Source organism: Pseudomonas sp. F8002 (assembly GCF_013385495.1).
Lineage (GTDB): Bacteria > Pseudomonadota > Gammaproteobacteria > Pseudomonadales > Pseudomonadaceae > Aquipseudomonas.
This window is the reverse complement of record NZ_JACAPW010000029.1, coordinates 55048-112294: the sequence shown is the minus strand read 5'-3', so window position 1 is coordinate 112294 and position 57247 is coordinate 55048. Positions and strand designations below refer to the sequence as shown.

Below are 57247 nucleotides of genomic sequence, written 5' to 3'. Positions count from 1 at the left end.
GCCGATGGCGATTTTCGAGTCTTCAGTGGCGGCGATGTGATAAGCGCCCACCTGGGTGGTGTGTTCCAGGCCGGTGGACGGGTAGAACGCGACGGCTTTCATCGGCTGCAGATCCAGCGGGTCAAGAAAAGTCATGCGGTGGAAGCCCACACTCCAATGGGGGTGCGGCGCGGGCGCGGCTTGCACTGAAATCAGGCCGCCGAGCAGGGAGAGAACCAAGACTGCACAAAGACGCATCATGGGGATGTCCACCTTTGTTGCGTAAGCCCGCGTAGCTGTTGAAGTATCCATGGTTCAGGCGCTCGGACTGGCAGGGTTTACCCATGCGTGCATAACCTGGGCCAAAATAGTGACAGCGGGTAAACGAAAAAACTCCGTACTCCGATCGCTTTTCAGGCGAGCAGAATACAGAGTTTAGGCGCCTCGAATCAGATTGATATCGAGGAACAGCAAAATTTACATAAGTCTTACGCTGCGGCGAACAATTGTTCGTTGATCACTGCGTTGGCGTCGCTGATCGCCTTGCTGCGCACTTCATCGCCATAGCCCAGGCCGTGAGCGCGGACGATTTCGATGTCGGTGATGCCGAGGAAGCCCAGCAGCACTTTCAGGTAGTCTTCGTGAGCCACACCGGTCGGTTGGCCAACGTGCAGGCCGCCGGAGGTCGACACGATGATGACTTTCTTGCCACCGGCCAGGCCTTCAGGACCGTTTTCGGTGTAACGGAACGTCTGGCCGGCGACGGCGATACGGTCGATCCAGGCCTTGAGTTGGGTTGGGATGGTGAAGTTGTACATCGGCGCAGCCAGGACGATGGCGTCGGCCGCGAGGAATTCGGCGAGGGTGTTGGCGCTCAGCTCGCCTTCATGTTTCTGTACGGCATCACGCAGCTCGGCAGCGGTGCCCAGTGCACCCAGGGTCACGCCGGAAAAGTGGTTGATGCCTTCGCTGGCCAGGTCACGGTAGGTCACTTCAACGCCTGGCTCGGCCGCCTGCCAGGTCTTGACGACACCTGCGCTCAACTGACGGGAAACCGAATTGTCGCCGAGGATGCTGGAATCGATATGCAACAGTTTCATGGTTAATCTCCAAGTAAGCATCGCCAAGGGCGACGGAATGGAAATAAGCCTACAGATGAAACCAATCAGCGATTAGTCAGGCAATATGCGATTATTCGTCCCACTGACAGGACAATAGGCCGACCATGCAAGATCTGAATGACCTCTACTACTTCGCCAAGGTGGTGGAAGCCGGCGGTTTCGCCGCTGCCGGGCGGCTGCTGGGGATTCCCAAGTCGCGGCTGTCGCGGCGCATTGCCGAGCTGGAAGAACGCCTCGGCGCCCGCTTGCTGCAACGTACCACCCGCCAACTGACCCTCACCGCCGTGGGTGAACGTTACCTGCGCCACTGCCAGGCCATGCTGCTGGAGGCGGAAATGGCCGACGAGGCAGTGGCCAGCATGTCCAGCGAACCCCGTGGCCGGCTGCGGGTCAGCAGCCCCGTGGGCCTGGCTCACCAATTCCTGCAGACCGTGGTGGCGGAGTTTCTCACCGCCAACCCGCTGGTGCAGTTGGAGATGAACCTGGTCAACCGCCGCGTCGACCTGGTGGCCGAAGGCATTGATGTGGCCTTGCGCGTGCGCGAGCTTGGGGATGAAGACCCGCTGCTGGTGACCAAGCGCCTGCGCCAGGCCCAGACGGCGATTGTCGCCAGCCCCGGCTTTGTGCGTGAGCGGCAGATCAACAGCCTGGAAGACCTCAAGCAACTGCCGGTGCTGGGCGCCCTGGAAGCCGACCGCATGGTGCACTTCCGCATGCTCAGCCCGGAGGGCAACAGCCACGACCTGGTCATGGAAGCCCGATTGGGCATCGACGATTTCCTGGTACGCAAGGCCTGCGCCCTCGCCGGCCTGGGGTTTACCGTGCTGCCGATGATGTACTGCGAGGAGGAATTGGCCAACGGCCAGTTGGTGCAGCTCTTGCCGCAATGGTCATTGCCGGGCGGCTGGTTGCAGGCGGTGTACCCACATCGGCGCGGCGTGTTGCCGGCCGTGCGGGCCTGGATCGACCACCTGGATAACGCCTTCAAAGGTTGCGGAGACCGTTTGCTATGAGAATGACCGAAGAACAAGTCGCCACGTTTTGCCTGGGCTTGCCCGGCGCGCGGGAAGATTACAAATGGGGTGGCGTGCGGGTGTTTTCGATTGCCGGCAACAAGATGTTTGCCTTGCAGAACCTGCGGGGCGACTCGCTGGCCTTCAAGGTCGACAAGGAGCTGTTCCTGGGCCATGTGGATCGCCCCGGCATCCACCCGGCGCCGTACCTGGCGCGGGCGCAGTGGATCATCATGGAAACGCCCTACCCGCTGGGCGCCGAGGAACTGCGTGGCCTGTTGCAGCGTTCCCACCAGTTGGTGGTGAGCAAGCTGCCCAAGCGCACGCAGGTCGGCTTGTTGCTAGAAGATCGAGAGTAGCGTGCCACCCAGGAACAGCTGATCAATCCAGAACACCTGGTGCAGCAACACGATCAGCCAGAACACCACCTGATAAGACACCTTGCGCGTCTTGTGGCGGAACACCTGCTGGGCAATCAACGCCCCCGGCCAACCGCCTGCCAGCTCCACCGCGTGCAGGACGTTTTCAGGGGTGCGCCAGCTGTCTTCCCGCGCCTTGCGCTTGTCGCTCCAGTACAGCAGGAACGCCACCACGCTGACCACGCCATAGGCCACCAGCGGGATCAGCGAAACCCCGCGGTACCCCAGCAGCGCCGAACCAAACAGCGGCGCGGCGCACAACAGTGCAAACACCAACGCCTTGAAGCGCGGATGCTGGATGATCATGGCTTGATGGCCGACCAGTCGATCCAGCCGAACTGCCAGGTGGCCAGGATCACCAGGCCGAAGGCGATCCGGTACCAGGCGAACGCCGCGTAGCTGTGGCTGGCGATGAACTTGAGCAGCGCCTTGACCGCGATCATCGCGAAGATGAACGAGGTGACAAAGCCGATGGCAAACACCGGCAGGTCATCCGGCTGGAACAGGTGACGGTACTTGTAGCCCGAATACACCGCTGCGCCGACCATGGTCGGCATCGCCAGGAAGAACGAGAACTCGGTGGCGGTCTTGCGTGACAGGCCGAACAACAGACCGCCAATGATGGTAGCGCCCGAGCGCGAGGTGCCCGGGATCATGGCCAGGCACTGGGCGAAGCCGACTTTGATCGCGTCCTTCCAGGTGATGTCGTCGACGGTTTCGGCGTGCACTTCATGCTGGCGGCGCTCGGCCCACAACATGATGACGCCGCCCACCACCAACGCCGCCGCAACGGTGATCGGGTTGAACAGGTAGTGTTTGATCAGGTCGGCGAAAATCACCCCCAGTACCACCGCCGGCAATACGGCAATGATCAGGTTGACGGTGAAACGCTGGGCATTGCGCTGGGTCGGCAAGCCAATGACCACGTCGAGGATCTTGCGTCGAAACTCCCACACCACCGCCAGGATCGCGCCCAGCTGAATGATGATATTGAACGCTTCAAAGCGTTCGCCACCGAAGTTGATCAAGTCGGCCACGATAATCTGGTGCCCGGTACTGGAGATCGGCAAAAACTCCGTCAGCCCCTCTACAACGCCGAGTATCAGTGCCTGTACGGCGGTCCAAAGATCCATCGATTCCCCCAAAGGTCATGCCCACGGCATGCCTCGTTGATATTTTTTAGACGTTCACTAACGAAGAGTGCGCTGCAAGCACAGCGCAAATAATCAAGGCCGAACTGCGAAAATTCCGTGAAAAATCAGGCAGGACTCAGGTTTTTTGATTCTGGGCCGAAAGCCTATCAGACAAGCCGGAAATGTCGATGCAGCACCCAAAATTATAAGAACACGGAGTGACAGGACCATGAACAGTTTGCGCAATATGTCTATCAGCCGGCGCCTCTGGCTGATCCTGATCGTCGCCGTGCTGATGCTGCTAACCCTCGGCCTGCTTATGCTCAAGCAGATTCATGGCGACCTGTACCAGGCCAAGAGCGAGCAGACCCAGCGCGTGGTGCAAACCGCCAGCGGCATCCTGACTTATTATCACAGCCTCGAAACCAGTGGCGTCCTGACCCGTGAAGCGGCGCAGAAGCAAGCGTTGAGCGCGGTACGTGGCCTGCGTTACGGAAAGGACGACTACTTCTGGATCAACGACCTCACGCCCGTGATGATCATGCACGCGGCCAACCCCAAGCTCGACGGCCAGAACCTGTCGGCCATCCGTGACCCGGACGGCTTTGCAGTGTTCAACGAGTTCGTGATCCTGGCCAAGGCCAAGGGCGCCGGGATGGTGAATTACCGCTGGCCCAAGCCCGGCGCCGATGCGCCGGTGGCCAAGACCTCCTATATCCAGCTGTTCGAGCCCTGGGGCTGGATCATCGGTTCCGGCGTGTATGTCGATGACGTGCAAGGCGAGTTCCGCGGCCAGGTGTGGAAAGCCTCGGTGGTTGGCCTGGTGATCGCGCTGATCATGGCCCTGCTGGTGGTGCTGATCGCCCGCAGCATCGTGCGCCCTTTGCAGCAGGCAGTGAATGCGATGGCCAATATCGCCAGTGGCGAAAGCGACCTGACCCGCACCCTCGACACCCATGGCCAGGATGAAGTCACTCAATTGTCGCGGCACTTCAACAGCTTTACCGCCAAGCTGCGGCAGGTGGTGGGCCAGTTGCAGACCTGCGCCAACGCCTTGGGCCAGTCGTCCACCGAGCTGGGCAGCAACGCCAGCGATGCCCATGACCGCAGCCAGCAGCAATCGCAGCAGATGGAACTGGTGGCGACGGCGATCAATGAAGTCACCTATGGCGTACAGGACGTGGCCAAAAATGCCGAGCATGCCGCCAGCGAAATGCGCGATGCCCAGGTGCAGGCCGAACAAGGCCAGCTCAATATCGACGGCAGCCTGCAACGGATCGACCAGCTCTCCGGCACCATCAGCCAGGCCGTGGACGTGATCCGTACGCTGTCGACTGAAAGCACGCAGATTGGCGGCGTGCTGGAAGTGATCCGCTCGATTGCCGACCAGACCAACTTGCTGGCCCTCAACGCCGCCATCGAAGCGGCCCGCGCCGGGGAGCAAGGCCGTGGTTTTGCGGTGGTGGCCGACGAAGTACGGCTGCTGGCCCAGCGCACGCAAAAATCCACGGCAGAGATCCAAGCAATGATCGAGCGCCTGCAAGGCCATTCGGAGGCAGCGGTCAAGGTCATCAGCGACAGCCACCAGGCCTCGCAACTGACCATTGAACAAGCAGGCCAGGCGGGCGCGAGCCTGACTGCCATCGGCCAGGCGCTGCGTAATCTCAACGGGCTGAACGCCTCGATTGCCAGTGCCACGTTGCAGCAGGCGCATGTGGTGGAAGACATCAACCAGAACGTCACCCAGGCAGCCGGCTTGTCCCACAGCACCGCGCTGGCGGCGCAGCAGTCCAGCGTCGCGAGTGCGCACTTGAAAGGCCTGAGTGAACAACTCGACGGGCTGCTCCGCCAGTTCAAGGTCTGACGCCGATGATCGTTCCCACGCTCCGCGTGGGAACGCATCCTGTGACGCTCTGCGTCACCGTTGCGCAGAGCCGGGACGCGGAGCGTCCGGAACTGCATTCCCACGCAGAGCGTGGGAACGATCTATCGTCGCACCGCCGCTCCTACATTGGTTACAATCAGCGCCCTCTTCGACTCCCCCAAGGAACCGCCATGTCCGGGCTTGAACTGTTTGCCGCCGCCCTGGGGGTGATCGCTGTCTGGTTGACGGTTAAACAGAACCCGTGGTGCTGGCCCATCGGCCTGGTGATGGTGCTGCTGTACACCTGGATATTCTTCGATGTGAAGCTCTACTCCGACATGCTCCTGCAAGTGATCTACGCCGCCCTGCAACTCTACGGCTGGTGGCAGTGGACCCGCGCCGGTGAGGTCAAGCAAGGCCGGCAAGTCACCAGCCTGGGCCTGCAACCGATCCTGCAAGGCCTGGCTGTGGGTGCTGTGGGCAGCCTGTTGCTGGGCGCAGCCATGGCCCACTGGACCGACGCCGCCCAACCCTGGCTGGACGCGGCCCTGACCGGCTTCAGCCTGGTGGCGCAGATGTGGATGGCGCAAAAACGCGTGCAGTGCTGGCCGTTGTGGATCACCGTGGATGTGATCTTCGTCGGGCTGTTCCTCTACAAAGGCCTGTACCTCACCGCCGCGCTCTACGCCTTGTTCACCGTGATCGCCGTGCAGGGCTGGCGTGAATGGCGCGCCGACCCGGCGCTGCACGCATGAAGGTGGTGGTACTGGCCGGCCCGGAATCCAGCGGTAAAAGCTGGCTGGCCGCCCAGTTGCAGGCACGTTTTGGCGGGGTGATGGTGGGCGAATACGTGCGTCATTTCATCGACCACCACCAGCGCGATACCACCCTGGCGGATATCCCGGAGATCGCCCGGGGCCAGTTGGCCTGGGAAGATGCCGCCCGCGCCGCGCAGCCGGCATTGCTGATCCTCGACACCAACCTGCTGACCAACAAGCTGTGGAGCCAGACCCTGTTTGGCGACTACCCGGCGTGGCTCGACAGCGAACTGCTTGCCCGCCACTACGACCTGCACCTGCTGCTGTCGCCGGAAGACGTGGAGTGGACCGCCGATGGCCAGCGCTGCCAGCCGGAGTTTGCCGATCGCCTGGCGTTTTTCCAGGCCAGCCGTGACTGGCTGGAGCGACATCATCAGCCGTTACGGATCATCCGTGGGGATTGGCAAGCACGCCAGGACCAGGCCTTTTCAGCTGTGGAACAACTGCTGGATTGACCGGCTGGGACGGTTTTCATGCACCGCTCGTTAGGCACAACCCACTTTCAACGCTCTGGCGCGCAGGGCTGAAGACCGGTTATCGGGTCAACGCAGTCCTCTACCTGGGGCACAGGTCAATCCTTAAAAGGAGATTGGCCTATGAACATGCGCATCGTTGCCCGCTTGATCAACTTGCCCGAAGACCGTGGCGTTCGTGTTGAAACCGCCGCCCATCACATCCTGCTGGTGCGTTCGGGCAGCGAGGTTCGTGCCTATCAGGCGGATTGCCCCCACGCCGGGGCGCCCCTGGAGCAAGGCGTGGTCTGTGACGGGAGGATCATTTGCCCGTGGCACAAGGCGGCCTTCCGGGTGGATGACGGCCAGGTCTGCGAGCCGCCCGCGCTGGTGCAGCTCAAGCAGTACCCGGTGGAGATTCACGACGGCGTGGTCAGTGTGGGCGACGAGGCACTGCCCTCGCCCGCTGCCCCGCACACCAACGATTCGCGCTGCTTTATCGTGATTGGCGCCGGTGCAGCCGGTTCGGCGGCCGTGGCCACGCTGCGCCGCAAGGGCTTCAGCGGCCGGTTGTTGTGGATCGACCAGGAACAGGACCCCGCCTACGACCGCACCGCCCTGAGCAAATTCGTCATCTGCGGCGAGATGCCGCCGCAGGAAACACCGCCCTTGCTGGACGAGGCCACCTGCCACGCGTCGCGGATCCACGGCGAAGTGCGCCATCTCGATCCTCAAGCCAGGCGCCTCCAGCTTGCGGACGGTCGCCATTTCGACTACGACGCCGCACTGCTGGCCACCGGCGGCGAAGCCAGGCCGCTGGATATTCCGGGCACCGTACTCAACAATGTGTTCGTGTTGCGCTCCCGGGACGATGCGGCGCGTATCGTCAAGGCGGCTCAACCGGGCTCGTGCGCAGTGATCATCGGCGACAGTTTTATCGGCCTGGAAGCCGCGTCCGCGTTACGCAAGCGCGGGCTGACGGTGCAGGTGGTGGGCCGTCACGAGATTCCGCTGGCGGCCCAACTGGGCAAGCGCATCGGTGCCTCACTGCGCCAATTGCATGAAGCCAACGGCGTGATATTCCACACCGCCAGCGAGCCTGCACGCCTGGAAGGCCACATGGACGTGACGACGGTGGTGCTGAAAAACGGCCACAGATTGGCCGCAGACCTGGTACTGATAGGCGTCGGCGTCACGCCTGCCACGGGGTTTGTCGAGGGGCTGGAAAAAGCCGAGGACCAGTCGCTGAAAGCCGATGCCGGTTTGTCCGTCGCGCCCGGACTATGGGCGGCGGGCGATATGGTGACCTTTCCATGGAACGGCCAACCCGTGCGCATCGAACACTGGCGTGTGGCGCAGCAACTCGGGGTGCTGGCGGCGCGCAATATGCTGGGCGCACAACAGGTGTTTGCCGATGTGCCGTTCTTTTGGACGTATCACTTCGGCAAGACCTTTGAACTGCTGGGCCACCCCCGCCACTGGAATCAGCTCCACGTGGAAGGCGACCTGCAGCGCCACGACTTCATCGCCCTGCTCTGCCAGGGCGACGAAGTGGAAGCGGTAGTTGCCTGTGAACATCAGCGGGCCATGGCGCTGCTCTCGCAACGCCTGAAGCACCCGCTGAAGAAGGCCGAGGTGCTGGAGCTGATCCGCGGGCTTTAGTAGCCCAGGGACAACCCGGTATTGCGCCGAGGGTCGTTGGCCCCATAGAAACGGTTATTGCCGACCGGCTTGCCGTCCAGGGACGGCGCGCCTACCAGGATTGCCGCCAGATGGTTGGCGTCCTGCGGGCCGGCAAACTTGTGGCCCCAGCCTTCGAGGATTTTCTGGGTGTCGGGGCTCAGGGCAAAGCGTTCGATATTGGTCGCCTCAGGCAGCCATTGCTGGTGGAAACGCGGGGCGTCCACGGCTTCCTGGATGTTCATCTTGTAATCGATCACGTTGAGAATGGTCAGCAAGGTGGCCGTGATGATACGGCTGCCACCCGGCGTACCCACCACCATCACCGCCTTGCCATCCTTGGTGACGATGGTCGGGCTCATGGACGACAGCGGCGTCTTGCCCGGAGCAATGGCGTTGGCTTCGCCCTGCACCAGGCCGTACATGTTCGGCACGCCGATCTTGGAGGTGAAGTCGTCCATTTCGTCGTTGAGGATCACCCCGGTCTTGCTCGCCATCACGCCCGCGCCGAACCAGTCGTTGAGGGTGTAGGTCACCGAGACCGCGTTGCCCCACTTGTCGACGATGGAGTAGTGGGTGGTGTTATTGCCTTCGTGGGGCGAAACGCCCGGCTTGATGTCCTGGGAGATCCCGGCTTTCTGCGGGTCGATGGCATCGCGCAGTTTGGCGGCGTAATCCTTGTCCAGCAGGTGCTCGACCGGGTTCTGCACGAAGTCCGGGTCGCCGAGGTAGCTGTTGCGGTCGACGTATGCGTGGCGCATGGCTTCGATCTGGTAGTGCAGGCCCTGGGCCGAGTGATAGCCGAGGTCGGCCATCGGGTAGCCTTCGAGGATGTTCATGATTTCGCAGATGACCACCCCGCCCGAGCTCGGTGGTGGCGCGGACACCACGTGGTAGCCACGGTAGTCACACTCGATGGGCGCCAGTTCGCGGGTCTTGTATTTGTCCAGGTCGGCCTGGGTGATGATGCCTTTGCCTGATTGGCTGGAATCCACAATCGCCTTGGCTACCCAGCCTTTGTAAAAGCCATCGGTGCCCTTGGCGGAGATTTCCCGCAGGGTTTTCGCCAGGTCTTTCTGCACCAGCTTCTGGCCCACCAGCATCGGCTCGCCGCCGTGCAGGAAGATGCCGCGCAGGTCTTTGTCTTTCTTGAATTCGTCAGTAGCGGTGTGCAGCAGGTCGACATCGCCCTGCTCCAGGGCAAAACCGTCTTCGGCCAGCTTGATCGCCGGGGCGATGACCTGGGCGCGCTTGAGGGTGCCGTATTTGCTCAGCGCCAGTTCCATGCCCGACACAGTGCCGGGAACGCCGACCGCCAGGTGGCCCTTGGAGCTGAGGTCCGGGACCACGTTGCCGTCCTTGTCCAGGTACATGTCGGCGGTCGCGGCCAGCGGGGCTTTTTCGCGGAAGTCGAGGAAGGTCTTGCGGCCGTCGGCCAGTTGCACGGTCATGAACCCACCGCCGCCGAGGTTGCCGGCTGCCGGGTACACCACGGCCAGGGCGTAGCCCACCGCCACCGCCGCATCCACGGCGTTGCCGCCGGCCTTGAGCACATCCACGCCCACATGGGTCGCCAGATGCTGGGCGGTGACCACCATGCCATTTTCGCCAGCCACCGGGGCCTGGGAGGCCGCCTGCACGCCGCTGACAGTCAGCACCAGCGCGGTGGCAATCAAAGTTCGGGTAAACGGTTGGTATTTCATCCCTGCATACTCTGTTTATTAGAAGAACTAGAAAGTAATACGTTTCCGATCCAAGCCCCAGCGTTATGCCGCGTTTGTGACAGAGCCTGTCGGTAACGGAATAATGCCCATGCTATATTCCGGGCCTTTACGCTGCGCAGCAGAGGCTTTTCGATGGTGATCAAGAAGACCGGTATCCGCGCCCAGCAAGCCGACCAGACCCGCGCGCGGATTCTCCAGGCGGCGGTCAAGGTCTTCACCCGCGACGGTTATTCCGGCGGGCGTGTGGAAAGCATCTCGCGGGAGGCCGACTCCAACGACCGCATGCTGTATTACTACTTCGGCAGCAAGGAACATCTGTTTGTGTGCGTGCTGGAACACACTTATGAGCAGTTCAATAAAGCCGAGAGCAAACTCAAGCTCGACCTGAGTGCGCCGGTGCAAGCGTTGCAGGCGCTGGTGGGGTTTATCTGGAACTACTACGTCAAGCATCCCGAGTTTGTGGCGATCCTGAGCATCGAGAACCTGCACCAGGGCAAGCATGCGAAGCAGTCGGGTGAACTGCGGCGGTTGTCCGGGGAGGCGGTCGGGGTGTTGCGGCCGATCATCGAGGCGGGCCAGGCCCAGGGGCTGTTTCGTGAAGATGTGGACATCAAGCATGTGTACTTGATGATTGCTTCGTTGTGCTACTTCTATAACTCCAACCAGCACACGCTGAGTTCGTTTTTGGGGGAGGATTTGGCGGGTAAGACACAGCAGCGGGACTGGCTGGGGTTTATCAGTGATCTGGTGTTGCGCGGGGTATGCGTGACACCGCCCATCCAACGGTAGAACCTGGATCTAAATGTGGGAGCGGGCTTGCTCGCGAATGCGGTGTATCAGTCAATATATTTGGCGACTGACGAACCGCTTTCGCGAGCAAGCCCGCTCCCACATTTTTTGACCGTGTGAATCAATGGGTACCGGGATTGGCTCGCAGGTGTGCCACGGTTTGCTCCAGGCCTTCCCACTGCGGTGCATGGGGTGCGAAGCGCCCGCGCAGGTAGGCGGCCAACTCCGCCACTTGGGTGTTCGACAGGCTGTCCTTGAACGCCGGCATGTAACCCAGATCCTTGGTCGCCGGAGTGCTGATGCCCTGCAAAATCACCTTGATCAGGTTGTCCGGTTGATCGCTGTGCACATTGGTATTGGTCGCCAGTGACGGGCTGACGCCGAACAGCTTCGGGCCCTGTCCGTCGGCATGGCAGGCCTTGCATGAACCTTCGAATACCCGTCGCCCATTGGCATTGGGCACCGTCGCAGCTGCCACCACCTGCGCTTCGGCGGCGCCGCTGTCGTTCAGCGAAGCCAGGTACACCGCCATCGCGCGGATGTCGGTCTTGGGCAGTTTCGCCAGTTCAGTCACGACCGGTCCCATCGGCCCAGTTGCCACGCCATGGGCATCGGAATAACCAGTGCTCAGGTAGCTGAACAATTGGTCTTCGGTCCACGGCGTCGGCGCCTTGGACAAGCCATTCAAGGCCGGCGCCTCCCAACCGTCCACCCTGCCGCCCGCGAGGAACGCCTTGCCGCCCTTCTCCGCCCCCATCAGGTTGCGCGGCGAATGGCACGCCGCGCAGTGCCCCAAACCGTTGACCAGGTAGGCGCCACGATTCCATTGCTCGCTGCGCCGGGGCTGCACGCTGATTTCCCCACGGCGCAGGAACAGCGCATTCCAGCCGGCCATCAACGGCCGGATATTGAACGGAAACTTCATCGCATTCGGCACCGGTGCCTGGCTCACCGACGCCTGGGACATCAGGTAGGCATACAGTGCCTGCATGTCGGCATCGTTGATATTGCGAAACGCCGTATAGGGAAACGCCGGGTACAGGTTGCGCCCGTCGCGGCCAATGCCGTCGCGCATCGCCCGCTCGAACGCCGGGTAGGACCAGTTGCCAATCCCGGTTTTCTCATCCGGGGTGATGTTGCTGCTGTAAAGGGTGCCGAACGGCGTATGCATCGCCAGCCCGCCGGCATTGGTGGCACCGCCCGGTGCCGTGTGGCACACCGCGCAATCCCCCACGGCGGCCAGCAAGCGCCCGCGCTCCAGGGTGGCCTTGGACCAGGTGCCTGCACTGGGCGGTGCAATCGGGGCCATTTCGCTGTGAAACGGCCACGCGGTAGCAGCCATGCCCAGCACCGCGCCAAAGGCGGCGAACAATGAGCCGAACAACCATTTGCGGCGCTTTTCCGGGGACTTCGCCGGCTCGCCCAGGGTGCCTGCATTCAGCGCCGCCAATACCCGCTCGGGGGTAATCGGCAGCTCGCGAAAACGGATGCCGGTGGCGTCATAGATCGCATTGGCAATCGCCGCCGCGCTGGGCACCGAGGCCGACTCACCGGCGCCCATCGGGGGCTGGTCCTGGCGCGGCATCATCAGTACGTCGATCTGCGGCACTTCCGGGAAGGTCAGGATCGGATAACCGCCCCACTCCTTGCTCGCCACGGTCGACTCTTCAAAGGTCACGCGTTCCTTGAGCACACGGCTGGTGGACTGGATCACATTGCCGTGGATCTGATGCTGCACCCCTGCGGGGTTGATCATCATCCCCGAGTCATGCCCGATCACCACCCGCGTCACCGAGACATCGCCGGTCTGCTTGTCGATGGCCACGTCCGCGACCCACGCCGCCCACGCCGCACCGAAGCCGGGGAACTTGCTGTGGATGTAACGCGCGTAGGCAAAGCCCCGACCACGCAGCAGGTGGTCCTCATTCGCGGTTTGCATCGGCGCGGTACGCGGTGCCCAGTTGGCGCGTTCGGCGGTGGATTTCACCAGGTCGATGGCGCGCTCGTCCTTCAGGTAACGCAGGCGGTACTCCACCGGGTCGACCCCGGCGGCAAACGCCAGTTCGTCGATATAGGATTCATGGGCGAAGGTGTTGGGCAACGCCGACACACCGCGCATCCACGAGGCGCGAACGATCGGCGCCATGTCGTTGATGGTGACGCGCATGTTCGCGATGTCGTAGGGCGGGATCGAGGTGCGGTCGCCCATCTCGAACATCGCGGCCACCGGCTCGACCCGGCCGGTCAACAGCAGCGCCAGGGTGGGCGCGCCGTTGGACGGGTAGCTGGTTTCAAAGTCATAGGCGGCGATGCTGCCGTCGGCGTTCAGGCCGCCGTCGACATCCATCAATTGCGCGGTGCCCTTGGGCTCCCACAGGTGCTCCTGTTCGCGGGTCAGTTGCACCCGCACCGGCTTGCCCACGGCACGGGACAGCAGCAAGGCGTCGGCGCACACGTCATCGGCGCAATTGCGCCCGTAGCAGCCGGCGGCCTCCATGCGGATCACGTCGATGGATTCTTCCGCGCATTCCAGCAGCCAGGCCAGATCGGCCCGCAGCAGGTGCGGGTTCTGGCTGCCGGACCAGACCCGGCTGACCCCGGGCTGATAATCCGCCACGCCGCAGGAGGGGCCGATGGATCCGTGCATCTGGTATGGCCACAGGTAGGTGCGCGGCATGCGCTGGCTGGCGGCGGCCAGGGCTTCGTCGACGTTGCCCTGGTCGAGCACGGTGCGGCGTACCCGCGGGTTGTCGCGGATTGCCTGCTCCACATCGCTCATGTCCGGCAGTGGGTGGTTCCAGGGTTTCCAGTGCACCTGCAGTTCCTGGGCGGCCTTGATTGCCTGTTCTTCGCGCAAGGCGACCACACCAACAAAATCACGGATCACCACCACCGCAACAATCCCCGGGATGTGGGCAATGGATGATTCGTCGACGCTCAACAGGCTGTTGCCGACAAAGTCGCCGCAATCCAGCCCCGCGTACGGCGGGCGGACCACCCGACCGTGAAGCATGTCCGGCACGCGCATGTCGTGCACGTACGTCAGTTCGCCGGTGGCCTTGCCCGGGATATCCACCCGGGCTGCGCCCTTGCCCACCAGGCGGTAATCGGCGGTGGCCTTGAGCGGTGCATCGCCGCTGATGCGCAGTTGGTCATGCTCGCCCGTCACCAGTTCGCCATAAGTGATGGTGCGCCCGTCTTCGCCGCGGATAACGCCTGCGTCGACCTTGAGACTTTGAGCATTTACGGACCAGCGTTGCGCCGCCCGCGCCAGCAGGAAACGCCGGGCTTCGGCGGCGGCATTGCGCAGCGGAATCGCGGAGATCTGCAAGGTTGCGCTGGCAATGGTCGCGCCCTGGTTCGGCGCACGCTCGGTGTCGCCCAGCACCATGCGCACCTGGTCCATGGTCAGGTCCAGTTCTTCAGCGACGATCTGCGCCAGGGAGGTGCGAATGCCGGTGCCCAGGTCCACGTGGCCGTTGAAGGCGTACACCAGCCCGTCATCGTTCACTGCGATAAACAGCCCCAGTTCCTTGGGCTTGACCGTCGGTGTACCGCCCTTGGCCACCGGCCCCGAAGGTGGCAGCACATCGTCGACGATCAGCAGGACGCCGGCCTTGGCCAGCCATTGGTCACGGGAAGGGATTGCATCAGTCATGGTCATCGATCCACGTTCAAGGCATTTGGCGGGCGGCACGCAGCACCGCGCGGAGGATTTCGATATGGGTGCCACAGCGGCAGAGGTTGCCAGACAGTTCGCTGCGCACCTCGGCTTCGCTGGGGTTGGGATTGCGGTCGAGCAAGGCCTTGGCGGTCATGATCATGCCGTTGAGGCAGTAGCCGCACTGGGCGGCCTGTTCATCGATGAAGGCCTGCTGCACCGGGTGCGGGGTCTGGCGGGTGCCGAGGCCTTCGAGGGTGACGATGTTGCGGCCCACGGCACCCGACAGGGGGAAGACGCAGGAGCGTGCAGCCACGCCGTCGATGATCACCGTGCAGGCGCCGCACTCCCCCAGGCCGCAGCCGTATTTGGGGCCGTTGAGTTGCAGGTCATTGCGCAGGATCAGCAACAGCGGGGTGTCGGCCATTGCGCTGACTTCGCTGGTGTGGCCGTTGACCTCAAGCGTTACCGTGATGTTCTGGCTGGTCATTCGCTTCGCCCGTTGGATTTGGTGAAGTGTCCACTACATCAAACAGTCAAAAAAAAGCGTCGCGTACCTGGGGTCTCGCGACACACTTGACGGGTGAAGTGGTTACTACATCAACGTAGAGCAAAAACGGTGCCAGAAGATGGATGAATAGCTGTGGCGAGGGAGCTTGCTCCCGCTGGGTTGCGAAGCGACCCCAAAAGATGGGCCTGCTGCGCAGTCCAGCGGGAGCAAGCTCCCTCACCACAGGGGATCGGGGTCAGGTTTGGGGGTCTTCGATCATTTTACGTAGCAGGAAGAGTACGGCGACGCGTTCGGCGGGGTTGAGGTTGCTCAGGGTCAGTTCGGTGATGGTGGCGGCGCAGGGCACGGTTTGCTGCACCAGGGCGGCGCCGGAGTCGGATAGGTTGACCACGACTTTGCGTTTGTCCTGCGGGTCGGGTTCGAGGGTGATCAGTTCGCGGGCCTTGAGGCGTTCGACGATGCCACGGATGGTCGCCTGGTCGACGGCGGTGGCCTTGACCAGTTCGGTGAGCGAACTTGCACCGTGATCGCGCAGGGCGCACAGGGTGACGAACTGCACAGCGGTGAGCTGCGAGTCGCCGACGTTCTGCTGGAAGATCGCCAGGTGGCGCTGGTAGGCCTTGCGCAACAGGTGGCCGACTTGCTCGGAGAAAACGTAGGAATCAGGCACGGCGGGCTCGGGAAGGCGGTGGTCGATGGGGTGGCATGATGGCGGGGTTGTGGAAATGACTCAAGGATCTCATTGCCGGAACGCGGTTGAAATGTGGGAGCGGGCTTGCTCGCGAATGCGGTGTGTCAGGTGGCGCATGTGTGACTGACGTACCGCATTCGCGAGCAAGCCCGCTCCCACATTGGATGTTTAGTGGGCCAGGGAGGCCTTGGGGGCTACGACGTCGCCGGCGATGACTACGGCCTCATCATCGAGGTAGACGTCGCAATTGCGCAGCGGGATGTCCATGTGGCACGGGGTCTTGCGGGTGCCGCCGACTTCGGTGTTGGGGCCGGTGGAGAACAGGAAGTTGCCGTAGAACGCGCGGGCGTCCATGCACATGCCGTCGTTCTTGTCGTGCAGGCCCATGGCCGTCCATTGCGCCCGTGGCTGCAGGCCCCAGCCGATGTGGGAGATGCCATATACCTCGGGGTCGTTGAAGTATTTCATGTAGTCGCGCAGGTATTCGGCCTCGAAACCACCGTGGATTCTGGTGATGAAGCCCTTCTCGATCTCCAGGGTGATTTTCTCCCGGGTGTAGGTCTTGAACGGCAGCAGGATGTCGCCGATATCCAGCACCAGCACGCCCTCTGCAGTTTCCTCATTGGGCCAGGAGAACAGGAAGCCGCTCGGCCAGTGGTCCCAGCGTCCCGGTTCGTCGGCAAAGCCGTATTCGGTGACGGACGGGTATTGCCCCAGCGCCGCCCGGAAATCACTGCCGGCGCGGGATTTGACGTGGATCGAGCGGGCTTTTTTCAGCAGTTCTTCAGCGGCCAGCACGCGCACTTTGTCCTCTTCGGTCGGCAGCATGCGCGCCAGCACTTCCGGGGGTTCCACCGCCAGCAGGATGCGCGTGCCGGTCTTGAGGATCTGTTCCTGCTCCGGCGAGTGCAACAGCATCATGGTGTCGACGATCAGGTCTGCCGCTTCCAGCGCCCGCTGCGCCGCGATATTACCGGTCAGGGCCGTGTCGCCACAGTAGGCCGTCATGTCATTGCCCATCGCCCGGGGATGGTTGAACGACGGCAACTCCACCGCATACACCTTGGCCCCCAGGCGCTGCGCCGCGTCCATCGCGGCGCGCACGGTGCGCGGGTCGGAGTAATGGCTCTTGAGCACGGCGACGCTCTGGGTCGGGTCGACCTTCGAGAGCTTCAACACATGCTCAAACATCTGGGTCAGTTCGCAATCACTTACCGGCATTTCCTGTCTCCTCAGCTGCTGCACCAAGATCTTGCAGGGCGCTTCACTCTAGTGCGTTTTTATAGCGTATACGCCAATTAATCACGATAAGAACTGATTTCAGCATGGACTGCAAGCACCACGCCAAAACGTTACGAATCCACACAAACCCAGTGATATATGGAGATAACCGGTTACAGGGGATCGATATGGCCAAAAAAACAATTTTTCAGGCGTGGGCTTTTCATTTGAAAAAATGAGCGTATACACTTTAAAAACCTTGCGGACAGACGCCGCCGGCCATTATTCGAAAAAGAGGACCACGCCCCATGGGAAGCACACAAAAAATCGCAATCGTCGGCGCCGGCCTTGGCGGTGCCGCCGCTGCCACCCTGCTGCAACAGGCAGGGTTCGACGTGGACATCTACGAGCAGGCGCCGGAGTTTTCCCGCCTGGGTGCCGGGATCCACATGGGCCCCAACATCATGAAAATCTTCCGCCGCATGGGCATCGAAAAACAGCTGGACCTGATGGGGTCGCACCCCGAGCACTGGTTCAGCCGCGATGGTGAAACCGGCGACTACCTGTCACGCATTCCCCTGACTGGCTACGGCGCGTCCTACATCACCGTGCATCGCGGCGATCTGCACGCGCTGCAGATGTCCACCCTCAAGCCCGGCACCCTGCACTTCAACAAGCGCCTGGAAACCCTTGAAGAAACCGATACCCAGGTGCGCCTGACTTTCGCCGACGGCGAGGTAACCTACGCCGACATCGTGATCGGTGCCGACGGCATCAACTCGCGCATTCGTGAAGAGCTGCTGGGTGCCGAAAAACCGCTGTACAGCGGCTGGGTCGCGCACCGTGCGCTGATCCGTGGCGACCAGTTGGCCAAGTACGACCTGAAGTTCGAAGACTGCATCAAGTGGTGGACCGAGGACCGGCACATGATGGTCTACTACACCACCGGCAAGCGCGACGAGTACTACTACGTCACCGGCGTGCCGCACCCGGAATGGGACTTCCAGGGCGCCTTCGTCGACAGCAGCCGGGAGGAGATGTTCGACGCCTTCAAGGGCTACCACCCGACCGTCCAGGCCCTGATCGAATCCACCGAAAGCGTGACCAAATGGCCGTTGCGCAACCGCAACCCGCTGCCGTTGTGGAGCCGTGGTCGCCTGGTATTGCTGGGCGATGCCTGCCACCCGATGAAACCCCATATGGCTCAGGGCGCCGGCATGGCCATCGAAGACGCCGCGATGCTGACGCGCTGCCTGCAGGAAACCGGGATCGGCGACTACCGCACCGCGTTCGAGCTGTATGAAGCCAACCGCAAGGAACGCGCGTCCCGGGTGCAGGCCGTGTCCAACGCCAACACCTGGCTGCGCACCCAGGAAGATCCGGACTGGGTCTACGGCTATGACCTCTACGCCCAGCAACTGAAATCGGGGGTGGCGGCGTGAGCAGCTTTCTCTACGGCGGCAATGTCCAGGCCAACGGTATCCGCCAGCATTACCTGCGTTACGGCGGCAAGGGCCCGGCACTGATCCTGATTCCCGGCATCACCAGCCCGGCGATTACCTGGGGTTTTGTCGCCGAACGCCTGGGTTTGCACTTCGACACCTACGTGCTGGACGTGCGCGGTCGCGGCCTGTCGTCCAGCGGACCGGAGCTGGACTACAGCGCCGACACCTGCGCCGATGACATTGGCGCATTTGCCGACGCCCTGAAGCTCGAGAGCTATCACCTGGTCGGCCATTCCATGGGCGCGCGGTTTGCCGTACGCAGTGCGGTGCGCCATCCACAAGGTGTCAACCGCGTGGTGTTGATCGACCCGCCGATGTCCGGTCCGGGTCGCCGCGAATACCCAAGCAAACTGCCGTGGTACGTCGATTCGATTCGTCAATCCCAGGTCGGCATGGATGCAGAGGCGATGCGCGCCTTCTGCGCCACCTGGACCGTCGAACAACTGCAACTGCGCGCCGAATGGCTGCACACCTGCTACGAGCCGGCTATCGTGCGTGCGTTCAATGACTTCCATACCGTCGACTTTCATCAGGACCTGCCCCACCTGGGGGCTCCTGCCCTGCTGATTGTTGCCGGACGCGGCGGTGTAATTCAGGCCGAAGATGTCGCGGAAGTCCGACAGTTACAGCCGACCCTACAGGTCGCCCATGTGCCAAATGCAGGACACATGATCCCCTGGGATGACCTTGAAGGCTTTTTCGCTGCCTTCGGCGACTTCCTCGGCCAGCCCCTGACTGCATAACGGAGACCATCATGCTCAAGCCTTATCGCATCGGCCAGATTGTGCCGAGCTCCAACACCACCATGGAAACCGAGATCCCGGCGATGCTTAACGCGCGCCAGGCGATCCGCCCGGAACGTTTCACCTTTCACTCCAGCCGCATGCGCATGAAGCAAGTGCGCAAGGAAGAACTGGCGGCCATGGACGGTGAGTCCGACCGTTGCGCCATCGAACTGTCCGACGCCAAGGTCGACGTGCTGGGCTACGCCTGCCTGGTAGCGATCATGGCCATGGGGCTGGGTTACCACCGCAAGTCCGAGCAACGCCTGCGCAAGGCCACCGCCGACAACGACGCCAACGCCCCGGTGATCACCAGTGCCGGCGCCCTGATCGAAGGCCTGAAAGTCATGGGCGCCAAACGCATCGCGATTGTTGCGCCGTACATGAAACCGCTGACCGAACTGGTGGTGAACTACATCCGCGAAGAAGGCTTTGAAGTGGTGGACTGGCGCGCCCTGGAAATCCCCGACAACCTCGAAGTGGCCCGCCACGACCCGGCCAACCTGCCGGCGATTGTTGCCGGGATGAACCTGGAAGGTGTCGACGTAATCGTACTGTCGGCCTGCGTACAAATGCAGTCCCTGCCCGTGGTCGCGAAGGTCGAAGCCCAGACCGGCCTGCCGGTGCTCACCGCCGCCATCGCCACCACCTACGCCATGCTCAAGGCCCTGGACCTGGACCCCATCGTCCCCGGCGCCGGCGCCCTCCTGTCGGGAGCCTACTAAAAACGCTTTTGTGGCGAGGGAGCTTGCTCCCGCTGGGGTGCGAAGCGCCCCCAAAAAAACAGGCCTGCTACGCAGCCCAACGGGAGCAAGCTCCCTCGCCACAAGGGTATGTGCACCGTCCAACACCGAGGACTGAAAGATGAGCGAACAATCCGCCGACGCCAACTACCAGGGCGTCTGGGGTAACCGAATCGGCTTCGGCAAAAAATCCGCCCTGCTGATGATCGACTTCATGCAAGGCTATACCACCGAAGGCGCGCCACTGTTTGCCCCCGAAGTGCGCATCGCCGTGGCCGAAAGCGTCGACCTGCTGGCCAGCGCCCGCCAACACGGGATCACCGTAGTGCACACCAATATCCGCTACCATCCGGGCCATTTCGCCGACGGCGGTATCTGGGTAAAAAAGGCCCCGGTGATGAAAGACATGGTCGAGGGTAACCCCCTCGCCGCCTTCTGTACCGAAGTGCTGCCCCTGGCCAATGAAGTAGTCATCACCAAACAATACGCCAGCGCGTTTTTCGGCAGCAGCCTGGCCCCGATGCTGCACGCCCAGGGCATCGACACCGTGGTGCTCGCCGGCTGTTCCACCAGCGGCTGCATCCGGGCCACCGCAGTGGATGCGGTGCAACACGGGTTTCGTACCATCGTCGTGCGCGAATGCGTCGGCGACCGCCACCCGGCGCCCCATGAAGCCAACTTGTTCGATATCGACAGCAAGTACGGCGACGTGGTGAGCAAGCAGGAGGCGATGAGCAAGTTCAAGGAGCAGTAACGCGTCAACAGGAACCACGACAAAGAGCGTGGTCCGGAAAAAACTGAGCGCCCACGCTGGAATGCAGTCGAATGTGGGAGCAAGCCCGCTCCCACACTTGATCACCTCCAACAGGGCCACCTCAGTCTTCTGTCACTGCCTTTGGAAGTCGCTTTCACAGCACTCCGAAGTGCTGAAAAAGCGGCCGTATAAAAACCATAAGTCACCGCCAGGAGACACCCCAATGCCCATTGCGAATGCAGCGCCCGCGACTACGGTCGCCGATCCGGTCCACACGCTCTACCACAAGATCACCTGGAAGCTGATTCCGTTCCTGTGTTTCTGCTACCTCGCGGCCTACCTGGACCGCATCAATATCGGCTTCGCCAAACTGCAGATGCTCGACCAGCTGCACTTCAGCGAAACCGCGTTCGGCCTCGGTGCCGGGCTGTTCTTTGTCGGCTATATCATCTTCGAAGTCCCCAGCAACCTGATCCTGGAAAAGGTCGGGGCGAAGATCTGGATCGCCCGCATCATGATCACCTGGGGCCTGCTGTCGGCCTGCACCATGCTGGTCACCTCCACCACCCAGTTCTACATCCTGCGGTTCCTGCTGGGTGCGGCCGAAGCCGGGTTTCTGCCGGGCGTGCTGTATTACCTGACCACCTGGTTTCCCACCCATCGCCGGGGGCGGATCATCGCCCTGTTCATGATCGGCCTGCCGCTGTCCAGCGTGATCGGCGGCCCGTTGTCGGGCTGGATCATGGGCCACTTCGACAACATGGCCGGCCTGCGCGGCTGGCAGTGGCTGTTCCTGATCGAAGCGGTGCCCAGCGTGCTGCTCGGTGTGTGGACCTTCTGGGCGCTGCCCAATACCTATCAGCAAGCCAAGTGGCTGTCGCCGGAAGAAAAAACCCTGCTGGAAAGCGAACTGCGCAAGGACGACGCCGACGGTGCCGCCAGCAAACACAGCTTCCGCGACGGCTTCTTCAACCTCAAGGTGTGGATGCTCGGCGGTATCGACTTCTCGATCCTGCTCAGTGCCTATGCCATGGGGTTCTGGATGCCCACATTCATCCGCAACGCCGGGATTACCGACACTTTCCACATCGGCATCCTCACGGCCCTGCCCAGCGTGGCGGCCCTCTTGGGCATGCTGCTGATCGGCGCCAGCTCCGACAAACACCGCGAACGCCGCTGGCACATCATCGTGCCGTTCTTCATCGGCGCGGCGGCGATGGCTACCAGTACGTTCTTCACCCATAACGTGGTCGCCACCGTGGCGCTGTTTGCGATTGCCTCGGCGGCGATCATCGGTGCGGTGCCGGTGTTTTTCAGCCTGCCGGCGACCTTCCTGAAAGGTACCGCAGCGGCCACCGGCTTTGCCCTGGCCTGCTCGCTGGCGAACATCGCAGGCCTGGTGAGCAACTCGCTGATGGGCGTGGCGATTGACGTCACCGGCAGCAGCGCAGGGGCCTTGTGGTTTTTTGCCGGCTGCCTGATTCTCAGCAGCTTCCTGGTGATCGCCTTGCCGGCGAAGCTGGTAAACCGCTAACAACAACAATTTTTCGGGTGAGTCTCCATGCAAGGTTTCATCAAGCGCTGTGCCCTGCTTGTCGCCGTGGGCCTGTGTGCCGGTACGGCGCAGGCCGCAGAAAAGGTCATCTTCGACACCGACTTCAACGTGCTCAACGATGACGGCCAGGCCTTTATCATGCTCGCCCAGCTGCACGGGCAAAAACGCATCGACCTGCTGGGCATGACCCTGGTCAGCGGCAACGCCTGGGTCGACCAGGAACAGGTCGACGCCCTCAAGGCGGTGGAACGCATGGGTGTGGAGAAGGAAGTCGGCGTGTATTCCGGCGCCGCCTACCCGCTGCTGCATGACTACGCCACCTATGAGGCGGAAAAAGCCCTGTTCGGTTCCGGCTGGCCGGGTGCGTTCAAGAACCCGCGGCCAACCAGTGCCTCACAACTGGTCGCGCCACCGGACGGCCTGGCGACCCACACCAGGCTGCGCAAGGAAACCGCCGCCCAGTTCATCGTCGACAGCGTACGGGCCAACCCCCACGAGGTAACGATCCTGGCGGTCGGCCCGCTGACCAACATTGCCCTGGCGATTCGCTCGGCCCCGGACATCGTGCCGCTGATCAAGCGCATCGTGTACATGGGCGGCGCGCTGGAGATCCCGGGCAACACCACGCCGGCGGCGGAGTTCAACTGGTGGTTCGACCCGGAGGCTGCGAAGATCGTGTTGCGCTCGCCCATCGAACACGTGATTTTTCCCAACGATGTCTGTGAGAAAGTCACCTTCGACAAGTCGGTGTATGAGCGGGTGATCGCACACAAAGGCCCGATTGCCGACCTGTACAAGCACGAGTTCGGGCCACTGTTCGCCAAGGACCCGGCTTACCACAGCTTCACCTGGGACAGCCTGCCGGCACTGTTTCTCGTGAACCCCGGGATCGTCACCGAATCCCGCGAGCTGTGGGTGGACGTGGATGCCACCTTCGGCGCCGACTATGGCCGGGCACTGGGCTACAAGAAAGGCGCGCCGGTGGGCACGCAAAAGGCCAAGGTGGTCTTCGCGGTGGACCAGAAGCAGTTCTGGGACGGTTATGTAGGGTTGGTGACGCTGCCGACGCCGGTCAACATCTTCCGCTGAGTGCGCCGGAACTTGAGGGGCTGTGGTTTAATTGCGCGCTTTTGCCCAGCCCTTCAAGGAATCCGTTGTCGATGAATCAGCCCGCCACCAAAGTCCTGGTCATTGGCTACGTCTGGCCAGAGCCCCGCTCCTCGGCGGCCGGCGGGCACATGATGCAGATTCTGGAGAGCTTTCTGGCCCAAGGCTGGGACATCACCTTCAGCAGCCCGGCCACCACCGGTGAGCACAAGGCCGACTTGCCTGCCCTGGGCATTCGCGAATGTGCGATCGAACTGAATAACAGCAGTTTCGATGACTTCATCACGGAACTGGCCCCCGATATCGTGCTGTTCGACCGTTTCATGATGGAAGAACAGTTCGGCTGGCGTGTGGAAAAATCCTGCCCGAATGCCCTTCGCGTGCTGGAAACCTCCGACCTGCAAAGCCTGCGGGACGCACGTCAAAAACGCTTCAAGGATTTCCTGAAGGCTCACCCCGACGCCGACGACTTCAGCCCGTTGTTCACCCAGGACCTGGCCGCCGAATTCGCCTGCATGGCCGACACCGACCTGGCCAAGCGCGAGATCGCCGCGATCTACCGCTGCGACATCAGCCTGATGATCTCCGACGTGGAAATCCAGTTGCTGACCGAACACTTCAAGGTGCCCGCTGCCCTGCTCCACTGGTGCCCGCTGATGCTGGCGCCGCCCACCGAAGCCTTTGCCCCCTTTGCGGACCGCGCCCACTTCCTGAGCATCGGTAATTTCCGCCATGCGCCGAACTGGGATGCGGTGTTGTGGATGAAGAACAGTGTGTGGCCGCTGATCCGCCAGCAACTGCCCGGCGCTCAACTCCACGTGTACGGCGCCTATACGCCACCCAAGGCCACCGCGCTGCACAACCCGGCCCAGGGCTTCCACGTGATGAATTGGGCCGAGGATGCATTGCAGGTCATGAGCGCTGCGCGTATCTGCCTGGCGCCACTGCGTTTTGGTGCCGGGATCAAGGGCAAGCTGGCCGACGCGATGCTCTGCGGCACACCCAGCGTTACCACACCGATTGGCGCCGAAGCCATGGGCGAACCGTGGCCCGGCGTGGTCGAACACAGCGCCAGTGCACTGGCGGCTGCGGCGGTTGCGTTGTATCAAGACCCGCCACGCTGGACCCAGGCCCAGGAAGATGGCCGGCAGTTACTGGCACGCCGTTACGCCCACGACCTCCACGGCCCGGCCCTGGTGGAGCGCCTGGAGCAGTGCCGCCGCCAGTTGGCCGAGCACCGTCGGAACAATTTCACCGGCAGCATGCTGCGCCACCACCTGCACAAAAGTACCCAGTACATGGCGCAGTGGATCGAGGCGAAAAACCGTACGCTGTAGACACAGACGCTGGCGAGGTGGCGCGCAAGGGGGCATTATCCTTTTCGCAACCACAATAAAGCGACTGCAGCATGACCCGAGCAGCGAGAATCACCGATCCTTCCTACGAGCTGATGGACGATCACAACGGTCTGTCCATCATCTATCGCCAACACGGCTTCCCGTGCCCGTTGGTGCGCTGGCATTTCCACAAAGAATACGAGCTGCACCTGATCGTTGCCAGCTCCGGCAAGGTGTTTATCGGCGACTACATCGGCAACTTCTACCCGGAAAGCCTGTTCCTCACCGGCCCCAACCTGCCCCACAACTGGATCAGCCAGGTGGCCGAGGACGAAGTGGTGCCCAAGCGCGACATGCTGGTGAACTTCACCGACGAGCTGTTCGACGGCGGCAGCCATATCTTTGCCGAGCTCAAGACCCTGGCGCCACTGCTGGAACGGGCGCAATACGGCATCGAATTTCGCTGCAAGAAAACCATCGCCCAGGCCATGACCCTGATGCAGCGCATCGAGGACGCCCAGGGCATGGCGCGCCTGGGCCACTTCTTCATCCTGATGGAAGTGCTCAGTGCCTGCGAGGACTACCAACTGCTCTCCGGCGTGACCACGCCGCAACTGGCGGATGAACACAGCATCGACCGCACCAACCGCGCGGTGGACTACATTTTTGCCCACTACGCGCGGGAGCTGTCCCTGGAAGAGGTGGCCGAATACCTCGGCATGAAACCCACCTATTTCTCCCGCGTGTTCAAACAAGCCACCGGCCGCACCTTCATCGAATTCGTCAACCGCCTGCGTATCAGCAAGTCCTGCGAGCTGCTGGCCGATGGTGACAAAGCCGTGACCGATGTGTGCTTCGAGTCAGGCTTCAACAACATCTCCAACTTCAACCGCCGCTTCCAGCAGCTCAAGGGCATGACCCCCTCGCACTACCGGCGCCTGGCGGTGCAGCGCCTGACCGAACAGAACCTCGCCTGAAAACGCGCGTTCCTGTGGGAACCCGCATGTGTGGGAGCGGGCTTGCTCGCGAATGCAGTGTGTCAGTCAGCGCAAATGTCGGCTGATTCACCGCCTTCGCGAGCAAGCCCGCTCCCACATTTGCATCGCGCTCACGCAGGAAGCCGATCGCTCCCAGCGAATCGTTTCAGCAATTTTCCGCTGCAGTGCAAAAAAGTATCAGTAAAAGTGCTCCCAAGGATTTGTCAGCACGTCAATTGAAGGCTGTAATCAACGCACACTCTTCCAGCTGTCGTGGAAGACACAACAACAATAACTGTCCTTCTGCAGCCCCTGGGCGCAGAAATGGAGTGCGCGATGAAGTTCACAGCCAAAGCTCTGCTTGCCTGCACCTGCATGACCCTCAGCGCCGTCAGTCTTGGCGCGCAAACCCTGACCATTGCCACCGTCAACAACAGCGACATGATCCGCATGCAAAAGCTCTCGAAAACCTTCGAGACCGAGCATCCGGAGATCAAGCTGAACTGGGTGGTACTCGAAGAAAACGTCCTGCGCCAACGCCTCACCACCGACATCGCCACCCAGGGCGGACAGTTCGACGTGTTGACCATCGGCATGTACGAAGCTGCACTCTGGGGCGCCAAAGGCTGGCTGGAACCGATGAAGGACCTGCCTGCTTCCTACGACCTGGACGACGTTTTCCCTTCCGTGCGTGACGGCCTTTCCGTCAAGGGCTCGCTGTACGCCCTGCCGTTCTACGCCGAAAGCTCCATCACCTACTACCGCACCGACCTGTTCAAGGACGCCGGGCTGACCATGCCCGAGCACCCGACCTGGACCCAGATCGGCGAATTCGCCGCCAAACTCACCAACAAGGACAAAGAGCAGTACGGCCTGTGCCTGCGCGGCAAGGCTGGTTGGGGCGAGAACATGGCGCTGATCACCACCCTGGCCAACGGCTACGGTGCACGCTGGTTCGATGAGAAGTGGCAACCGGAATTCAACGGGCCAGAGTGGAAAGACGCACTGAACTTCTACGTCGACAACATGAAGAAATCCGGCCCGCCGGGGGCTTCCAGCAACGGTTTCAACGAAAACCTGGCGCTGTTCAACAGCGGCAAGTGCGCGATCTGGGTTGACGCCAGCGTCGCCGGCTCGTTCGTGACCGACAAGACCCAAAGCAAAGTGGCTGACCACGTCGGCTTCACCTTTGCCCCCCACGAGAAGACCGACAAAGGTACTTCGTGGCTGTACTCCTGGTCCCTGGGGATTCCAACCAGTTCCAAAGCCAAGGACGCTGCCAAGGTGTTCACCACCTGGGCCACTTCCAAGGAATACAGCCAGTTGGTCGCCAAGACCGACGGGATTGCCAACGTACCGCCAGGCACCCGCAAATCGACCTACAGCGACGAATACATGAAGGCCGCGCCGTTTGCCAAGGTGACGCTGGAATCGCTGAAAGTCGCCGACCCGAAAGACCCGTCGGCCAAGCCGGTGCCGTATGTGGGCATCCAGCTGGTGACCATTCCTGAATTCCAGGCGATTGGTACCCAGGTCGGCAAGTTCTTCTCCAGCGCACTGACCGGTGGCTCCACTGCCGAAAAAGCCCTGGCGGATGCACAGACCTTCACCGAACGCGAAATGAAGCGGGCCGGTTATCCCAAGTAAAGCGGGCACACCACCGTAAATGCTTTATGTGGGAGGCTCTTGGTGGGAGCTGGCTTGCCTGCGATGCAGACACCTCGGTCTGTCAGTTAAACCGGGGGATGCCATCGCAGGCAAGCCAGCTCCCACACAAGCCAGCTCCCACATTGACCGCGCTTCGACTCTCGCTCTGCATGTACCTGACTGGTCCTGATCACCATGAATACCACCACTGCCCAAGTGCAAACCGCTACGCCGGACAAGCCGCGTAAAAGCCGCCTGATCAACCCCGGCTGGTTCCTCGTCAGCCCCTCGGTGGCCTTGTTGCTGCTGTGGATGATCGTGCCGCTGGGCATGACCCTGTACTTCTCGCTGATTCGCTACAACCTGCTCTACCCCGGCGAAAACCAATTCGTGGGGCTGGAGAACTTCACCTACTTCATCACCGACTCGGGCTTCCTGCCCGGCGCCACCAACACCCTGTTGCTGGTGGGCAGCGTATTGCTGATCAGCGTGGTGTTTGGCGTATTGATCAGCGCCCTGCTGGAAGCCAGCGAGTTCTTCGGTCGCGGCCTGGTTCGGGTGTTGCTGATTTCACCGTTCTTCATCATGCCCACCGTTGGTGCGCTGATCTGGAAGAACCTGATTTTCCATCCGGTGTCGGGGATCCTCGCCTACGTGTGGAAGCTGTTCGGCGCCCAGCCGGTGGACTGGCTGGCCCATTACCCGTTGCTGTCGATCATTATCATCGTGTCCTGGCAGTGGCTGCCCTTCGCGATCCTGCTGCTGATGACCGCCATGCAGTCCCTCGACCAGGAACAGAAGGAAGCCGCCCGCCTCGACGGTGCCGGCGCCATCGCGATCTTCTGGCACCTGACCCTGCCGCACCTGGCACGTCCGATTGCCGTGGTGGTGATGATCGAAACGATCTTCCTGCTCTCGGTGTTCGCCGAAATCTTCACCACCACCAACGGTGGCCCCGGCTACGCCTCGACCAACCTCGCCTACCTGATCTACAACCAGGCGCTGGTGCAGTTCGACGTGGGCATGGCCTCGGCCGGCGGCTTGATTGCCGTGGTCATCGCCAATATCGCGGCGATCATCCTGGTGCGGATGATCGGCAAAAACCTGACTGACAAGCCTTGAGGGCCGCGCCATGACGCTTCAACAATCCCGCCGCCTGCAAAGCGTGTTGCTCGGCACCCTGGCCTGGGCCATCGCGATCCTGATTTTCTTCCCGATCTTCTGGATGGTGCTGACCAGCTTCAAGACCGAAATCGACGCGTTCGCCACGCCGCCGCAGTTCATCTTCACGCCGACGCTGGAGAACTACCTGCACATCAACGAGCGCAGCAACTACTTCAGCTACGCCTGGAACTCGGTGCTGATTTCCTTCAGCGCCACCGCCCTGTGCCTGCTGATTTCGGTACCGGCCGCCTACTCCATGGCGTTCTACGAGACCAAGCGCACCAAGGGCACGCTGCTGTGGATGCTCTCCACCAAGATGCTGCCGCCGGTGGGCGTACTGATGCCGATCTACCTGCTGGCCAAGAGCTTCGGGCTGCTGGATACGCGCATTGCGCTGATCATCATCTACACCCTGATCAACCTGCCGATCGTGGTCTGGATGGTTTACACCTACTTCAAGGACATCCCCAAGGACATCCTCGAAGCCGCCCGCCTGGACGGCGCCACCCTGTGGCAGGAAATGGTCCGGGTGCTGCTGCCGATCGCCAAGGGCGGCCTGGCTTCCACGGTGCTGCTGTCGCTGATCCTGTGCTGGAACGAGGCGTTCTGGTCGCTGAACCTGACCTCGTCCAACGCCGCGCCGCTCACTGCATTGATCGCCTCCTACTCCAGCCCCGAAGGCTTGTTCTGGGCCAAATTGTCTGCCGTGTCGACCCTGGCCTGTGCGCCGATCCTGATCTTTGGCTGGATCAGCCAGAAACAGCTGGTCCGCGGTCTGTCCTTCGGCGCCGTGAAGTAACGGCTCCTTCAAAAATATTTAGAAGCGGAGGCCCATCATGGCCAACCTGAAAATCAAGAATCTGCAAAAAGGCTTCGAAGGTTTCTCCATCATCAAGGGCATCGACCTTGAAGTGAACGACAAGGAATTCGTGGTGTTCGTCGGCCCGTCGGGCTGCGGTAAATCCACCCTGCTGCGTTTGATTGCGGGCCTGGAAGAAGTCACCGAAGGCACCATCGAGCTGGATGGCCGCGACATCACCGAAGTCACCCCGGCCAAGCGCGACCTGGCGATGGTGTTCCAGACCTACGCCCTGTACCCGCACATGAGCGTGCGCAAGAACATGTCGTTTGCCCTGGACCTTGCCGGCGTCGACAAGAAGATTGTCGAGAGCAAAGTCAACGAGGCGGCGCGCATCCTGGAGCTGGGCCCGTTGCTGGAGCGCAAGCCCAAGCAATTGTCTGGCGGCCAGCGTCAGCGTGTCGCCATCGGCCGGGCGATTGTGCGTAACCCGAAAATCTTCCTGTTCGATGAACCGCTGTCGAACCTCGATGCAGCGCTGCGCGTGCAGATGCGCCTGGAGCTGTCGCGCCTGCATAAAGAGCTGCAAGCCACGATGATCTACGTGACCCACGACCAGGTCGAAGCCATGACCCTGGCCGACAAGGTTGTCGTACTCAACAGCGGCCGCGTGGAACAGGTGGGCTCGCCGCTGGAGCTGTATCACCAGCCGGCCAACCTGTTTGTGGCAGGCTTTTTGGGCACGCCGAAAATGGGTTTCCTCAAGGGCAAGGTCACTCGCGTTGACCCACAGAGCTGCGAAGTCGAACTGGACGCCGGCGGCCGCATCAGCCTGCCCCTGAGCAGCGCGACCTTGAGCGTCGGCAGCGCCGTGACCCTGGGCATTCGCCCGGAGCACCTGGAAATCGCCGCGCCGGGGCAAGCCACCCTGACCGTCACCGCCGACGTCGGCGAGCGCCTCGGCAGCGACACCTTCTGCCACGTGATTACCGCCAGCAAGGAGCCGTTGACCCTGCGGATCCGTGGCGACATGGCCAGCCAGTATGGCGAGACCCTGCAGCTGTACCTGGACCCGACCCAATGCCATCTGTTCGACGCTGAGGGTGTTGCCGTGGCCCGCCCACTGCGCGCCGCCGCCTGATTTCGCGAGAATTTCCCGATGAAACTGAACAAGCAAAACCTCACGCAACTGGCGCCCGAAGTGCAACTGCCGGCCTATGCGATTGCCAATACCAGCCAGGGCATCGCGCACATCGGCGTTGGCGGGTTTCACCGCGCCCACCAGGCGTATTACACCGATGCCTTGATGAATACCGGCGTGGGCCTGGACTGGAGCATTTGTGGTGTGGGCCTGCGCAGCGAGGACCGCAAGGCGCGGGACGACCTGGCCGGCCAGGACTACCTGTTCACCCTGTATGAACTGGGCGACACCGACGACACCGAAGTGCGCGTGATCGGCTCCATCAGCGACATGCTGCTGGCCGAAGACGGCGCCCAGGCGTTGATCGACAAGCTGGCCAGCCCGCAGATTCGCATCGTCTCGCTGACCATCACCGAAGGCGGCTACTGCATCGACGACAGCAACGGCGAGTTCATGGCCCACCTGCCGCAGATCCAGCATGACCTGGCCAACCCGGGCTCGCCGAAAACCGTGTTCGGGTTTATCTGCGCGGCGTTGACCCAGCGCCGGGCCGCCGGGGTGCCGGCATTTACCGTGATGTCCTGCGATAACCTGCCCCACAACGGCGCTGTGACCCGCAAGGCGTTGCTGGCCTTCGCCGCGCTGCATGACGCTGGCCTGCACGAGTGGATCAAGGCCAACGTGAGCTTCCCGAATGCGATGGTCGACCGCATCACGCCAATGACCAGCACCGCGCACCGCCTGCAACTGCATGACGATCACGGCATCGACGACGCCTGGCCGGTGGTCTGCGAGCCGTTTGTGCAATGGGTGCTGGAAGACAAGTTCGTCAACGGCCGCCCCGCGTGGGAGACGGTGGGCGTGCAGTTCACCGATGACGTGACACCGTATGAAGAGATGAAGATCGGCCTGCTCAACGGCAGCCACCTGGCATTGACGTACCTGGGCTTCCTGAAGGGCTATCGCTTCGTCCACGAGACCATGAACGACCCGTTGTTCGTGGCCTACATGCGCGCCTACATGGACCTGGACGTCACGCCCAACCTGGCGCCGGTTCCGGGTATCGACCTGACCGAATACAAGCAGACCCTGGTGGACCGCTTTTCCAACCAGGCGATTGCCGACCAGCTGGAGCGCGTGTGTTCCGATGGTTCGTCGAAGTTTCCCAAGTTCACCGTACCGACCATCAACCGCCTGATTGCCGATGGTCGCGAGACCGAACGTGCTGCGCTGGTGGTGGCGGCCTGGGCGCTGTACTTGAAAGGCGTGGATGAGAACGGGGTGATCTACCGCATTCCCGACCCACGCGCCGATTTTTGCCAGGGGCTGGTCACGGAAGATGCGTTGATCAGCAAGCGGCTGCTGGGGGTGGAAGAGATTTTTGGTACGGCTATTCCCAACTCGCCCGAGTTTGTGGCAGCGTTTGAGCGGTGTTTCGAGAGCCTGCAGGATGTGGGTGTGAGCAAAACGCTGGAGCGGCTGCTCGCCAATCTCAACTGACGGAACCGAATCAAAAATGTGGGAGCGGGCTTGCTCGCGAAAGCGGTGGATCAGTCAATATTTGCATAACTGACACACCCTATTCGCGAGCAAGCCCGCTCCCACATTGACCGAGTTCTCCATAACAATGTGCTGAGCGACCTACCATGACCCAGCAAAACCTCTACCTCGGCATCGACTGCGGCACCCAGGGCACCAAGGCCATCGTGCTGGACGCCAGCAGCGGCAAAGTCCTGGGCCTGGGCGCCGCCAGCCATACGCTGATCAGCGGCGCCAATGGCCGCCGCGAACAACACACCCAGGAGTGGCTCGACGCGTTTACCGAAGCCACTCACCGCGCCTTGCAACAGGCTGGCGTGGACGGCCAGGACATTCTCGCCATCGGCGTCTCCGGCCAGCAACACGGCCTGGTATTGCTCGACGACCAGGGTCAGGTACTGCGCCCCGCCAAGCTGTGGTGCGACACCGAAACCGCGCCGGAAAACGATCGCCTGCTGCAACACCTGGGCGGTGAAAGCGGCTCCCTGGAACGCCTCGGCGTGGCCATCGCGCCGGGTTACACCGTGTCCAAACTGCTGTGGACACGCGAACAGCACCCGGAGATTTTCGCCCGCATCGCGCATATCCTGCTGCCCCACGACTACCTGAACTACTGGCTCACCGGCCGCGCCTGCGCGGAGTACGGAGATGCCTCCGGCACCGGTTATTTCAACGTGCGCACCCGTGAATGGGACCTGTCACTGTTGCGCCACATCGACCCCGAAGGACGCCTGGAAGCGGCCCTGCCCAAGTTGATCGACGCCAATCAGCCAGTGGGCACCATCCTGCCAGCCATTGCCGAACGCCTGGGCATTAACCCGAATGCGCGAGTCTCCAGTGGCGGCGGCGACAACATGATGGGCGCCATCGGCACCGGCAATATCGCCCCCGGCGTGATCACCATGAGCCTGGGTTCATCCGGTACCGTGTACGCCTTTGCCGATCAGGCCAATGTCAGCCCGCAGGCGTCGGTGGCGACTTTCTGTTCATCCAGCGGCGGCTGGCTGCCGTTGATCTGCACCATGAACCTGACCAACGCCACCGGGGTCATCCGCGAGCTGTTCGACCTGGACCTGGCGGCGTTCAACGGGTTGGTGGCCCAGGCACCGATCGGCGCCGACGGCGTGAGCATGCTGCCGTTCCTCAATGGCGAGCGGGTGCCCGCCCTGCCCCACGCCACCGGTAGCCTGCACGGCCTGACCATGACCAACCTGACCCGCGCCAACCTGTGCCGCGCCGTGGTCGAAGGCACTACCTTCGGCTTGCGCTATGGCCTGGACCTGCTGCGCCAGACCGGCCTGCAGAGCCAGAGCATCCGCCTGATCGGCGGCGGCTCGAAAAGCCCGGTGTGGCGGCAGATGGTCGCGGATATCATGAACACCGAAGTGGTCTGCACCGAACAAAGCGAAGCCGCAGCCCTGGGTGCGGCAATCCAGGCCGCGTGGTGCCAGTCCGGTGAAAGCCTGGCGCAGTTGTGCCAGCGCTGCGTGAGCGTCGACGCAGCCAGCCGCACACTGCCGGATGCCGGCAGCGTCAGCGCCTACCAGCAGGCTTATGAGCGTTATCAACAGCACGTGGCATCCCTTTAAGAGCGAACGAATATGTATTTGGTATGTGGCGAAGCGCTGTTTGATTTTTTCAGCGAGGACGATGCCAGCGGCAAGGCATCCAGGGTCAATTACAAGGCGATTGCCGGCGGCTCGCCGTTCAACGTCGCGGTAGGCTTGCGTCGACTGGGAATCGACGCGGGATTTTTCGCCGGGATCTCCGACGACTACCTGGGCCGACGCCTGTTGCAGGTGCTCAAGGACGAAGGCGTGGGCGAGGATTACCTCGTGGAATTCTCAGCACCCACCACCCTGGCAATGGTCGCAGTGGGCGCCAATGGCTCACCGCAATACAGCTTTCGCGGTGAAGGCTGCGCTGACCGCCAGTTGCAACCTGAGCATCTACCGGCGTTGGGCGACGAAGTGCGTGGCGTACACATCGGCTCGTTCTCACTGGTGGTGCAGCCGATTGCCGACACCCTGCTGGCCCTGGTACGCCGGGAAAGCGGCAAGCGCCTGATCAGCCTCGACCCCAACGTACGCCTGAACCCGGAGCCGGATATCGAGCTGTGGCGCGCCCGCGTGGCCGAGCTGGTCAAACATGCCGACCTGATCAAGGTCAGTGACGAAGACCTGCACCTGCTCTACCCCGGCCAAACCCCGGAAAGCGTCCTGCAAGGCTGGTTGCAGCACCGTTGCCAGCTGGTGTTCCTGACCCGCGGCGGCGACGGCGCCACGGTGTTCAGCCGCCAGTACGGCAGCTGGTCGGCGCCGGCGGTCAAGGTGGTCATGGCGGACACGGTAGGGGCTGGCGATACCTTCCAGGCCGCGTTGATTGCCTGGCTGACCGAGCAGCAACTGGACTCGGTGGAGGGCCTGCAACAGCTGACCCGGGAGCAGATCAGCAGCATGCTCACCTTCGCTATCCGCGCCGCGGCACTCACCTGCAGCAAGACCGGTCCGGACCTGCCCTATCGTCGTCAGCTGGACTGACAAATACGCGGCAAAAAAATCAATATGCCACTATGTAAGCCACGTATCACGTGGCTTACAGCCCTGCGGTTATCTGTCCGAAAATTCTGCATTGTGTAAAAACTGTACTAGACCCAAGAAACATGTGCAGTTTCTATAACAAAAACAGGGCAGATCCATGCGCAATAAACGGACTTTTCAGCCTTGCGCCGTGTTGGCTGTCGGCATCCTCTCACTGCATTACCTGGCCCCCCAACAAGCCCTGGCGGCTTGCGTGCTCACCCCGGGTCCTGGCAACGATGCCTACACCTGCGACAGCGGGAGCAGTCCGACTGGGCTTACGGACCTTGCCGGCAATAACACCCTGACCCTGCCCGCAGGCGGCACGGGCACCATCAACGGCAATATCACTTTCGGCGCCGGCACTGATTTCGTCGACATGAACTCCGGGCGCATTGTCGGGAGTATCACCCAGGGCGACGGTGCCGATCGCTTCCAAATCAGCGCCGGCACCGTGACCGGTGCGGTTTCCCAGGGCAACGGCATCGATGATTTCGTGATGAGCGGCGGGCAGATCCAGTCCCTGGCCCAGGGCGATGGCCGCGACACGTTCCTGATGACCGGCGGCACCATCGTCGGCGCTTTCGAGGATGGCGACGTGGCCCGGCAAACCGCAGGCACCATCGGCCGGGTCGACATGAAGCTCGACAACAACATCTACGACATGTCCGGCGGGTCGATCCTCGGCAACCTGGTGACCGGTTTCGGCACGGATACCATCATCGTCTCCGGCGGCAGCATCGGCGGCAATATCAGCACCAGTGGCGGCAACGACAGCATTACCGTCAGTGGCGGCGTGATCAACGGCGAGATCCGCGCCAGTGTCGGCAACGACACACTCAACTGGCTCAATGGCGGCCAGATCAGGTCCGCGGTGCTGATGGGCGATGGCGACGACACCGCGCTGCTCAGCGGCCTCGACGAAAACCTGCTCGGCACGACGCCTTCGATTGACGGCGGCCTGGGCAACGACCAACTGACCTTCGACAACACCACTTCCAGCACCGCCGCCCGCTATATCGGCTGGGAAACGGTCAACCTCAACAACAACTCGCGTTTCGACCTGGCCGGCGACTTTTTCCTAGGCGACAGTGCCAGCAATACCGGCACCTTCAACATCGATGGCAGCAGCACCCTGGGCGTGACGCAAGGCAGTATCCGCCCCTACACCGCAGGCGCACTGGCCACTCTGAATAATGCCGGCACCATCGACATGACCAGCCGCAGCAACAGCGCCACCGATACGTTGACGGTGTACGGCAACTACGTCGGCAACAATGGGCAGCTTTGGTTGCAAACCGTGCTGGGCGACGAGAACTCGGCCACCGACAAACTGGTTGTGTCTGACGGGACCATCAGCGGGCACACACAAATGACCGTGAGCAATCTCGGCGGCCTGGGCGGTCTCACGCAAAACAGCGGAATCGAAGTGGTGCAAGCCCTCAACGGCGCCACCACCAGCACCGATGCGTTTGCCCTGAAAGGCTCGGTATCTGCCGGAGCTTATGAGTATCTACTGTTCAAAGGGGGTGTCACCGCCGGCACGGAAAATAACTGGTACTTGCGTTCGTCGGTGGTCGCCGTGCAGCCACCGGTGGTGCCACCTGTACCGCCGACGCCACCGGTGGTGGTGCCCGTGCCGCCGATCCCGCCAGTGCCGCCCGTGGTCGCGCCGGATGAACCGCCCGTCGAGCCACCGACCTCGCAACCCGTCGCCCCGGTCGAGCCCCCTGCTCCGCCACCCAGCCAGGTCGCGGCTGCCACCTCGCCGGAGTCGGAAGCGAGCAACCCGGTGTTGCCTGCCGCCATCGCCGGGGCCGAGCCGATTCCGTTGTATCGCCTGGAGGTGCCGGTGTACTCGGTGGTCGTCCCGGCCGCGCAGTTGATGACCCTGCAAGCCCTGGGCACCTTCCACGACCGCCAGGGCGAACAAAGCCTGCTCAGCGAGACCGGACCGGTTCCGGCGGGCTGGGGCCGTGCCTATGGCAGTGACTTCAACAAGAGCTGGTCGGGTACGGTATCGCCGAGCTTCGACGGTTCCATCAAGGGCTATCAAGTGGGCCATGACCTCTACGCCTCCGAGACCAGCGGCGGACAGCTCCAGCGTTTCGGCCTGTTCATCGGCCAAAGCCGCCTGCAAGGTGACATCAAGGGCTTTTCAATGGGCTTCCAGGACAAGCGCTCCGGGCGGGTCAAGCTGGATGGCGATAACTTCGGCGCCTATTGGACCCTCACCGATCCCAAGGGCTGGTACGTGGACCTGGTGGCCATGGGCACGCGCTTCGACGGTGACAGCAAGTCCGACCGTGACGTGAAGATCGACAACAAGGGCCACGCCCTGGCCCTCTCGGCGGAAGCCGGCTACCCGATTACCGTCTCCGAACACTGGGTGGTGGAACCCCAGGTGCAGGTGATCAATCAGCAGATTGACATGGACCACCAGAATGACGGGATCTCCAAGGTTTCATTCGACTCCCAGGACTACTGGACCGGCCGCCTCGGCGCACGCCTGAAGGGGCGTTACCTGGTGCAGAACACCCCGATCGAACCGTATGTGCGAGCCAACGCCTGGCGCACCTTCGGTGGCAGTGACACGGTGACCTACGACGACGTGGACCGGATTAAAACCGATCACAAGTCATCCACTGCCGACCTCGGTGTGGGCGTTGTCGCCAAGTTGTCGTCCACCGTCAGCGTGTACCTGGCGGCGGACTACAACACCCAACTGGACAGCAACACGCTGGAGGGTTTCAGCGGTAACGCCGGGGTACGCATGAGCTGGTAGGCTCACGCCTCCCGGGGGCAGGTAACCGCGCGGGCAACGATGGCGCCCACCACCGCACCCGCTATCGGTGCCGCCCAGAATAGCCACAACTGCATCAGGTATTCCCCGCCGGCAAACAATGCCGGCCCGGTGCTGCGCGCCGGGTTGACCGAGGTGTTGGTGACGGGGATGGCCACCAGGTGAATCAGCGTCAGGGTCAGGCCAATGGCAATCGGCGCAAACCCGACCGCCGCACCCGGGCCGGTGACACGCATGATGATGAACACAAAAAAGAACGTCGCCACCACCTCGACCACCAACGCAGCCAGCAGGCTGTACTGCCCGGGGCTCAATTGGCCATAGCCGTTGGCGGCGAAAGCGCCCACTTCAAACCCCGGGCGGCCACTGGCGATCAGCGCCAACACGGCGGCGGCGACAATCGCACCGGCCACCTGGGCAATGATGTACGGCACCACGTCCCCCCCCGGCATCCGGCGCCCCACCCACAAACCGATGGTCACCGCCGGGTTGAAGTGCGCACCGGAAATACTGCCCACCGCGTAGGCCATGGTCAGCACCGTCAAGCCAAAGGCCAGGGCGACACCGGCAAAGCCGATCCCAAGCTCCGGAAACGCCGCGGCCAGTATCGCGCTGCCGCACCCGCCGAAGGTCAACCAGAACGTCCCAAGAAATTCTGCTGCGATTTTCTTTTGCAAACCAACTCCACCCAATGCCAACGCCATCCGATTGATGGACCCGGCGGCGACGGTAGCAAGCGGGGTTAACCGGCTCGTATCAGACTTTTCCGGTTAAAGCGCGCGAGATATCGACGGTGCTGAAGATGAAGCTTTTGTCAGTAAAGCCTCACTTAATCGATGGTTAATCCCCCGGGACGACAGTTGAATCGACCGCACTCGCATGGCACTCGCCATTGCCCAGGGCGGCCGCGGCTCATCACGTTGTTGAGCCTGCGAACGACTTGCGGAGAAACACCATGAAACTGGGTACGTTAATGCTCGGCGCTGCACTGGCCCTGACGACTGTAACGGGGATGGCGCAGGCTGACACCGCACCCGTCATCACGCCTTACCACTACGGCGAGAAGATGGATGTGCAGAAGGTACTTGCCATGCACGAACCCGACACTAATGTCTGCAAAGTGATCAATGCCGATATCAAGTTCGTGGACAGCCAAGGGAAAGTCCAGGACGTGGGTTATCGCAAAATGTCCGAGGCGTGTGATTTCCAGAACTGATGTGATTGCAGCGCCGTTGCAGGGGTGAGCGAGCTCGCTCCTGCGGTCGCCAGGCGTTACCCTTGCCGGCCGCTTCACGGCCGAAAGGATCAAGGAAACGGCGTTGGGCCTGGCATTTATCCAGGCCCGCAAGTCTTCACTGACTGAAGCTCAACCGTCCGTTTAATAGAAAGGACGCGCGCCGGCTCGTTTGAGGGCCGGGGCCTGGGTGTGGGTATGCTTGAGGTCTTCACGCAACTCGGTAATCAAGTTGCAGATCGCCCGACTGCTGTCGAGCTTGTTGGCGCAAATGCCGGTGACCACCAGGTCGACCCGGTCATGATCGATCTCGTGATAGACCTTGACCGTCAGCGAGGCGTCCGACGCCTTGGTGACTTCACAGCGCTTGGGCAGAAAACTTCCTTCAATGATGCCGCGTAGTTCCAGATCCGAAAGCATGGCCGACCTCTCCTTTTATGAGATTGCCAATCGATTGTTATCAATATTCTTATTGCTGGCGACCGTGATCAGACGTTCACCTTTTTGCGCCTTGCCAGCCCTGGCAGACGGCTTCACGTACCCAGCCTACTAGGCCGTTCAGAGTTGCGTTGGATCCTTTCCTCATAAGCGACAACGTTACTTATATAAGTTACGTGGCAGACCGCCATTAACCCGTTCGTTTGGGGGATCAACAGCGGTATTTGTTGCTCATTCAGAGTTGTAACAGGATCTTATGAAGCATTAAACATGCCGTCGGGCATGGCCTGCCAAGGCCCAGGAAAATCGGCATATTCGAACGAAATACCGGCCACCGACTCATGCATCCTGCAATAAGCACCGGTTGGCGTCATGCAAATTGAAAGACTGTAAGAACAAGCGCCTTCCCGAAACTATTTCCAGCGGAAATAAACACCCTCCAAACGGGTGGCTGCGACTAACATTAAATTTTCATTAGATTAAACGTTTAATCTGCTTGAGCCGCCACTCGTTCGGCAACATGTCGCAAACTATCAAAGTTAATATTGGCTCCCGAGTTGATCGCCACCCATGTTTGTCCCTGGATCCCGGTCTTCGCGACATGCTTGCGGATACCCGCCACAGCCAGCGCCCCCGAAGGTTCGGTAATTGATCGCGTATCGTCGTAGATCAGCTTGATGGCGCTGCACAGTTCGTCGTTGCTGACGGTGATCACCTCATCCACGTGGTGTCGGCAGATTTCAAAACCATGGGCGCCTATCTGGGCCACGGCAGTCCCGTCGGCAAAGCTGTCGACGCTCGGCAGCACCACCCGGCTCCCTGCGCGCAAGGCTGCCAGCAGGCAACTGGAGCCTTCGGGCTCGACGCCGACGATGCGCACTTCGGGGCGCAGGTATTTGACGTAGGCCGCGATACCGGCGATCAATCCGCCGCCGCCCACGGGGACAAAGATCGCGTCCAGCGGGCCCTGCTGTTGACGCAGCACTTCCATGCCCACGGTGCCCTGCCCGGCAATCACGTCCGGGTCGTCGAATGGCGAGACAAAGGTACTGCCTGTGGCCTCGGCCAGTTGCAACGCGTGGGCCAGGGCGAACGGAAAGCTGGCCCCATGCAACACCGCCTCGCCGCCTCGGGAGCGCACGCCCAACACTTTCAACTCCGGGGTGGTGCACGGCATGACAATCGTCGCCTTGATCCCCAACTCCCGCGCCGCCAATGCCACGCCCTGGGCATGATTACCCGCAGAAGCAGTGATCACGCCTCGCGCCTTTTGCTCGGCACTGAGCTGCATCAGTTTGTTGTAGGCGCCTCGAATCTTGAAGGAAAAGGTCGGTTGCAGGTCTTCGCGCTTGAGCAGGATCTGATTGTCCAGCAATGCCGACAGCGCCGGCGCCACCTGCAACGGCGTACGCACCGCCAGGTCGTAGACCGGGGCGGCCAGGATCTTCTTCACGTAGTGCTCAAGCAATCCCGAATCCTGGGGCTGGCTCGCGGGGCGGGTACTCATGGATGTCTCCTGGGTGTTTGCAGGGCCCTGAAGACGGAAAAACAAAACCCGCCTCTAGGGCGGGTTTGGGTACAGCCGAGCGCTATCCCGCCAAATGAGGAATGGCGGTAATAATGCTTGGCTGGCAACGAAAGGTTTGAAATGTCATGAATCAAAATTAACCGGCGCCACCGGGCAAGTCAATGGCGAAACGCCAGGCTTTACGTGGAACATACGAAACGTATACGCTTTGTATATCAACTCGACACAGTGAAGCTCATGGGCATCGTCAAGATCACCGACCAATTGCACGAACAACTCCGTCTGGCCAGCGCCACCATGGACCGTTCCATCAACGCCCAGGCCGAGTTCTGGATCAAGATCGGCCTGCTCGCCGAACTCAATCCACACCTGGCCTATAACGACCTGATCAACAAACTGTTGCTGGACAAGCCCGACCTGATCCGGGGGCGCAGCGAATGATCAAGACCACCGAACAACTTGCCGTGATGCGCGAATCCGGCCGCCTGTTGGCCCAGGTGTTTACCATGCTCGACGGTTTTGTCGCCGCCGGCCAGTCGACCCTGGAGATCGACAGCGCGGTGGAAGCCTTCATCCGCAATGACCTGCAATCGCGACCGGCGAGCCTGGGCCAGTACGACTATCCCTTCTGCATCAATACCTCGATCAACGAGGTAGTGTGCCATGGCATGCCCAGCGCCAAGGCCGTGCTCAAGGACGGCGACATCGTCAACATCGACATCACCCTGGAGAAAGGCGGCTATATCGCCGACTCCAGCAAGATGTACATGATCGGCAATGTCTCGCCCAAGGCCCGGCGCCTGGTGGAAATGACCTTCGAAGCGATGTGGGCCGGCATCCGCCAGGTCAAGCCCGGCGCACGCCTGGGGGATATCGGCTACGCCATCCAGAACCATGCCCAGAGCAACGGCTACAGCGTGGTGCGTGAATATTGCGGGCATGGCATTGGCCGCGAGATGCACGAAGACCCGCAGGTCCTGCACTTCGGCCGCCCCGGTACCGGGCTCGAACTGCGTGAAGGCATGGTGTTTACCATTGAGCCGATGCTCAACCAGGGCAGCGCCAAGGTGCGCAGCTTGAAGGATGGCTGGACGGTGGTGACACGGGATAACAGCCTGTCGGCACAGTGGGAACATACCGTGGCGGTGACGCGGGATGGGTTTGAGGTGCTGACGTTGCAGCCCTGAATGCTGGAGCGAGATAACTCGCTCCAGCTACTGATAGCACTTATATCGGGGCAATGACCTGCTTGAACAAGCCTTTGAGCTCCTCATTCCCGGAGTCCACCAAATGATTGTCGTCGAAATACAATGGCACACCGCCCTTGGACCCCATGCAGCGCCCGTTCGGGCATAGGTAGGGCGTCGGATCAATGACTGTGGCATTGCACTGTTTCGCGGCAGCCTCGATCGCATGCACGGCAATGCGGTTTCGTTGCTCGTAGGCGTTCAAGGAAATCGAAATGTCCGATGTGCTCTGAAAGATTCGCTTATGCAGGTTCAAGCCTTTGTAGATACTGAAGGGCATTTCTGGAATAGGCTTGACGATATACACCGGATGGTTTTCAGCGATAGAACACACGGTCCTGGTGTATTCGGCGGTGTAGGTATCGACAAATGCCTGGCCGGCAAGATGCTCCTGGCCGGGGAAGTAAATACGATAGCTGTTGCCCCTGCTCGAATCCGAATACAGCGATGCACGACTGAACAGAACCACAGGGACACCGTGGTAAGACGTTTTGAGCCTGTTCATCTTGTCAGCGTTGAACCCATGGCATTGGCTGGCAAGTTCCTTATCGTGCATATCGAAGTGCTGCAGTGTTGGGCAACCACCGCGTGCCCAGGACAGTGAAGCCTGCGGGTTTTCAATCTGCACCGCTGCAGCGGTGGCTTGGGCATGGCTGTCGCCGAAGATGATGACAGACACCTCGCCTTTGCCCAGTTTGCACTCGGCTGCATCGTAGGGATTGGCAAAGCACTCCTGCTCATACAGCTTGCTGACGTAAGCCGGCTGGCCCAAATCGACATAGGCGAACCTGATGCCTGGATGGTCCTTGACCACGGACGAAGTGATCGCTGAAACGCCCACCACCCCCACCACCAATGATGCATATTTGAAAATCGCACGGGGTGGCGTAGTGATTTTTCGTGTCCTTGACTCGACGAAGTAATACGAAAGCGCGCCCAGCACGAACGACAGAACAATGCCGGCCGTCACGTGCGGCCAACTGCCCAGCAGCCCACAGGTGTAAAGAAGTACCACCAGCGGCCAGTGCCACAGGTACACGGAGTAGGAAAGCGTACCCGAGAACTGCAACGCCCTGTTGGTACTGAAGGCCGACTCGGTATTGGCAGCAATCACCAGCGCGGCACCGAGTACCGGCAACAGGGCCAGATACCCGGGCCACAGGTCTTGTTCCGAAAAACACAAAATACTGGCCAGGATCGCAGTGAGCCCCATGCCTTCGAACATCAGGCTCGTTCGTTTGCCGATCTGCAGTGGAAACAGGAATACCAGCCCACCCACAATCAGTTCCCAGGCACGGGTAGGCAACATATAGAAGGCAAAGACCGGATTGCTGTTGGTCACATACACCGACGCTGCCAGGGAAGCCAGCGCCAGTACCACGAGGGCGATCCTGGCTTTGTGTAGGCCCAGCATCTTGTGCAGTGCCATCAACAGCACCGGATAAATCATGTAGAACTGCCACTCGACCGACAGCGACCAGGTGTGCAACAGCCAGTTCTCATGCAGGGGCGCAGCGAAGTAATTGCCGCCCTTGGCAAACATAAAGTTGGAACTGAACAACAGGCTGCTTTTGATCGTTCTGATCAGCTCTCGGTAGTCATCCAAAGACAGGTAGACAAAACCGAAAACCAGTAGACCCACGCACAGCGCCACCAGCGCCGGAATAATGCGGCGGGCCCTTGAAGCATAAAAGCCCAGTAGCGAGAAACGCTGTTGTTGCAGACCGTTGAAAATAATTCCGGTCATGAGGAATCCGGAAATGACAAAGAAAATGTCTACTCCCGCATACCCGCCCTGGAACCCACCGACTTTGAAGTGGAAAAGCACCACGGCCAATACGGCGACTGCGCGCAAGGCATTTATATTTTTTCGGAATTGCATTTTACCTATCCATGGCTTGGATCTTTGCGGAGCGGCATTGTAGTGGCCATGGTGGCTTAGTAAAATGAAAATGTGGCATTTCCGTTACACGCTAAACCGGTTTGTCTCCTCCTCCCGCAATCCGCTTCAACCCCAGCACCATCAACCCCGCCCCGAGTCCCATCGCGGCCATGAACAATGGGTACGAAATCCACCACGGCGTGCCCGCCGTCATCATGCTGAACTCCGACATCCCGCCCACGCTGGCGATCAGGTTCAACGGCAGGAACACAACGTTGATCAGCGTCAGCTTGCGCAGCAGGTTGTTCATGCTGTTGTTCATCAGGTTGCCCCGGGCGTCGATCAGCCCGGAGAACACGTTGGAGTAAATCTCCGCCTGCTTGTAGCACTGGTTGTTCTCGATAATCAGGTCATCGATCAGGCCCAGTGTTTCGGCGCTGAAATGTTCCTTTTCCCCATGGTTGCGCAGGCGCGTCAGCACCGCGCCGTTGCTGTGCAGGGCGTTGATGTAATAGATCAGGCTTTCGCTGAGGTTGAACATCTGCATCAGGTGGCGATTGCTCATCGATGCATTGAACTGCTGCTGCAGTTCCCGGGCGACCATCTTGATCACCTTGAGGTGGCCCAGGTAGTGATGGATGTTGTTGAGCAGCAAGTCCAGCAACACATCCAGCGGCGTGCGCAATGGCCGGCGCGCACCCAGCCCGGAGAGCTGGCTGTCGTCGGTGGCGATCACCAGGAGTTGGTCCCCGGAAAACAACAGGCCGCAGGACGATACTTCAAACACCAGGTTGCCGCCGCCGGAATAGTTCTCCGGGCGCTTCCAGATCAGGAACAGGTTATCGGGGTGGAACTCGATGCGCGACACTTCGTCCGGGTCCAGCGCCGAGGCCAGGGCATGTTCATCGAGCTTGTAGCAGTCGCGCAGGTACTTGCGCTCGTGGGGGTCCGGATTGCTGAACAGCAGGATATTCCCGCTATCGCCCAGGGTGTTGTAAAGCTTGCCCTCGGATAACTCAAAGCGCTGGATCATCGCGCGTCACCACACCTGGCCTTGACGCTTCAACTCCAGGCGTCGCACGAACTCTTCCAGTACCAGGGAATACAAGTCGTCTTGCAGGTAGGCATCTTCGATGCCGGCGTCCATGTTGGGGTTGTCGTTGACCTCGATCACCACCACCTTGTCGCCGGATTGCTTGAGGTCGACGCCGTACAGGCCGTCGCCGATCAGGTTGGCGGTTTTTACCGCCAGTTCCACCACCGCCTTGGGGGCTTCGTGAACCGCCAGGGTACGGCACTCGCCGTTGATGTCCTGGCCGATGGCCTTGTGGTTGTAGATCTGCCAATGCCCCTTGGACATGAAGTACTGGCAGGCAAAGATCGGTTTGCGGTTGAGGACGCCGATGCGCCAGTCGTACTCGGTGTAGAAAAATTCCTGGGCCAGCAGCAACACGGAATGCTCGAACAGTTCGGCGGTGGCGGTCAGCAGCGCTTGCTGGCTTTCGACCTTGATCACGCCGCGGGAGAAACACCCGTCGGGGATCTTCAACACCAGCGGGAAGCCGAGGCGCTCACCCACCCTTTCGAAATCTTCGGGTCGCTCCTTGTAGAGAATTTCGGTGGCGGGCATGCCCAGTTGATGGCTTTTCAGCAGGTCCGTGAGGTAGACCTTGTTGGTACAGCGCAGGATCGAGGCCGGGTCGTCCATCACCACCAGCCCTTCGCTTTCGGCCTTTTTCGCGAAGCGGTAGGTGTGGTTGTCGACGCTGGTGGTCTCGCGGATCAGCAGGGCGTCGTATTCGGCCAGGCGGGCGTAGTCCTTGCGTTCGATCAGTTCCACGTCGATGCCGAGCCCCTTGCCGACCCGGACGAAATTTTCCAGGGCGCGGGCGTTGGACGGCGGCAGTTGTTCCTGCGGGTCGTGCAGGATCGCCAGGTCATAGCGGGCCAGACGGCGGGAGCGCGGTTGACGCCAGATCTTGCGGCTGAAGTTGTCCAGGGCATTGGCGAATTGGTCTTCCTGGTCATCACGCAACTTGTGCAATACGCCAGACTTGATGCCTTCGATGTGCCAGCCGTTATTCTTGCGAAACTCAACTAACAGGATCGGGCAGGGAAACGCTTCAAACAATTGGCGGGCCAGATCCTGCAAGGGTTCAATATTGGTCCGGCCAAAGTAAAGTGTCAGGGTAAAGCCCTCGGTGTTGCTGTAGAGATGATGACTCAAGGCTTTATCGAGGGTTTTATCCAGGTCATCCAGGGCCAGGCCGTACAGGGACTTTTTCGTCAGTTCGCTGATGGTGCGCACCGACGGAATCACCTTGTGCCCCCGCGCCTCGGCCAGCAGCGAGCAGTAATAGCCGTGCCCCAGGTACTTGTAGCTGCGGCACAGGTTGATCACCTGCACGCGCTTGCCCGTCTCGTTTTCCCGGGTTTGCTCAAGGTATTCCTGGGCGGTGACGATGTCTTCGCTGGGGAAGTACGAGGCCCAGTCTTCCTTGCGCTCGACAATGATCACGACCTGACTTGCACTCTTGGGAGGGCTGGAAAAATAACCGTTGGAAGTTATTGTCGCCGCCACTGTTTGCTCGGATACTTCACGCCAATGACCTTGTACCGCTGACATATTGATTGATCCGCTTTAGAGAACTAGACCTTTTCTATTAAGCACGATCTTTTAGAGAAGTCCCGTTTCGTTACGCAACTTTTACGGCGGTCACATGGCTCTTTCCTTTCGCGTTGCAACACCCGATGACGTGCCTGCATTGGTGGCATTGGAACAGCACTGTTTCACCACGGACCGGCTCTCCACCCGCAGTTTCCAGTGGATGGTCAGTCGCGCCCACGGGCAACTGCTGGTGGCAGAAAAACACGGCGAATTGCTGGGCTACGCCCTGGTGCTGTTCCACCGGGGCACCTCGCTGGCGCGCCTGTACTCCATCGCCATCGCCGAGTCTTCCCGGGGCCTGGGCCTGGGCAAACAACTGCTGACGCGCATCGAAGCCTGTGCGGTGGAGCATGACTGCGCCTACCTGCGCCTGGAAGTGCGTACCGACAACCCCGGCGCCATTGCCCTGTATGAGCGCAACGGCTACCGGCGCTTTGCCCTGGTCAACGACTACTACGAAGACCACGCCCCTGCCCTGCGCCTGGAGAAACGCATCCTCCAGCACCAGGACGCGCGCGCCTTGAGCGTGCCCTATTACCAGCAAACCACCGACTTCACCTGCGGCGCCGCCAGCCTGCTGATGGCCATGGGTGCCCTGGAACCTGCGCGGGTGGCCCAGCGCCGGGAAGAACTGCAGATCTGGCGCGAGGCAACCACCGTGTTCATGACCGCCGGCCATGGCGGCTGCAGCCCTCAGGGTTTGGCGCTGGCCGCCTGGCGCCGGGGCTTTCGGGTGCGCATGCAGGTCAATGTCAGCGGGCCGTTGTTTCTCGACGGGGTACGTGATCAGCATAAAAAAGACGTCATGCGTTTGGTGCATGACGCCTTCGAGGAAGAGTTGGCCTTGAGCGACGTTGAGCAAGTGCTCGGCGGCCCGCTGGATTTACCCCAGGTGCTGCGCGACGGCGGCCAGCCGCTGGTGTTGATCAGCAGCTACCGCCTGACCCGCTCCAAGTCGCCCCACTGGGTAATCGTCACCGACTGCGACGAAGACTTCGTGTACCTGCACGACCCGGACGTGGATCACAGCCAGCACCGCCAGCCCATGGACTGCCAGCATCTGCCGGTCAGCCATGGGGAGTTCGAGCGAATGTGCCGGTTCGGCAATAACAAATTGCGGGCAGCGGTGGTGGTGTTCAGGCGACTTGCTTGATCCCGGCCTTGGCTTCCAGTTCGCGCACCAGCGGTAATACACGCTTGCCGAAGTATTCCACTTCTTCCTGAAAGTGCAGGAAGCCGGCCAGTACCAGGTCCACGCCGACCGCCTTCAAGGCGACGATGCGCTCGGCAATCTGCTGCGGGGTGCCGATCAGGTTGGTCTTGAAGCCGTCGTTGTATTGCACCAGATCCTCGAAGGTCGACTTGGCCCAGTTGCCCTCACCTTCCGGTGATGCCTTGCCCGCCTGCTTCGCCGCGTCGCCAAATGCGTTGACGGCTTCCGGGTCGGCCTGCTCGATGATTTGCGCGAGCACGGCGCGGGCTTCTTCCTCGGTGTCGCGGGCGATCACAAACGCATTCACACCGACTTTCACCGAATGGTTATTGGCCGCCGCCTTGGCGCGAATGTCATCGACCTGGGCCTTGATGCCTTCCGGGGTGTTGCCGTTGGTGAAGTACCAGTCCGACACCCGTGCCGCCATGTCCCGCGCGGCCCGCGAACTGCCACCCTGGAAGATTTCCGGGTGGGGCTCGCCCAGTGGCTTGGGCTTGAGGCTGTAGTTGTCGAAGCGATAGAAATCACCCCGGAAGGTGAAGTTGTCCTGGGTCCAGATGCCTTTCAGGGCGCGAATGAATTCTTCGGAACGGCGATAACGCTCGTCATGCTCCAGCCAGTGTTCGCCGATGGCCTGGAACTCGCCCTTGAACCAACCGCTGACAATGTTGACGGCCACGCGGCCGTTGGTGAGTTGGTCGATGGTTGCCAGTTGCTTGGCCGCCAGCGCAGGTTGCCAGGGGCCCGGCAGGATTGCCGCGATCACCTTGAGCGTGGTGGTGGCCGCCAGCAACGCGTGGCTGAACGCGACCGACTCATGCTGGTATTCGGCGCCATAACCGGCGGTGAAACGAATCTGTGTCAGGGCGTATTCAAAGCCGGCTTCTTCAGCCAACTGCGCCAGCTTGCGGTTGTAGTCGATGCCCCAGTGGGTGCGCTGTTCGATCTTGCTGACCACCAGCCCTCCGCTGACGTTGGGCACCCAGTAGGCAAATTTGACGGCTTGCTGACTCATTGGACTGTACCTCGCGGATTGGCATGTACGAGGTGTGGAGCAGCAACTGTGCCAGTGGGCGTGAGAGGCCCGCACTACCGGCCTTCGAGCGCGGAAACAGGCGAAAAGCAGCCTGTTCCGAGCTGTCGTGGATTGCAGCGGTTTGTCGTTTTGCTGTTGCAGGAACAACAGTTGAATCGGCACCCGTCCCGTAAATACGTGCCTTCGCGCCCGGCATGGACCGTGCAATAGCTCACCTATCTCACTGCCCAGGAACCGTCCCCATGACCGAACATCACGTGATCAATCCACTGTCCACCGGCGTCGATTATCACGCCCTGGCCGAACGCTTCCGGCCGATTTTCCAACGCATCGCCGAGGGTGCCGTAGAGCGCGAACAAACCCGCGCCCTGCCCTACGAGCCGATCCAATGGCTCAAGCAAGCCGGCTTTGGCGCCGTGCGCGTCCCGGTGGAATACGGCGGTGGCGGCGCCTCCCTGCCCCAGCTATTCGAACTGCTGATCGAACTGGCCGAAGCCGACTCCAACGTGCCCCAGGCCCTGCGCGGGCACTTCGCGTTTGCCGAAGACCGCCTGAATGCCGCCCCCGGCGCGGCGCGAGACCTCTGGTTCAAACGCTTTGTCGACGGTGACATCGTGGGCTGCGCCTGGACCGAAATCGGCAGCGTGGCCATCGGCGATGTCGTCACTAAAGTCAGCCCCGACGCCGACAAATGGAAACTCAACGGTGAAAAGTTCTACAGCACCGGCAGCCTGTTTTCCGACTGGATCGACGTCTATGCCCAACGCAGCGACACCGGCGGCGATGTGATTGCCGCCACCCGCACCCGCCAGCCCGGCGTGGTGCAAAGCGATGACTGGGACGGCTTTGGCCAACGCACCACCGGCAGCGGCACCTCGCGTTTTACCGATGCGGTGGTGGAGGCGGAAAACGTCATCGACTTTGCCACGCGCTTCAAATACCAGACTGCGTTCTATCAGTTGGTGCTGCTCGCCACCCTTGCCGGCATCGGCCGCGCGGCCCTCAAGGATGTGGCGCATCAGGTGCGCAGCCGCAAACGGATCTACAGCCATGGCAATGCCGCCCATGTGAGCCAGGACTCGCAGATTCAGCAGGTGGTGGGTGAAGTGGCAGCACTGGTATACGCCGCCGAAGCCAGCGCATTGAAAGCCGCAGTTCCAGCGCAGCGGGCTTATGTGGCGCGGTTCGGTGGGGACGATGCCGTGGAGCGCGAAGCCAATGTGACCGCCGAAATCGAATCAGCCACGGCGCAGGTGGTGGTCTCGGAACTGATCCAGCGCGCCACCACTGAACTGTTCAACGCACTGGGGGCTTCGGATGTGCGCCAGGGCAAAGCCCTCGACCGGCACTGGCGCAACGCCCGCACCGTGTCGTCCCACAACCCGGTGATCTACAAGGCGCGGATTGTCGGCGACTGGGTGATCAACCGCACCGAGCCGCCGTTTGTGTGGCAGATCGGCAATGGGCCGGCGCGTTAAAACGCCAGCTTGAAGCCGATCATCACCAGCATGAACGCCAGGCAAGGACGCAATATCCCGTCCGGGACCTTGCCGGCCATGTGGCTGCCGACATAAATCCCCGGCAGCGAGCCCAGCAACAGGAAGCCCAGCAGGGTCCAGTCCATGTTGCCCATGCTGGCGTGGCCGAGGCCGGCGACCAGGGTCAGCGGCACGGCGTGGGCGATTTCGGTACCCACCAGGCGCTTGGTGGCCAGGAACGGGTACAGGATAAACAGCGCCACCGTGCCCAGGGCACCGGCGCCGATGGAGGTCAGGGCCACCATGGTACCGAGGACAGCGCCGGTGATGATGGTCAGCGCATTGAGGTTGCGCGGCGCCATCTTGTAGTCGTCGCCGGCATGCCGCTGGGCAAAGGCCAACAGCTTGTTCTTGAACAGGATCGCCGTGGCCGTCAGCAGCAAGACCACGCCCAGGGACTGCTTGATCACCGCGTTCAAGGCGGCGGGGTCGGTGTCCAGGCTCTTGAGAAACCACAAGGTCAGCAACACGGCGGGCACGCTGCCCAGGGTCAGCCAGCCGGTGATGGTCCAGTCGATGTTGCGATTCTTGCTGTGAACCAGCACCCCGCCGGACTTGGTGATGGCGGCGTACAACAGGTCGGTGCCCACGGCGGTGGCCGGGTTGATGCCGAACCAGAGCAGGATCGGCGTCATCAACGAGCCCCCGCCTACACCGGTCATTCCCACGATAAATCCAACAATCAGGCCAGCAATCGAGAAACCAAAATTACCTACATCCATTACCACTACCTGCGGCCTTATAAAATTCTGGCCGCAGCATAGCGATTTTTCTTATAACTACTTATATCAAAACGATCTGACTTTATGCCTTTCTGGTCAGCCGCTGGCTGCGATAAGCCTGGGTCTGGTACGGAAACGCAACCGTCTCACGGCCGCGCAAGGCCGGATGCGTGTTGATCAGCGACTGCAACTGCTCAGTCACCTGCGCCTTTTCTGCCGGTGGCAATGCGGCGATAAAGCTCACGGAAAGGAAGCGGTCCATGATCACTTCCTGGGGGCTGCCGACATGGCTGTAGGGGAAGCAGGTCATTTCGGGGGCGGAAAAATACTCGCCGGTAAAGGCCTCGCGCCAACGTCCGGTATGAAAGCGCGGTGTGTCGCCCTCGTAGGGCGTGATGATTTCGGTGATGGCCGCGACCCAGTCCACCGACTCATCCCGCACATTCCAGATCAACCCCAGGCGACCCTCCGGCTTGAGCACCCGGTGAATTTCCGCCAGGGCCGCTTCCGTGGAAAACCAATGGAACGCCTGGGCACACACCAGGGCATCAGCGGTGGCCGACTCCAGGGGGATGGCTTCAGCGGTGCCCGACAGCAGGCGCACCTGGGGCAGCAGTTTGTGCAACTGCGCGCCCATTGCCTCCACCGGCTCCACTGCGATCAACGTCGGCGCCACGGTGCTGAGCAAGCGGGTGAACTTGCCGGTGCCGGCGCCCAGGTCGATGACCGTGGAGTGGGGATTGATCTGCAGGGCGTCGGTGAGCCAACCCGTGAGTTGCCGTGGATAGTCCGGCCGGCCTTGGGCGTACGTGACGGCCTGAGTAGAGAAACCCTGTTGAGCAGACTTGTGAACACCGGTCATCGTCAATCTCTCCTCTGGTAGTGCGGGGGCCCACAGTGTGCGCCCTTGAAGATTTATTTTCTAATCGCTGCATCCGTTTGCGCGTGCCGTGGGTAGTACAGGTAGCAGCGCCTTGCTGCCCTTATGGAGAGACACCGATGAACGCCAAAGCCCTGTTCTGCGTGACCTGCCTTTTCGCCGCTGCACCGACTGCCTTTGCCCAGACCGGTTTACCCGACAGCATCAAGGTGCCGGACGGCCACAAGGTGACCATGGAAACCACCGGAGTCGGCGAAATCACCTACGAATGCCGGGACAAGGCCAATGCTGTCGGCCAGACCGAATGGTTTTTCGTCGGGCCCAAGGCGGTGCTCAATGACCGCAGTGGCCAGCAGGTCGGTAGCTACTTCGGCCCGCCGGCCACCTGGCAGGCCAAGGATGGTTCGAAAGTCACCGGCACCCAGTTGGCCGTGGCGCCGTCCAGCCCTGGCAACCTGCCTTATCAACTGGTCAAGGCCAACCCCGCCGAAGGCAAGGGCGCGATGAGTGGCGTCGCGTATATCCAGCGGGTGGCCCTCAAGGGCGGCGTGGCGCCAGGCACGGAATGCACGGCGGCCAACAAGGGCAAGCAGGAAGTGGTCAAATACCAGGCCGACTACATCTTCTGGGCGGCCAACTGACCAGATTCGTCTACGCTGCTGCGAAAGCGCCCCGGGCTCACCGCCGGGGCCTCCACCTGGGAACCTGTCTTTGCCTGAAGCCGATTTTGACTATCAAGCCTGCCTGCTGGCCTGCGCCCGTGGCGAACAACCGGCCTTGCGCCGGCTGTATCAACAGGAAAGCAGCCGGCTGCTGGGGGTCGCGTTGCGCATCGTGCGTGACAAGGCCGTGGCCGAAGATATCGTGCATGACGCCTTCATCAAGATCTGGAACGGCGCGGCCAGTTTTGACCCGCACAGAGGCTCGGCCCGCGGCTGGGTATACAGCGTGACCCGGCACCTGGCGCTAAATGCCGTGCGCAGCAATGGACGCGAGGTGCCCCTCAGCGAAGAGCATGAAAGCGCAGAGCGCGCTGACACCTTCGACTATCAGGCGCACTCGGGGCGGATCTACAGCTGCCTCGAACAACTCGACCCGGCCCGCCGCAACTGCATCCTGCATGCGTATGTAGACGGTTATTCCCACAGCGAAATCGCGCACAAACTCGGCACCCCGCTGGGTACCGTGAAAGCGTGGATCAAACGCAGCCTCGCGGCATTGCGTGAGTGCATGGCATGAACAGCATCGACGAACTGGCCAGCGAATATGTGCTGGGCACCTTGCCCACCGAGCAACGCACCGAGGTGGAACAGCGCCTGGCCACCGATGCCGACTTGCGTGCGGCAGTGGACGCCTGGGAACAGCGCCTGCTGCCACTGACTGGACAGGCCGCCCCGGCAACGCCTTCGGTGTATTTATGGCGACGCATCGAGAGCAGCCTGGGGCATTCAGCCACCCGGGACTCGCCGGTCTCATGGTGGAACAGGCTGGCGTTGTGGCGCGGACTGGCCGGCGCCGGCATCGCGGCGAGCCTGGTATTGGCGACACTGCTGTTGACCCGTACGGTCGCCATCAACCCGACCGCGTATGTGGTGGTGCTGGTAGCCCCGCAAAACCAGGCCCCGGGCTGGGTAATCCAGGCGAGCAATACCCAGGAAATCCAGCTGATTCCCCTGGGCATCATGGAAGTACCGGCAGACAAGACGCTGCAGTTCTGGACCAAGGGCGAAGACTGGCAAGGCCCGGTGTCGCTGGGCTTGGTCAAGCCGGGGCAGACGTTATCTGTGCCCCTGGACAAACTCCCGCCACTGGCGCCGAACCAGCTGTTTGAGCTGACCCTGGAAAATCCCGGCGGGTCGAAAACCGGCAAGCCGACAGGTCCGATTCAGGCAATTGGCCGGGCCGTTAAAGTAATCTGAACGTAATGCAATGTTGTGGAAGGCCAGTTCGCGCATGTGCATTACATCTCGGGGCTATGGCGTCACCATTGCGCTATAGAATCGGGCTCGGAAACCCGGCTCCCTGGACCCTTCATGCCCTCAAAAATCCGTTCGCTGCTGATTCTCGCACTTGTCGTCATCTTCACCGGCATCGGCGCCGGCCTGGGCGGCATGCTGCTCGCCTTGCTGCTGCACGGCATCCAGCATCTGGCCTACGGCTACAGCCTCGACAGCCTGATCAGCCATGAAACCTTTTTGCTCGGCGTCACCGCCGCCGCGCCCGAACGCCGGGTGCTGGTGCTGATCACCTGTGGCCTGGTGGCCGGTGTGGGTTGGTGGTTGATCTACCACTATGGCCGCCCGTTGGTGAGCATCAAGCAGGCGGTCTCCGCCCAGGCACCGATCATGCCGCCCAAGACCACCCTCGCCCACGCCGTGCTGCAAATCATCACTGTGGCCCTCGGCTCGCCATTGGGCCGTGAAGTGGCGCCACGGGAAGTCGGCGCGCTGGCCGCCACCTGGTTGTCACAGCGGGCGCGACTGGCGCCGGACATGCATCGGCTGATCGTCGCCTGCGGTGCGGGCGCCGGGCTGGCGGCGGTGTACAACGTGCCGTTGGGCGGCGCGGTGTTTGTGCTCGAAGTGTTGGTGGGTGTGTTCAGTTGGCCGGCGGCAGTGATTGCGTTGGCCACCTCGGCCATCGGCGCGTCGGTGGCCTGGATTGGCTTGGGCGCAGAGGCGCAATACGTGGTGCCGCACTTTGTGCTCAGCCCAGGCTTGATCGCCTGGGCGCTGGCCGGCGGGCCGGTGTTTGGCCTGGCCGCCTACGGATTCACCCGGCTGACCGGCGCGGCCCGCAGCAACGCCGCCCGTGGCTGGCGGTTGCCGGTACTGTCGTTGATCAACTTCACGATCATCGGGGGCCTGGCGATTTTCCTGCCGCAGATCCTCGGCAACGGCAAGGGCCCGGCGCAGCTGGGCTTTGACAATGAGCTGACCATCGGCCTCGCCGCGGTGCTGCTGGTGGTCAAGGTACTGATCACTGCGAGCAGCCTGCGCGCCGGTGCCGAAGGCGGTTTGCTGACCCCGGCGCTGGCCAACGGCGCCCTGCTCGCCATCATCCTCGGCGGCGCCTGGAGCCTGCTGTGGCCCGGCGTGCCGCTGGGGGCGTTCGCGATCATCGGTGCGGCGGCGTTCCTGGCATCGAGCATGAGCATGCCGTTGACGGCAATCGTGCTGGTGGCGGAATTCACCCGCATCGACCATGACTTCCTGGTGCCGATCATTCTCGCGGTGGCAGGTTCGATGTGCATGAGCAAGCTGTGCGTCCTGTGGGAAAAGCGTTGAAGAAGCTGGATTAAAACCCCGACACGCGCCATCCTCCGCGCTTTAAGCCGCCCCATCAGCGGCGTTCCACGCACAAAGGATATGCCCATGCACGACCAACCCCTCGCCCCCGCCGATTTCGAGTTCATCGACGACACCCTGCTCAAGTACGGCGACGACCACTCGGTGCTGAACCTGGCCGAGCTCGACGGTTACTTCACCGCCCTGGTTTCAAGCCCCGCGCAGGTGGAGGTTGCCGAATGGTTCCCCGGTATCTTTGGTGGGCAGAACCCGGATTGGGAAAGCCCGGAAGAAGCTGGCCAGTTCCTTGAACTGTGCGTGCGCCATATGAACGCCATTGCCACGCAACTGGCGACCGACGCCCAGGGTTTCAAGGCACGTTTCGAGGAAACCGAGCATCAGGACCAGCCACTGACCCTGGCGGAAGAATGGTGCTTTGGTTATATCCGTGGCGCCGCTATCGGCAACTGGCCAGAGCTGCCTGCCGAACAGGCCGGGCAACTGGAAAAGATTTCCTGGTGCGCCGAGCAGGACAACTTTGAACTGCCGGCAGACCTGGATGTTGACGCCCATCAGCAACGGGTAGCCGCCATCGAACCGGCCGCCCGTGCGTTGCACGACTACTGGTTGGCCCAGCGCTGAACGCAACACCTGTGGCGAGGGAGCAAGCTCCCTCGCCACATTTATGTTGTTCCTCCAGATTCAGTTGCCGCTAGTTGAAATCGACGTCAAACGCCTGATAGAACGCATTGCCGGTGTTGGCCACGATCCACATCAACACCAGCACATGCCGGCCCTTCTTGCCCTTGGGCAATGTCACCTGATGTTCAACCTTGGCCTTCAGTTCGGCCGAGTGCTGGTAATACGGCACCTGGGTATAGAAGTCCTCGAAGAAAGGCTTGGCCTCCAGTTGGGCGCGGCTGATGCGCTGCCTGGGATCCCAACCGTCCCGGGTGATCAACCAGCGATAGCCACGAGTCACGTGCGCGGCGGTGTAATCCCACTGCACCTTGAACACCTGGCCGGCTTCAACATTCAACAACGGCCAGTTAAACGGAGTGTTGAGCTTTTTAGCCATTTCTTCGTCGGTGAAGTTCACGCAGTCGCGGGCATCGGTCTTGCCGCCGCTGAGGATGTGCCCGTCGGCGGGCGGCGTGACGCTTTGATCGTCGGTTTCATAGGGCGCCGGAAACGGCCCGGCGTTGAGGGCCGGGAAGTTCTTGCCGCCTTCCATTTCGTTGACTTGCCAGTTTTCCAGCAGGCCACGCTCTACCGCCACCGAGCCACGGCTGGCGGGTGTCACGACGCGACCATGCCTGAGTTGAGTCTGGGGTTTGTTCATTTCAGTCACTCCTTGATTGAAGACTTCCCCTCATGGGAAGCGCCTTGAACTTAGCCCACCTCGCCGGGTTGTCTACCCGACGTTCCTGTCAGACAAATCGCGTCATGTCCTTGTTTTGCGTAGCTTTCGCACTGGTCTTGCACCAGAGTTATCGTCGGTCCTACCCTGCGACAGGCGATCGGACTACAGCGGCTGTCCATGAACGCCTGGCCTCAGGTGTTGAGGATCATCTCAAACCCGCCATAGATCATCCGTTGCCCATCAAACGGCATCGGATTGACGTCTGCCTTCAGGCGCGGGTCTTCCATCACCTTGCTCATCCCGGCGTCACGCACCTGCCGCGACGGCCAGACGATCCAGGAAAACACCACGGTTTCATCCTCCTTGAGCTTGACCGCCATGGGAAACGAGGTCACCTGCCCCTGGGGCACGTCATCGCCCCAGCACTCGATGATATTCAGCGCGCCATGGTCCTTGAACACCACGGCGGCGGCCTTGGCATGCTGGATGAATTGTTCGCGGTTTGCGGTGGGCACCGCGATCACACAGCCATCTACGTAAGACATGATCACTCTCCTGATTCGACGGGTTGTTGTGCCTGTAGTCGATCAATCAGGCGCTCAATCGACATCAACGTGGGAAATGTCGACCAGTGGTGTGTTATCGATTGCGATGCCGGGCCGATTCTTGATATGACAGGCGCCTTCAACAACAAAGCCCACTC

At 61.5% G+C, this 57247-nt stretch carries 53 protein-coding genes (1 of these 53 cut by a window edge); 33 read left to right on the top strand and 20 right to left on the bottom strand.

Annotation, left to right across the window (positions count from 1 at the left end):
* Both HX811_RS21320 and HX811_RS21315 read right to left on the bottom strand, forming a co-directional pair.
* Positions 1 to 240: the beginning of a dienelactone hydrolase gene (locus tag HX811_RS21320; RefSeq protein ID WP_008436172.1), read on the bottom strand. The gene continues 798 nt to the left of window position 1, outside the view; 240 of the gene's 1038 nt are visible here — the first part of the coding sequence; the start codon lies at positions 238 to 240; the stop codon falls past the left edge of the window.
* 227 nt (positions 241 to 467) lie between these two features.
* A complete protein-coding gene (locus tag HX811_RS21315; RefSeq protein ID WP_177047257.1) occupies positions 468 to 1079 on the bottom strand; it encodes an FMN-dependent NADH-azoreductase in 612 nt (203 codons plus the stop codon).
* Positions 1080 to 1204: 125 nt separating this feature from the next.
* On the opposite strand from HX811_RS21315, the gene HX811_RS21310 reads away from it, so the two are divergent.
* Together HX811_RS21310 and HX811_RS21305 are read left to right on the top strand one after the other, a co-directional pair.
* Positions 1205 to 2113 (top strand): LysR substrate-binding domain-containing protein, encoded by a 909-nt coding sequence (locus HX811_RS21310; RefSeq protein WP_177047255.1) that lies wholly within the window; start codon positions 1205 to 1207, stop codon positions 2111 to 2113.
* On the top strand, positions 2110 to 2472 hold the full coding sequence (locus tag HX811_RS21305) for an MmcQ/YjbR family DNA-binding protein (RefSeq protein WP_032899493.1): 363 nt from the start codon (positions 2110 to 2112) through the stop codon (positions 2470 to 2472). Before HX811_RS21310 ends, HX811_RS21305 begins: the two co-directional genes overlap by 4 nt.
* Here HX811_RS21305 and HX811_RS21300 read toward each other — a convergent pair.
* Entirely contained in the window at positions 2455 to 2838 is a 384-nt protein-coding gene (locus tag HX811_RS21300; RefSeq protein WP_177047253.1) for a DUF1294 domain-containing protein, read from the bottom strand. The genes HX811_RS21305 and HX811_RS21300 overlap by 18 nt on opposite strands.
* Positions 2835 to 3665: an undecaprenyl-diphosphate phosphatase gene (locus HX811_RS21295; protein ID WP_177047251.1), complete on the bottom strand. Its 831-nt coding sequence runs from the start codon at positions 3663 to 3665 to the stop codon at positions 2835 to 2837. Before HX811_RS21295 ends, HX811_RS21300 begins: the two co-directional genes overlap by 4 nt.
* 229 nt (positions 3666 to 3894) lie before the next feature.
* Between HX811_RS21295 and HX811_RS21290 the strand changes: the two genes are divergently transcribed.
* From HX811_RS21290 to HX811_RS21275, 4 genes are all read left to right on the top strand, one after another.
* Positions 3895 to 5529 carry a methyl-accepting chemotaxis protein gene (locus HX811_RS21290; RefSeq protein WP_177047249.1) on the top strand — a complete coding sequence of 545 codons (1635 nt, stop codon included), beginning with the start codon at positions 3895 to 3897 and terminating at the stop codon, positions 5527 to 5529.
* A gap of 191 nt (positions 5530 to 5720) precedes the next feature.
* A complete protein-coding gene (pnuC, locus tag HX811_RS21285) occupies positions 5721 to 6284 on the top strand; it encodes a nicotinamide riboside transporter PnuC (protein ID WP_003215352.1) in 564 nt (187 codons plus the stop codon).
* Positions 6281 to 6802: an AAA family ATPase gene (locus HX811_RS21280; protein ID WP_177047286.1), complete on the top strand. Its 522-nt coding sequence runs from the start codon at positions 6281 to 6283 to the stop codon at positions 6800 to 6802. Before pnuC ends, HX811_RS21280 begins: the two co-directional genes overlap by 4 nt.
* A gap of 141 nt (positions 6803 to 6943) precedes the next feature.
* Positions 6944 to 8461, top strand: a complete 1518-nt coding sequence (locus HX811_RS21275; RefSeq protein ID WP_177047247.1) for an FAD-dependent oxidoreductase — start codon at positions 6944 to 6946, stop codon at positions 8459 to 8461.
* On the opposite strand, the gene ggt is transcribed toward HX811_RS21275, so the two are convergent.
* A complete protein-coding gene (ggt, locus tag HX811_RS21270) occupies positions 8458 to 10182 on the bottom strand; it encodes a gamma-glutamyltransferase (RefSeq protein WP_177047245.1) in 1725 nt (574 codons plus the stop codon). The genes HX811_RS21275 and ggt overlap by 4 nt on opposite strands.
* A 153-nt stretch (positions 10183 to 10335) precedes the next feature.
* Here ggt and HX811_RS21265 point away from each other — a divergent pair, with 153 nt between their 5' ends.
* Positions 10336 to 10992 carry a TetR/AcrR family transcriptional regulator gene (locus HX811_RS21265; RefSeq protein ID WP_177047243.1) on the top strand — a complete coding sequence of 219 codons (657 nt, stop codon included), beginning with the start codon at positions 10336 to 10338 and terminating at the stop codon, positions 10990 to 10992.
* A gap of 121 nt (positions 10993 to 11113) precedes the next feature.
* Here HX811_RS21265 and HX811_RS21260 read toward each other — a convergent pair whose 3' ends face one another.
* The 4 genes from HX811_RS21260 to HX811_RS21245 all read right to left on the bottom strand — a co-directional run bounded on the left by HX811_RS21260 (position 11114) and on the right by HX811_RS21245 (position 17076).
* A complete protein-coding gene (locus HX811_RS21260; RefSeq protein ID WP_177047241.1) occupies positions 11114 to 14650 on the bottom strand; it encodes a molybdopterin cofactor-binding domain-containing protein in 3537 nt (1178 codons plus the stop codon).
* A 16-nt stretch (positions 14651 to 14666) separates the two neighbouring features.
* A complete protein-coding gene (locus tag HX811_RS21255; protein ID WP_087692683.1) occupies positions 14667 to 15143 on the bottom strand; it encodes a (2Fe-2S)-binding protein in 477 nt (158 codons plus the stop codon).
* 256 nt (positions 15144 to 15399) lie between these two features.
* Positions 15400 to 15834 carry a MarR family winged helix-turn-helix transcriptional regulator gene (locus tag HX811_RS21250; RefSeq protein ID WP_003215338.1) on the bottom strand — a complete coding sequence of 145 codons (435 nt, stop codon included), beginning with the start codon at positions 15832 to 15834 and terminating at the stop codon, positions 15400 to 15402.
* Positions 15835 to 16023: 189 nt separating this feature from the next.
* The gene (locus tag HX811_RS21245; protein ID WP_003215335.1) at positions 16024 to 17076 is read right to left on the bottom strand and encodes a 2,5-dihydroxypyridine 5,6-dioxygenase; all 1053 of its coding nucleotides are present in this window, start codon (positions 17074 to 17076) and stop codon (positions 16024 to 16026) included.
* A gap of 308 nt (positions 17077 to 17384) precedes the next feature.
* Here HX811_RS21245 and HX811_RS21240 point away from each other — a divergent pair, with 308 nt between their 5' ends.
* The 16 genes from HX811_RS21240 to HX811_RS21165 all read left to right on the top strand — a co-directional run bounded on the left by HX811_RS21240 (position 17385) and on the right by HX811_RS21165 (position 37490).
* Entirely contained in the window at positions 17385 to 18518 is a 1134-nt protein-coding gene (locus tag HX811_RS21240) for an FAD-dependent monooxygenase (RefSeq protein WP_003215332.1), read from the top strand.
* Positions 18515 to 19324, top strand: a complete 810-nt coding sequence (locus tag HX811_RS21235; protein ID WP_177047239.1) for an alpha/beta fold hydrolase — start codon at positions 18515 to 18517, stop codon at positions 19322 to 19324. The genes HX811_RS21240 and HX811_RS21235 overlap by 4 nt, the downstream gene beginning before the upstream one ends.
* An 11-nt stretch (positions 19325 to 19335) precedes the next feature.
* Positions 19336 to 20088, top strand: coding sequence for an Asp/Glu racemase (locus tag HX811_RS21230; RefSeq protein WP_177047237.1), 753 nt, complete (start codon positions 19336 to 19338; stop codon positions 20086 to 20088).
* A 139-nt stretch (positions 20089 to 20227) separates the two neighbouring features.
* Positions 20228 to 20860: an N-carbamoylsarcosine amidohydrolase gene (locus HX811_RS21225; RefSeq protein ID WP_177047235.1), complete on the top strand. Its 633-nt coding sequence runs from the start codon at positions 20228 to 20230 to the stop codon at positions 20858 to 20860.
* 223 nt (positions 20861 to 21083) lie between these two features.
* Positions 21084 to 22394 carry an MFS transporter gene (locus HX811_RS21220; RefSeq protein ID WP_102606104.1) on the top strand — a complete coding sequence of 437 codons (1311 nt, stop codon included), beginning with the start codon at positions 21084 to 21086 and terminating at the stop codon, positions 22392 to 22394.
* Positions 22395 to 22421: 27 nt separating this feature from the next.
* Complete coding sequence (locus HX811_RS21215; protein WP_008436139.1) at positions 22422 to 23504, top strand: nucleoside hydrolase; 1083 nt, start codon at positions 22422 to 22424, stop codon at positions 23502 to 23504.
* Between the two features lie 71 nt (positions 23505 to 23575).
* Positions 23576 to 24859 (top strand): glycosyltransferase, encoded by a 1284-nt coding sequence (locus HX811_RS21210; RefSeq protein ID WP_177047233.1) that lies wholly within the window; start codon positions 23576 to 23578, stop codon positions 24857 to 24859.
* Between the two features lie 71 nt (positions 24860 to 24930).
* Complete coding sequence (locus HX811_RS21205) at positions 24931 to 25836, top strand: AraC family transcriptional regulator (RefSeq protein ID WP_063029835.1); 906 nt, start codon at positions 24931 to 24933, stop codon at positions 25834 to 25836.
* Between the two features lie 336 nt (positions 25837 to 26172).
* A complete protein-coding gene (locus HX811_RS21200) occupies positions 26173 to 27483 on the top strand; it encodes a sugar ABC transporter substrate-binding protein (RefSeq protein ID WP_003215317.1) in 1311 nt (436 codons plus the stop codon).
* Positions 27484 to 27678: 195 nt separating this feature from the next.
* Positions 27679 to 28605, top strand: a complete 927-nt coding sequence (locus tag HX811_RS21195; protein ID WP_003215314.1) for a carbohydrate ABC transporter permease — start codon at positions 27679 to 27681, stop codon at positions 28603 to 28605.
* A 10-nt stretch (positions 28606 to 28615) separates the two neighbouring features.
* On the top strand, positions 28616 to 29446 hold the full coding sequence (locus tag HX811_RS21190; RefSeq protein WP_003215312.1) for a carbohydrate ABC transporter permease: 831 nt from the start codon (positions 28616 to 28618) through the stop codon (positions 29444 to 29446).
* Between the two features lie 37 nt (positions 29447 to 29483).
* The gene (locus HX811_RS21185; RefSeq protein ID WP_003215310.1) at positions 29484 to 30587 is read left to right on the top strand and encodes an ABC transporter ATP-binding protein; all 1104 of its coding nucleotides are present in this window, start codon (positions 29484 to 29486) and stop codon (positions 30585 to 30587) included.
* Between the two features lie 18 nt (positions 30588 to 30605).
* On the top strand, positions 30606 to 32087 hold the full coding sequence (locus HX811_RS21180; protein ID WP_177047231.1) for a mannitol dehydrogenase family protein: 1482 nt from the start codon (positions 30606 to 30608) through the stop codon (positions 32085 to 32087).
* Positions 32088 to 32233: 146 nt separating this feature from the next.
* On the top strand, positions 32234 to 33715 hold the full coding sequence (gene xylB, locus HX811_RS21175) for a xylulokinase (RefSeq protein WP_177047229.1): 1482 nt from the start codon (positions 32234 to 32236) through the stop codon (positions 33713 to 33715).
* Between the two features lie 12 nt (positions 33716 to 33727).
* Entirely contained in the window at positions 33728 to 34666 is a 939-nt protein-coding gene (locus tag HX811_RS21170; RefSeq protein WP_177047227.1) for a carbohydrate kinase, read from the top strand.
* Positions 34667 to 34823: 157 nt separating this feature from the next.
* A complete protein-coding gene (locus tag HX811_RS21165) occupies positions 34824 to 37490 on the top strand; it encodes an autotransporter outer membrane beta-barrel domain-containing protein (RefSeq protein WP_177047226.1) in 2667 nt (888 codons plus the stop codon).
* 2 nt (positions 37491 to 37492) lie between these two features.
* Here the strand turns inward: HX811_RS21165 and aqpZ are convergent, their stop codons facing one another.
* Complete coding sequence (aqpZ, locus tag HX811_RS21160) at positions 37493 to 38185, bottom strand: aquaporin Z (RefSeq protein WP_177047224.1); 693 nt, start codon at positions 38183 to 38185, stop codon at positions 37493 to 37495.
* A 278-nt stretch (positions 38186 to 38463) separates the two neighbouring features.
* Here aqpZ and HX811_RS21155 point away from each other — a divergent pair, with 278 nt between their 5' ends.
* The gene (locus HX811_RS21155; protein WP_177047222.1) at positions 38464 to 38724 is read left to right on the top strand and encodes a DUF2790 domain-containing protein; all 261 of its coding nucleotides are present in this window, start codon (positions 38464 to 38466) and stop codon (positions 38722 to 38724) included.
* Between the two features lie 162 nt (positions 38725 to 38886).
* Here HX811_RS21155 and HX811_RS21150 read toward each other — a convergent pair whose 3' ends face one another.
* Both HX811_RS21150 and ilvA read right to left on the bottom strand, forming a co-directional pair.
* Entirely contained in the window at positions 38887 to 39162 is a 276-nt protein-coding gene (locus HX811_RS21150; RefSeq protein WP_003215295.1) for a DUF1652 domain-containing protein, read from the bottom strand.
* Positions 39163 to 39667: 505 nt separating this feature from the next.
* A complete protein-coding gene (gene ilvA, locus HX811_RS21145; protein WP_177047220.1) occupies positions 39668 to 40687 on the bottom strand; it encodes a threonine ammonia-lyase, biosynthetic in 1020 nt (339 codons plus the stop codon).
* 258 nt (positions 40688 to 40945) lie between these two features.
* Between ilvA and HX811_RS21140 the strand changes: the two genes are divergently transcribed.
* Together HX811_RS21140 and map are read left to right on the top strand one after the other, a co-directional pair.
* Positions 40946 to 41149, top strand: coding sequence for a ParD-like family protein (locus tag HX811_RS21140; protein WP_003215288.1), 204 nt, complete (start codon positions 40946 to 40948; stop codon positions 41147 to 41149).
* Positions 41146 to 41895 (top strand): type I methionyl aminopeptidase, encoded by a 750-nt coding sequence (map, locus tag HX811_RS21135; protein ID WP_003215286.1) that lies wholly within the window; start codon positions 41146 to 41148, stop codon positions 41893 to 41895. The genes HX811_RS21140 and map overlap by 4 nt, the downstream gene beginning before the upstream one ends.
* 40 nt (positions 41896 to 41935) lie before the next feature.
* On the opposite strand, the gene HX811_RS21130 is transcribed toward map, so the two are convergent.
* The 3 genes from HX811_RS21130 to HX811_RS21120 form a co-directional block, all read right to left on the bottom strand.
* Positions 41936 to 43837, bottom strand: a complete 1902-nt coding sequence (locus tag HX811_RS21130; RefSeq protein ID WP_177047217.1) for an acyltransferase family protein — start codon at positions 43835 to 43837, stop codon at positions 41936 to 41938.
* 91 nt (positions 43838 to 43928) lie between these two features.
* Entirely contained in the window at positions 43929 to 44870 is a 942-nt protein-coding gene (locus HX811_RS21125) for a magnesium transporter CorA family protein (RefSeq protein ID WP_177047215.1), read from the bottom strand.
* 6 nt (positions 44871 to 44876) lie between these two features.
* Entirely contained in the window at positions 44877 to 46463 is a 1587-nt protein-coding gene (locus HX811_RS21120; RefSeq protein WP_003215278.1) for a RimK family protein, read from the bottom strand.
* 94 nt (positions 46464 to 46557) lie between these two features.
* On the opposite strand from HX811_RS21120, the gene HX811_RS21115 reads away from it, so the two are divergent.
* Positions 46558 to 47658, top strand: a complete 1101-nt coding sequence (locus HX811_RS21115; protein ID WP_177009424.1) for a GNAT family N-acetyltransferase/peptidase C39 family protein — start codon at positions 46558 to 46560, stop codon at positions 47656 to 47658.
* Here the strand turns inward: HX811_RS21115 and sfnG are convergent.
* Complete coding sequence (gene sfnG, locus HX811_RS21110) at positions 47642 to 48733, bottom strand: dimethylsulfone monooxygenase SfnG (protein ID WP_177047213.1); 1092 nt, start codon at positions 48731 to 48733, stop codon at positions 47642 to 47644. The genes HX811_RS21115 and sfnG overlap by 17 nt on opposite strands.
* Before the next feature lie 263 nt (positions 48734 to 48996).
* On the opposite strand from sfnG, the gene HX811_RS21105 reads away from it, so the two are divergent.
* Positions 48997 to 50232 carry an acyl-CoA dehydrogenase family protein gene (locus HX811_RS21105; RefSeq protein WP_177047211.1) on the top strand — a complete coding sequence of 412 codons (1236 nt, stop codon included), beginning with the start codon at positions 48997 to 48999 and terminating at the stop codon, positions 50230 to 50232.
* Here HX811_RS21105 and HX811_RS21100 read toward each other — a convergent pair.
* Positions 50229 to 51014, bottom strand: coding sequence for a sulfite exporter TauE/SafE family protein (locus HX811_RS21100; protein ID WP_008430805.1), 786 nt, complete (start codon positions 51012 to 51014; stop codon positions 50229 to 50231). The genes HX811_RS21105 and HX811_RS21100 overlap by 4 nt on opposite strands.
* A gap of 82 nt (positions 51015 to 51096) precedes the next feature.
* Positions 51097 to 51876: a class I SAM-dependent methyltransferase gene (locus tag HX811_RS21095; protein WP_177047209.1), complete on the bottom strand. Its 780-nt coding sequence runs from the start codon at positions 51874 to 51876 to the stop codon at positions 51097 to 51099.
* Between the two features lie 137 nt (positions 51877 to 52013).
* Here HX811_RS21095 and HX811_RS21090 point away from each other — a divergent pair, with 137 nt between their 5' ends.
* The 5 genes from HX811_RS21090 to HX811_RS21070 all read left to right on the top strand — a co-directional run bounded on the left by HX811_RS21090 (position 52014) and on the right by HX811_RS21070 (position 55823).
* On the top strand, positions 52014 to 52535 hold the full coding sequence (locus HX811_RS21090; RefSeq protein WP_177047207.1) for a DUF3455 domain-containing protein: 522 nt from the start codon (positions 52014 to 52016) through the stop codon (positions 52533 to 52535).
* Positions 52536 to 52605: 70 nt separating this feature from the next.
* Entirely contained in the window at positions 52606 to 53133 is a 528-nt protein-coding gene (locus HX811_RS21085) for a sigma-70 family RNA polymerase sigma factor (RefSeq protein WP_008430807.1), read from the top strand.
* Positions 53130 to 53813 carry an anti-sigma factor domain-containing protein gene (locus HX811_RS21080; protein ID WP_177047205.1) on the top strand — a complete coding sequence of 228 codons (684 nt, stop codon included), beginning with the start codon at positions 53130 to 53132 and terminating at the stop codon, positions 53811 to 53813. The genes HX811_RS21085 and HX811_RS21080 overlap by 4 nt, the downstream gene beginning before the upstream one ends.
* Positions 53814 to 53927: 114 nt before the next feature.
* The gene (locus HX811_RS21075) at positions 53928 to 55181 is read left to right on the top strand and encodes a chloride channel protein (protein ID WP_177047204.1); all 1254 of its coding nucleotides are present in this window, start codon (positions 53928 to 53930) and stop codon (positions 55179 to 55181) included.
* Positions 55182 to 55268: 87 nt separating this feature from the next.
* On the top strand, positions 55269 to 55823 hold the full coding sequence (locus tag HX811_RS21070; RefSeq protein WP_177047201.1) for a UPF0149 family protein: 555 nt from the start codon (positions 55269 to 55271) through the stop codon (positions 55821 to 55823).
* Between the two features lie 70 nt (positions 55824 to 55893).
* On the opposite strand, the gene HX811_RS21065 is transcribed toward HX811_RS21070, so the two are convergent.
* On the bottom strand, positions 55894 to 56523 hold the full coding sequence (locus tag HX811_RS21065) for a lytic polysaccharide monooxygenase auxiliary activity family 9 protein (RefSeq protein WP_102605856.1): 630 nt from the start codon (positions 56521 to 56523) through the stop codon (positions 55894 to 55896).
* Positions 56524 to 56735: 212 nt separating this feature from the next.
* Positions 56736 to 57089, bottom strand: coding sequence for a DUF1428 domain-containing protein (locus tag HX811_RS21060; protein WP_003215254.1), 354 nt, complete (start codon positions 57087 to 57089; stop codon positions 56736 to 56738).
* Positions 57090 to 57247 lie beyond the last annotated feature (158 nt).

Bases quoted from the DNA above. Each gene is read 5' to 3' on its own strand.
- HX811_RS21315 (WP_177047257.1), bottom strand. From the start codon at position 1,079: ATGAAACTGTTGCATATCGATTCCAGCATCCTCGGCGACAATTCGGTT.
- HX811_RS21310 (WP_177047255.1), top strand. From the start codon at position 1,205: ATGCAAGATCTGAATGACCTCTACTACTTCGCCAAGGTGGTGGAAGCC.
- HX811_RS21305 (WP_032899493.1), top strand. From the start codon at position 2,110: ATGAGAATGACCGAAGAACAAGTCGCCACGTTTTGCCTGGGCTTGCCC.
- HX811_RS21300 (WP_177047253.1), bottom strand. From the start codon at position 2,838: ATGATCATCCAGCATCCGCGCTTCAAGGCGTTGGTGTTTGCACTGTTG.
- HX811_RS21295 (WP_177047251.1), bottom strand. From the start codon at position 3,665: ATGGATCTTTGGACCGCCGTACAGGCACTGATACTCGGCGTTGTAGAG.
- HX811_RS21290 (WP_177047249.1), top strand. From the start codon at position 3,895: ATGAACAGTTTGCGCAATATGTCTATCAGCCGGCGCCTCTGGCTGATC.
- pnuC (WP_003215352.1), top strand. From the start codon at position 5,721: ATGTCCGGGCTTGAACTGTTTGCCGCCGCCCTGGGGGTGATCGCTGTC.
- HX811_RS21280 (WP_177047286.1), top strand. From the start codon at position 6,281: ATGAAGGTGGTGGTACTGGCCGGCCCGGAATCCAGCGGTAAAAGCTGG.
- HX811_RS21275 (WP_177047247.1), top strand. From the start codon at position 6,944: ATGAACATGCGCATCGTTGCCCGCTTGATCAACTTGCCCGAAGACCGT.
- ggt (WP_177047245.1), bottom strand. From the start codon at position 10,182: ATGAAATACCAACCGTTTACCCGAACTTTGATTGCCACCGCGCTGGTG.
- HX811_RS21265 (WP_177047243.1), top strand. From the start codon at position 10,336: ATGGTGATCAAGAAGACCGGTATCCGCGCCCAGCAAGCCGACCAGACC.
- HX811_RS21260 (WP_177047241.1), bottom strand. From the start codon at position 14,650: ATGACTGATGCAATCCCTTCCCGTGACCAATGGCTGGCCAAGGCCGGC.
- HX811_RS21255 (WP_087692683.1), bottom strand. From the start codon at position 15,143: ATGACCAGCCAGAACATCACGGTAACGCTTGAGGTCAACGGCCACACC.
- HX811_RS21245 (WP_003215335.1), bottom strand. From the start codon at position 17,076: ATGCCGGTAAGTGATTGCGAACTGACCCAGATGTTTGAGCATGTGTTG.
- HX811_RS21240 (WP_003215332.1), top strand. From the start codon at position 17,385: ATGGGAAGCACACAAAAAATCGCAATCGTCGGCGCCGGCCTTGGCGGT.
- HX811_RS21230 (WP_177047237.1), top strand. From the start codon at position 19,336: ATGCTCAAGCCTTATCGCATCGGCCAGATTGTGCCGAGCTCCAACACC.
- HX811_RS21225 (WP_177047235.1), top strand. From the start codon at position 20,228: ATGAGCGAACAATCCGCCGACGCCAACTACCAGGGCGTCTGGGGTAAC.
- HX811_RS21220 (WP_102606104.1), top strand. From the start codon at position 21,084: ATGCCCATTGCGAATGCAGCGCCCGCGACTACGGTCGCCGATCCGGTC.
- HX811_RS21215 (WP_008436139.1), top strand. From the start codon at position 22,422: ATGCAAGGTTTCATCAAGCGCTGTGCCCTGCTTGTCGCCGTGGGCCTG.
- HX811_RS21210 (WP_177047233.1), top strand. From the start codon at position 23,576: ATGAATCAGCCCGCCACCAAAGTCCTGGTCATTGGCTACGTCTGGCCA.
- HX811_RS21205 (WP_063029835.1), top strand. From the start codon at position 24,931: ATGACCCGAGCAGCGAGAATCACCGATCCTTCCTACGAGCTGATGGAC.
- HX811_RS21200 (WP_003215317.1), top strand. From the start codon at position 26,173: ATGAAGTTCACAGCCAAAGCTCTGCTTGCCTGCACCTGCATGACCCTC.
- HX811_RS21195 (WP_003215314.1), top strand. From the start codon at position 27,679: ATGAATACCACCACTGCCCAAGTGCAAACCGCTACGCCGGACAAGCCG.
- HX811_RS21190 (WP_003215312.1), top strand. From the start codon at position 28,616: ATGACGCTTCAACAATCCCGCCGCCTGCAAAGCGTGTTGCTCGGCACC.
- HX811_RS21185 (WP_003215310.1), top strand. From the start codon at position 29,484: ATGGCCAACCTGAAAATCAAGAATCTGCAAAAAGGCTTCGAAGGTTTC.
- HX811_RS21180 (WP_177047231.1), top strand. From the start codon at position 30,606: ATGAAACTGAACAAGCAAAACCTCACGCAACTGGCGCCCGAAGTGCAA.
- xylB (WP_177047229.1), top strand. From the start codon at position 32,234: ATGACCCAGCAAAACCTCTACCTCGGCATCGACTGCGGCACCCAGGGC.
- HX811_RS21170 (WP_177047227.1), top strand. From the start codon at position 33,728: ATGTATTTGGTATGTGGCGAAGCGCTGTTTGATTTTTTCAGCGAGGAC.
- HX811_RS21165 (WP_177047226.1), top strand. From the start codon at position 34,824: ATGCGCAATAAACGGACTTTTCAGCCTTGCGCCGTGTTGGCTGTCGGC.
- HX811_RS21155 (WP_177047222.1), top strand. From the start codon at position 38,464: ATGAAACTGGGTACGTTAATGCTCGGCGCTGCACTGGCCCTGACGACT.
- HX811_RS21150 (WP_003215295.1), bottom strand. From the start codon at position 39,162: ATGCTTTCGGATCTGGAACTACGCGGCATCATTGAAGGAAGTTTTCTG.
- ilvA (WP_177047220.1), bottom strand. From the start codon at position 40,687: ATGAGTACCCGCCCCGCGAGCCAGCCCCAGGATTCGGGATTGCTTGAG.
- HX811_RS21140 (WP_003215288.1), top strand. From the start codon at position 40,946: ATGGGCATCGTCAAGATCACCGACCAATTGCACGAACAACTCCGTCTG.
- map (WP_003215286.1), top strand. From the start codon at position 41,146: ATGATCAAGACCACCGAACAACTTGCCGTGATGCGCGAATCCGGCCGC.
- HX811_RS21130 (WP_177047217.1), bottom strand. From the start codon at position 43,837: ATGCAATTCCGAAAAAATATAAATGCCTTGCGCGCAGTCGCCGTATTG.
- HX811_RS21125 (WP_177047215.1), bottom strand. From the start codon at position 44,870: ATGATCCAGCGCTTTGAGTTATCCGAGGGCAAGCTTTACAACACCCTG.
- HX811_RS21120 (WP_003215278.1), bottom strand. From the start codon at position 46,463: ATGTCAGCGGTACAAGGTCATTGGCGTGAAGTATCCGAGCAAACAGTG.
- HX811_RS21115 (WP_177009424.1), top strand. From the start codon at position 46,558: ATGGCTCTTTCCTTTCGCGTTGCAACACCCGATGACGTGCCTGCATTG.
- sfnG (WP_177047213.1), bottom strand. From the start codon at position 48,733: ATGAGTCAGCAAGCCGTCAAATTTGCCTACTGGGTGCCCAACGTCAGC.
- HX811_RS21105 (WP_177047211.1), top strand. From the start codon at position 48,997: ATGACCGAACATCACGTGATCAATCCACTGTCCACCGGCGTCGATTAT.
- HX811_RS21100 (WP_008430805.1), bottom strand. From the start codon at position 51,014: ATGGATGTAGGTAATTTTGGTTTCTCGATTGCTGGCCTGATTGTTGGA.
- HX811_RS21095 (WP_177047209.1), bottom strand. From the start codon at position 51,876: ATGACCGGTGTTCACAAGTCTGCTCAACAGGGTTTCTCTACTCAGGCC.
- HX811_RS21090 (WP_177047207.1), top strand. From the start codon at position 52,014: ATGAACGCCAAAGCCCTGTTCTGCGTGACCTGCCTTTTCGCCGCTGCA.
- HX811_RS21080 (WP_177047205.1), top strand. From the start codon at position 53,130: ATGAACAGCATCGACGAACTGGCCAGCGAATATGTGCTGGGCACCTTG.
- HX811_RS21075 (WP_177047204.1), top strand. From the start codon at position 53,928: ATGCCCTCAAAAATCCGTTCGCTGCTGATTCTCGCACTTGTCGTCATC.
- HX811_RS21070 (WP_177047201.1), top strand. From the start codon at position 55,269: ATGCACGACCAACCCCTCGCCCCCGCCGATTTCGAGTTCATCGACGAC.
- HX811_RS21065 (WP_102605856.1), bottom strand. From the start codon at position 56,523: ATGAACAAACCCCAGACTCAACTCAGGCATGGTCGCGTCGTGACACCC.
- HX811_RS21060 (WP_003215254.1), bottom strand. From the start codon at position 57,089: ATGTCTTACGTAGATGGCTGTGTGATCGCGGTGCCCACCGCAAACCGC.